Source organism: Nocardia gamkensis NBRC 108242, from assembly GCF_001612985.1.
GTDB classification, from domain to species: Bacteria; Actinomycetota; Actinomycetes; order Mycobacteriales; family Mycobacteriaceae; genus Nocardia; species Nocardia gamkensis.
In genome coordinates this window covers 57672-114162 of record NZ_BDBM01000028.1, presented here as the reverse complement: position 1 = coordinate 114162, position 56491 = coordinate 57672, and the positions used below count along the sequence as shown (strand labels likewise).

59 protein-coding genes (2 of these 59 only partly in view) are annotated in these 56491 nt (G+C 69.1%); 23 read left to right on the top strand and 36 right to left on the bottom strand.

Annotated elements, in window-relative coordinates; translation table 11 throughout:
• From ribH to NG1_RS22100, 3 genes are all read right to left on the bottom strand, one after another.
• Positions 1-28, bottom strand: partial view of a 6,7-dimethyl-8-ribityllumazine synthase gene (ribH, locus tag NG1_RS22115; protein WP_040867493.1) — the beginning only. Its footprint begins 452 nt before the window's first position; 28 of the gene's 480 nt are visible here — the first part of the coding sequence; the start codon lies at positions 26-28; its stop codon lies off the left edge, out of view.
• Positions 29-58: 30 nt separating this feature from the next.
• Positions 59-1303: a bifunctional 3,4-dihydroxy-2-butanone-4-phosphate synthase/GTP cyclohydrolase II gene (locus NG1_RS22110; protein WP_062973658.1), complete on the bottom strand. Its 1245-nt coding sequence runs from the start codon at positions 1301-1303 to the stop codon at positions 59-61.
• A 943-nt stretch (positions 1304-2246) separates the two neighbouring features.
• Positions 2247-2870 carry a riboflavin synthase gene (locus NG1_RS22100; RefSeq protein WP_040867495.1) on the bottom strand — a complete coding sequence of 208 codons (624 nt, stop codon included), beginning with the start codon at positions 2868-2870 and terminating at the stop codon, positions 2247-2249.
• 562 nt (positions 2871-3432) lie between these two features.
• On the opposite strand from NG1_RS22100, the gene NG1_RS22095 reads away from it, so the two are divergent.
• Complete coding sequence (locus tag NG1_RS22095; protein WP_062973654.1) at positions 3433-3903, top strand: hypothetical protein; 471 nt, start codon at positions 3433-3435, stop codon at positions 3901-3903.
• Between the two features lie 6 nt (positions 3904-3909).
• Here the strand turns inward: NG1_RS22095 and rpe are convergent, their stop codons facing one another.
• The gene (gene rpe, locus NG1_RS22090) at positions 3910-4566 is read right to left on the bottom strand and encodes a ribulose-phosphate 3-epimerase (RefSeq protein WP_062973652.1); all 657 of its coding nucleotides are present in this window, start codon (positions 4564-4566) and stop codon (positions 3910-3912) included.
• A gap of 96 nt (positions 4567-4662) precedes the next feature.
• On the opposite strand from rpe, the gene NG1_RS22085 reads away from it, so the two are divergent.
• Positions 4663-5085, top strand: a complete 423-nt coding sequence (locus tag NG1_RS22085) for an ATP-binding protein (RefSeq protein ID WP_040867498.1) — start codon at positions 4663-4665, stop codon at positions 5083-5085.
• Positions 5085-5957, top strand: a complete 873-nt coding sequence (locus NG1_RS22080) for an RNA polymerase sigma factor SigF (protein WP_157114173.1) — start codon at positions 5085-5087, stop codon at positions 5955-5957. The genes NG1_RS22085 and NG1_RS22080 overlap by 1 nt, the downstream gene beginning before the upstream one ends.
• A 121-nt stretch (positions 5958-6078) precedes the next feature.
• Here NG1_RS22080 and NG1_RS22075 read toward each other — a convergent pair whose 3' ends face one another.
• The 8 genes from NG1_RS22075 to NG1_RS22040 all read right to left on the bottom strand — a co-directional run bounded on the left by NG1_RS22075 (position 6079) and on the right by NG1_RS22040 (position 13247).
• Entirely contained in the window at positions 6079-7377 is a 1299-nt protein-coding gene (locus NG1_RS22075) for an RsmB/NOP family class I SAM-dependent RNA methyltransferase (protein WP_062973732.1), read from the bottom strand.
• A 356-nt stretch (positions 7378-7733) separates the two neighbouring features.
• Entirely contained in the window at positions 7734-8657 is a 924-nt protein-coding gene (gene fmt, locus NG1_RS22070) for a methionyl-tRNA formyltransferase (RefSeq protein WP_062973651.1), read from the bottom strand.
• Complete coding sequence (gene def, locus NG1_RS22065) at positions 8657-9223, bottom strand: peptide deformylase (RefSeq protein WP_062973650.1); 567 nt, start codon at positions 9221-9223, stop codon at positions 8657-8659. Before def ends, fmt begins: the two co-directional genes overlap by 1 nt.
• A 594-nt stretch (positions 9224-9817) precedes the next feature.
• Positions 9818-10027, bottom strand: a complete 210-nt coding sequence (locus NG1_RS22060; RefSeq protein WP_062973649.1) for an alpha/beta hydrolase family protein — start codon at positions 10025-10027, stop codon at positions 9818-9820.
• A gap of 29 nt (positions 10028-10056) precedes the next feature.
• Entirely contained in the window at positions 10057-10587 is a 531-nt protein-coding gene (locus NG1_RS22055; RefSeq protein ID WP_210750729.1) for a nuclear transport factor 2 family protein, read from the bottom strand.
• 74 nt (positions 10588-10661) lie between these two features.
• Entirely contained in the window at positions 10662-11498 is an 837-nt protein-coding gene (locus tag NG1_RS22050; RefSeq protein ID WP_062973647.1) for an NAD(P)H-binding protein, read from the bottom strand.
• Positions 11499-11637: 139 nt separating this feature from the next.
• Positions 11638-12540 (bottom strand): helix-turn-helix domain-containing protein, encoded by a 903-nt coding sequence (locus tag NG1_RS22045; protein WP_157114172.1) that lies wholly within the window; start codon positions 12538-12540, stop codon positions 11638-11640.
• Positions 12537-13247, bottom strand: coding sequence for a DUF2306 domain-containing protein (locus NG1_RS22040; RefSeq protein ID WP_084499097.1), 711 nt, complete (start codon positions 13245-13247; stop codon positions 12537-12539). Before NG1_RS22040 ends, NG1_RS22045 begins: the two co-directional genes overlap by 4 nt.
• Positions 13248-13329: 82 nt before the next feature.
• Between NG1_RS22040 and NG1_RS22035 the strand changes: the two genes are divergently transcribed.
• From NG1_RS22035 to NG1_RS22010, 7 genes are all read left to right on the top strand, one after another.
• On the top strand, positions 13330-14055 hold the full coding sequence (locus NG1_RS22035; protein WP_218018985.1) for a TetR/AcrR family transcriptional regulator: 726 nt from the start codon (positions 13330-13332) through the stop codon (positions 14053-14055).
• Between the two features lie 281 nt (positions 14056-14336).
• The gene (locus NG1_RS22030; protein ID WP_062973643.1) at positions 14337-14714 is read left to right on the top strand and encodes a VOC family protein; all 378 of its coding nucleotides are present in this window, start codon (positions 14337-14339) and stop codon (positions 14712-14714) included.
• Between the two features lie 185 nt (positions 14715-14899).
• The gene (locus tag NG1_RS22025; RefSeq protein WP_062973724.1) at positions 14900-15529 is read left to right on the top strand and encodes a TetR/AcrR family transcriptional regulator; all 630 of its coding nucleotides are present in this window, start codon (positions 14900-14902) and stop codon (positions 15527-15529) included.
• 362 nt (positions 15530-15891) lie between these two features.
• Positions 15892-17157 carry a PucR family transcriptional regulator gene (locus NG1_RS22020; RefSeq protein WP_062973641.1) on the top strand — a complete coding sequence of 422 codons (1266 nt, stop codon included), beginning with the start codon at positions 15892-15894 and terminating at the stop codon, positions 17155-17157.
• 94 nt (positions 17158-17251) lie between these two features.
• The gene (locus tag NG1_RS22015; protein WP_062973722.1) at positions 17252-18634 is read left to right on the top strand and encodes an ABC1 kinase family protein; all 1383 of its coding nucleotides are present in this window, start codon (positions 17252-17254) and stop codon (positions 18632-18634) included.
• A gap of 90 nt (positions 18635-18724) precedes the next feature.
• Complete coding sequence (locus NG1_RS36860) at positions 18725-18871, top strand: hypothetical protein (RefSeq protein WP_157114171.1); 147 nt, start codon at positions 18725-18727, stop codon at positions 18869-18871.
• A 39-nt stretch (positions 18872-18910) separates the two neighbouring features.
• Positions 18911-19888 (top strand): NAD-dependent epimerase/dehydratase family protein, encoded by a 978-nt coding sequence (locus NG1_RS22010; protein ID WP_062973639.1) that lies wholly within the window; start codon positions 18911-18913, stop codon positions 19886-19888.
• 37 nt (positions 19889-19925) lie between these two features.
• On the opposite strand, the gene NG1_RS22005 is transcribed toward NG1_RS22010, so the two are convergent.
• On the bottom strand, positions 19926-20489 hold the full coding sequence (locus NG1_RS22005) for a PadR family transcriptional regulator (RefSeq protein ID WP_062973637.1): 564 nt from the start codon (positions 20487-20489) through the stop codon (positions 19926-19928).
• 122 nt (positions 20490-20611) lie between these two features.
• On the opposite strand from NG1_RS22005, the gene NG1_RS22000 reads away from it, so the two are divergent.
• Positions 20612-21028, top strand: a complete 417-nt coding sequence (locus NG1_RS22000; protein WP_062973635.1) for a nuclear transport factor 2 family protein — start codon at positions 20612-20614, stop codon at positions 21026-21028.
• A complete protein-coding gene (locus NG1_RS21995) occupies positions 21025-21909 on the top strand; it encodes an SGNH/GDSL hydrolase family protein (RefSeq protein WP_084499096.1) in 885 nt (294 codons plus the stop codon). The genes NG1_RS22000 and NG1_RS21995 overlap by 4 nt, the downstream gene beginning before the upstream one ends.
• A gap of 29 nt (positions 21910-21938) precedes the next feature.
• On the opposite strand, the gene NG1_RS21990 is transcribed toward NG1_RS21995, so the two are convergent.
• Positions 21939-22328 carry an RICIN domain-containing protein gene (locus NG1_RS21990; RefSeq protein WP_168434201.1) on the bottom strand — a complete coding sequence of 130 codons (390 nt, stop codon included), beginning with the start codon at positions 22326-22328 and terminating at the stop codon, positions 21939-21941.
• Positions 22329-22659: 331 nt separating this feature from the next.
• Here NG1_RS21990 and NG1_RS21985 point away from each other — a divergent pair, with 331 nt between their 5' ends.
• The 4 genes from NG1_RS21985 to NG1_RS21970 all read left to right on the top strand — a co-directional run bounded on the left by NG1_RS21985 (position 22660) and on the right by NG1_RS21970 (position 27430).
• The gene (locus NG1_RS21985; protein ID WP_062973631.1) at positions 22660-23016 is read left to right on the top strand and encodes a hypothetical protein; all 357 of its coding nucleotides are present in this window, start codon (positions 22660-22662) and stop codon (positions 23014-23016) included.
• A 23-nt stretch (positions 23017-23039) separates the two neighbouring features.
• Entirely contained in the window at positions 23040-24080 is a 1041-nt protein-coding gene (locus NG1_RS21980; RefSeq protein WP_062973629.1) for an NAD(P)-dependent alcohol dehydrogenase, read from the top strand.
• 99 nt (positions 24081-24179) lie between these two features.
• Positions 24180-25637, top strand: coding sequence for a flavin-containing monooxygenase (locus NG1_RS21975; protein WP_062973627.1), 1458 nt, complete (start codon positions 24180-24182; stop codon positions 25635-25637).
• 50 nt (positions 25638-25687) lie between these two features.
• The gene (locus NG1_RS21970; RefSeq protein ID WP_062973625.1) at positions 25688-27430 is read left to right on the top strand and encodes a GMC family oxidoreductase; all 1743 of its coding nucleotides are present in this window, start codon (positions 25688-25690) and stop codon (positions 27428-27430) included.
• A 29-nt stretch (positions 27431-27459) separates the two neighbouring features.
• Here NG1_RS21970 and NG1_RS21965 read toward each other — a convergent pair whose 3' ends face one another.
• Positions 27460-28122 (bottom strand): maleylpyruvate isomerase family mycothiol-dependent enzyme, encoded by a 663-nt coding sequence (locus NG1_RS21965; protein WP_062973623.1) that lies wholly within the window; start codon positions 28120-28122, stop codon positions 27460-27462.
• A gap of 76 nt (positions 28123-28198) precedes the next feature.
• Between NG1_RS21965 and NG1_RS21960 the strand changes: the two genes are divergently transcribed.
• A complete protein-coding gene (locus NG1_RS21960; protein WP_062973622.1) occupies positions 28199-28654 on the top strand; it encodes a MarR family winged helix-turn-helix transcriptional regulator in 456 nt (151 codons plus the stop codon).
• 24 nt (positions 28655-28678) lie between these two features.
• Entirely contained in the window at positions 28679-29161 is a 483-nt protein-coding gene (locus NG1_RS21955; RefSeq protein WP_062973620.1) for a DUF7161 family protein, read from the top strand.
• 31 nt (positions 29162-29192) lie between these two features.
• On the opposite strand, the gene NG1_RS38470 is transcribed toward NG1_RS21955, so the two are convergent.
• Positions 29193-30443: a DUF1206 domain-containing protein gene (locus NG1_RS38470; protein WP_245659990.1), complete on the bottom strand. Its 1251-nt coding sequence runs from the start codon at positions 30441-30443 to the stop codon at positions 29193-29195.
• A 184-nt stretch (positions 30444-30627) separates the two neighbouring features.
• Between NG1_RS38470 and NG1_RS21945 the strand changes: the two genes are divergently transcribed.
• Positions 30628-32160 (top strand): acyl-CoA synthetase, encoded by a 1533-nt coding sequence (locus tag NG1_RS21945; protein ID WP_062973618.1) that lies wholly within the window; start codon positions 30628-30630, stop codon positions 32158-32160.
• A 7-nt stretch (positions 32161-32167) separates the two neighbouring features.
• Here the strand turns inward: NG1_RS21945 and NG1_RS21940 are convergent, their stop codons facing one another.
• Both NG1_RS21940 and NG1_RS21935 read right to left on the bottom strand, forming a co-directional pair.
• Positions 32168-33115 carry an alpha/beta fold hydrolase gene (locus tag NG1_RS21940; protein ID WP_062973616.1) on the bottom strand — a complete coding sequence of 316 codons (948 nt, stop codon included), beginning with the start codon at positions 33113-33115 and terminating at the stop codon, positions 32168-32170.
• A gap of 112 nt (positions 33116-33227) precedes the next feature.
• Complete coding sequence (locus NG1_RS21935) at positions 33228-34112, bottom strand: TetR-type transcription factor C-terminal domain-containing protein (RefSeq protein ID WP_062973614.1); 885 nt, start codon at positions 34110-34112, stop codon at positions 33228-33230.
• Between the two features lie 158 nt (positions 34113-34270).
• Between NG1_RS21935 and NG1_RS21930 the strand changes: the two genes are divergently transcribed.
• The gene (locus NG1_RS21930; protein WP_062973612.1) at positions 34271-35491 is read left to right on the top strand and encodes an acyl-CoA dehydrogenase family protein; all 1221 of its coding nucleotides are present in this window, start codon (positions 34271-34273) and stop codon (positions 35489-35491) included.
• A 169-nt stretch (positions 35492-35660) separates the two neighbouring features.
• A complete protein-coding gene (locus NG1_RS21925) occupies positions 35661-35888 on the top strand; it encodes a hypothetical protein (RefSeq protein ID WP_062973610.1) in 228 nt (75 codons plus the stop codon).
• A gap of 151 nt (positions 35889-36039) precedes the next feature.
• Here NG1_RS21925 and mbp1 read toward each other — a convergent pair whose 3' ends face one another.
• Positions 36040-36285, bottom strand: a complete 246-nt coding sequence (mbp1, locus tag NG1_RS21920; RefSeq protein WP_062973608.1) for a microaggregate-binding protein 1 — start codon at positions 36283-36285, stop codon at positions 36040-36042.
• Here mbp1 and NG1_RS36855 point away from each other — a divergent pair.
• Entirely contained in the window at positions 36274-36519 is a 246-nt protein-coding gene (locus NG1_RS36855; RefSeq protein ID WP_157114170.1) for a hypothetical protein, read from the top strand. The genes mbp1 and NG1_RS36855 overlap by 12 nt on opposite strands.
• A gap of 86 nt (positions 36520-36605) precedes the next feature.
• Here NG1_RS36855 and NG1_RS21915 read toward each other — a convergent pair whose 3' ends face one another.
• The 5 genes from NG1_RS21915 to NG1_RS21895 all read right to left on the bottom strand — a co-directional run bounded on the left by NG1_RS21915 (position 36606) and on the right by NG1_RS21895 (position 40886).
• On the bottom strand, positions 36606-37829 hold the full coding sequence (locus NG1_RS21915) for an NADH:flavin oxidoreductase (RefSeq protein ID WP_062973606.1): 1224 nt from the start codon (positions 37827-37829) through the stop codon (positions 36606-36608).
• Entirely contained in the window at positions 37826-38407 is a 582-nt protein-coding gene (locus tag NG1_RS21910) for a TetR family transcriptional regulator (RefSeq protein ID WP_062973604.1), read from the bottom strand. The genes NG1_RS21915 and NG1_RS21910 overlap by 4 nt, the downstream gene beginning before the upstream one ends.
• A gap of 76 nt (positions 38408-38483) precedes the next feature.
• Positions 38484-39491 (bottom strand): esterase/lipase family protein, encoded by a 1008-nt coding sequence (locus NG1_RS21905; RefSeq protein ID WP_084499094.1) that lies wholly within the window; start codon positions 39489-39491, stop codon positions 38484-38486.
• A gap of 60 nt (positions 39492-39551) precedes the next feature.
• A complete protein-coding gene (locus NG1_RS21900) occupies positions 39552-40205 on the bottom strand; it encodes a PadR family transcriptional regulator (RefSeq protein WP_062973602.1) in 654 nt (217 codons plus the stop codon).
• A 102-nt stretch (positions 40206-40307) separates the two neighbouring features.
• Positions 40308-40886 (bottom strand): TetR/AcrR family transcriptional regulator, encoded by a 579-nt coding sequence (locus NG1_RS21895; protein WP_245659989.1) that lies wholly within the window; start codon positions 40884-40886, stop codon positions 40308-40310.
• 73 nt (positions 40887-40959) lie between these two features.
• Here NG1_RS21895 and NG1_RS21890 point away from each other — a divergent pair, with 73 nt between their 5' ends.
• Complete coding sequence (locus NG1_RS21890; RefSeq protein ID WP_062973600.1) at positions 40960-41802, top strand: SDR family oxidoreductase; 843 nt, start codon at positions 40960-40962, stop codon at positions 41800-41802.
• 37 nt (positions 41803-41839) lie between these two features.
• Here NG1_RS21890 and NG1_RS38465 read toward each other — a convergent pair whose 3' ends face one another.
• The 12 genes from NG1_RS38465 to NG1_RS21830 form a co-directional block, all read right to left on the bottom strand.
• Positions 41840-44356 carry a primosomal protein N' gene (locus tag NG1_RS38465; protein WP_245659993.1) on the bottom strand — a complete coding sequence of 839 codons (2517 nt, stop codon included), beginning with the start codon at positions 44354-44356 and terminating at the stop codon, positions 41840-41842.
• Positions 44357-44444: 88 nt separating this feature from the next.
• Positions 44445-45656, bottom strand: coding sequence for a methionine adenosyltransferase (gene metK / locus NG1_RS21880; RefSeq protein ID WP_040867522.1), 1212 nt, complete (start codon positions 45654-45656; stop codon positions 44445-44447).
• Between the two features lie 233 nt (positions 45657-45889).
• On the bottom strand, positions 45890-47113 hold the full coding sequence (gene coaBC, locus NG1_RS21875; protein ID WP_062973598.1) for a bifunctional phosphopantothenoylcysteine decarboxylase/phosphopantothenate--cysteine ligase CoaBC: 1224 nt from the start codon (positions 47111-47113) through the stop codon (positions 45890-45892).
• A gap of 44 nt (positions 47114-47157) precedes the next feature.
• On the bottom strand, positions 47158-47439 hold the full coding sequence (gene rpoZ, locus NG1_RS21870; protein ID WP_039798918.1) for a DNA-directed RNA polymerase subunit omega: 282 nt from the start codon (positions 47437-47439) through the stop codon (positions 47158-47160).
• A 26-nt stretch (positions 47440-47465) separates the two neighbouring features.
• Positions 47466-48050, bottom strand: a complete 585-nt coding sequence (gene gmk, locus NG1_RS21865) for a guanylate kinase (RefSeq protein WP_062973597.1) — start codon at positions 48048-48050, stop codon at positions 47466-47468.
• Between the two features lie 8 nt (positions 48051-48058).
• Entirely contained in the window at positions 48059-48379 is a 321-nt protein-coding gene (gene mihF / locus NG1_RS21860; RefSeq protein ID WP_028476708.1) for an integration host factor, actinobacterial type, read from the bottom strand.
• A gap of 568 nt (positions 48380-48947) precedes the next feature.
• On the bottom strand, positions 48948-49772 hold the full coding sequence (pyrF, locus tag NG1_RS21855; protein WP_062973706.1) for an orotidine-5'-phosphate decarboxylase: 825 nt from the start codon (positions 49770-49772) through the stop codon (positions 48948-48950).
• 25 nt (positions 49773-49797) lie between these two features.
• Positions 49798-53106, bottom strand: coding sequence for a carbamoyl-phosphate synthase large subunit (gene carB / locus NG1_RS21850; RefSeq protein ID WP_062973595.1), 3309 nt, complete (start codon positions 53104-53106; stop codon positions 49798-49800).
• Positions 53106-54218 carry a glutamine-hydrolyzing carbamoyl-phosphate synthase small subunit gene (carA, locus tag NG1_RS21845; RefSeq protein WP_040867561.1) on the bottom strand — a complete coding sequence of 371 codons (1113 nt, stop codon included), beginning with the start codon at positions 54216-54218 and terminating at the stop codon, positions 53106-53108. Before carA ends, carB begins: the two co-directional genes overlap by 1 nt.
• The gene (locus tag NG1_RS21840; protein WP_062973593.1) at positions 54215-54736 is read right to left on the bottom strand and encodes a PH-like domain-containing protein; all 522 of its coding nucleotides are present in this window, start codon (positions 54734-54736) and stop codon (positions 54215-54217) included. Before NG1_RS21840 ends, carA begins: the two co-directional genes overlap by 4 nt.
• On the bottom strand, positions 54736-56064 hold the full coding sequence (locus NG1_RS21835) for a dihydroorotase (protein WP_062973592.1): 1329 nt from the start codon (positions 56062-56064) through the stop codon (positions 54736-54738). The genes NG1_RS21840 and NG1_RS21835 overlap by 1 nt, the downstream gene beginning before the upstream one ends.
• A 145-nt stretch (positions 56065-56209) precedes the next feature.
• Positions 56210-56491, bottom strand: the end of a protein-coding gene (locus tag NG1_RS21830; RefSeq protein ID WP_062973704.1) for an aspartate carbamoyltransferase catalytic subunit. 678 nt of this gene lie beyond the right edge of the window; the window shows 282 of its 960 coding nt (coding positions 679-960); its start codon lies off the right edge, out of view; it ends in the stop codon at positions 56210-56212.

Sequence of the window (56491 nt, the reverse complement as noted above, 5' to 3'; positions counted from 1 at the left end):
CGAAGGTCGGTACCCCGGTACCGCTCATCGATGTCCGCCTTTCCGGTCTGCTCGCAGTTCAGTGCGCCGTCTCGCCGAGATCGAGTTCGTCGAGGCCGATCAGGTCATGCCCCATCCGGTCCCGCTTGGTGCGCAGGTAGCGCAGGTTTTCCGCGTTCGCACGCAAGGGCATCGGCACGCGATCGGTGATCCGCAGGCCATAGCCGTCCAAGCCGACCCGCTTGGCCGGGTTGTTGGTGAGCAATCGCATCGAGCGAAGGCCCAGATCCACCAGGATCTGCGCGCCGGTGCCGTAATCGCGCGCGTCCGCGGGCAGCCCCAGCTCCAGATTCGCGTCGACCGTATCGTGGCCGGAATCCTGCAACTGGTAGGCCTGCAACTTGTGCATCAGGCCGATGCCGCGCCCTTCGTGACCGCGCATGTACAGCACCACGCCGCGCCCCTCGGCCGCGACCATCTCCAACGCGGCATCCAGCTGCGGACCGCAGTCGCAGCGCAACGACCCGAACACGTCGCCGGTCAGGCACTCCGAGTGCACCCGAACCAGGACGTCCTCACCGTCGCTGATGTCGCCGCGCACCAGCGCGACGTGCTCTACCTCGTCGTAGATGCTCTGATAGCCGACAGCCATGAACTCGCCGTGCGCGGTGGGGATGCGCGCCTCGGCGACGCGCACCACATGCTTCTCGTGCCTGCGCCGCCACGCGATCATGTCGGCGATCGAGATCAGCGCCAGCTCGTGCTCGTCGGCGAAGACGCGCAACTCCTCGGTGCGGGCCATGTGGCCCTCGTCCTTCTGACTGACGATCTCGCAGATCACACCCGCCGGACGCAAACCGGCCATGCGCGCCAGATCCACGGCCGCCTCGGTGTGGCCGGGCCTGCGCAGCACGCCACCGTCCTTGGCGCGCAACGGCACCACGTGGCCGGGGCGGGTGAAATCGTCGGCCTTGGCGTCGGCGTCGGCCAGCAGCCGCATGGTGGTGGCGCGGTCGGCGCCGGAGATACCGGTCGTGACGCCCTCGCGCGCGTCCACCGAGACGGTATAGGCGGTGCCGTGCTTGTCCTGGTTCATCGCGTACATCGGCGGCAGGCCCAGCCGATCGCAATCGTCACCCGTGAGCGGCACACAGATGTAACCGGAGGTGTAGCGGATCATGAAGGCGACCAGCTCCGGGGTGGCCTTCTCCGCCGCGAAGATGAGGTCGCCCTCGTTCTCGCGGTCCTCGTCGTCGACGACGACGACCGCCTTACCGGCGGCGATATCGGCGACTGCGCGCTCGATGCTGTCGAACCTGGTCACGTCTGTTGTGCTCCATCTCGAAATAGGTGCCTCACCACAGTACTGTGTTCGATTTGCAGCGCCTGCGGCGCTGCGTGTTCGCGGCCCCTTTGTGGCTCGCGTTCGCGCGGCCGCCGCTGGCGACTTCGTCGCGGACGCGGCGGTCGCGCAAACGCGAGCCGGGCCGCGAACGGCGCATGCTCGGTCTCGCTTCGCTCGAAAGCCGGAGTGTGGTTGAGCCGGTTACTCGATGCCGTTATCACCGGACCCGCATGTTCGCCGCATTCCGGCGCCTCGTGGGCGGAGGGCCGGCGCAGGCCAACGGTAGTGAGTAGGCAGTCCGACGGCTCCTCGGCCGCAAGCTGGGCCGACTTGCTTCCCGCGGGAACCGGAGTGAGATCCACCTGGTTACGCGGCGACGTTGTCGCCCGACCCGCGCACCCGCCGCATTGCGGCGCTCCGTGGGCCGGCGGCCGGCGCGGGCTCACAGTACTGAGTAGGCAGTACAACAGCTCCTCGGCCGCAAGCTGGGCCGACTTGCTTCCCGCGGGAACCGGAGTGAGATCCACCTGTTTAGGTGAAGTCGCTTTCACCGGCCCCGCAGGTTCGCCGCATTCCGGCGCTTCGTGGGGCGGCGGGGGGCGAAGGCTATTACTACGGGGTGGGGGTTCGGGCTTCTCGAGTGTGAGCCGATCCGCGTCTCCCTTGTGTCCGTGCGCGCCGAGAACTGGGGGCCATTCGCGGCAATCGGGGCGCGGACGCGGGAAAGATGCGGGCTGAGGCGCGGACCATGCCCGCTCGGTCTCGGTGCCCGCGGCGACCGGGATGGAGCAGACTCGACCGCGCCGGACAGTGATCACCGCTCCCGCGCGCACGGCGCATCCCGGCAGGCGACGCCGGAGGAGCGCGCTCGCCGTCGCGCGCCCTCGTCCGGCGTGGGCGGGGACGAGCGGGGCGGTCACGGTCAGCCGCGCTGCTGGAGGCGTTCGACGTACTTGGCGATCACGTCGACCTCCAAGTTGACGGTGGTGCCGACGGTGGCGAAGCCCAGGTTGGTCAGCGAGAGGGTGGTGGGGATGAGGGAGACCTCGAACCAGTCCCGGCTGCCGGTTTCGGCGGGGTCGTCGGAGACGCCGAGTCCGGAGACGGTGAGCGAGATGCCGTCGACGGTGATCGAACCCTTCTGCACGACGTAGCGGGCGATGTTCTCGGGCAGCGAGATCCGCACCACGTCCCAGTTCTCCGAGGGAGTGCGCGAGAGCACGGTGCCGGTGCCGTCGACATGGCCTTGGACCAGATGTCCACCGAGCCTGCTGTTCAACGCCGCGGCGCGCTCGAGATTCACCTTGGCACCGACGTCCAGTTTGCCGATGCTCGAGCGGTTGAGCGTCTCGGCCATGACGTCGACGGTGAACGAGTCGCCGCCGATCACCTCCACGACGGTCAGGCACACCCCGTTCACGGCGATCGAATCACCGTGCCCGGCATCGGAGGTCACCAGCTTGCCCTTGATCGTCAGCCGCGCGGCGTCGGTCAGCTGCTCGCTGGCGACGATCTCGCCGAGTTCCTCGACGATGCCTGTGAACATGTGCCCTGACTCCCTGTCGCGTCGTTGTCGTCCGGTTGCGGAACCGCGCGGGGCCCGGCCGATATTCCCGCGCCCACTCAGCCTAATGACGCGGGGGCGGCCGCAGACAGCGGCGCTCCGGAGCGGAACGGCGCACCGCCGAGAGCACCGTAAGCAGACCGGCGGGCGGGCCGAGGCGCGCGGAACCGGCCGGTCCCATCGAATTTGGAACGAAATATGTCCACATAGGCCGCGAAACACCGCGGAGCACGGGATCCGATGATTATTCGGCAGCAAAGGCATACCGCGCGTATTTATTTACCCCAGGGGAGTTTGCTGATTCTTACTCGATACCCGAAAGAAACACGCTTATAACGCAGATTCCGCGCTCCGACGAGAGCGGAAGCGATATCGTTACGCGGCCGACTTCTCGCGTTCAACTATTCCGCCCAAGCAGTTCGATGGGGTGCTCTACCAGGTCATACGGCGGACGACCGGGAAGCCTGTCGCATGATGTCCACTCCTCGAGAAAGCCGGAGAACACAGTGGAACAAATTGGGTCGGACACAGCCGGGGGCGCGGTGTGACCACATTTCTCGATTCGACGCCGGAAGTTCGCTGCTCACGGTATCGGCGCGAATTCCAGTTGCCCGCATCGATGGATCCCGGTTCGCATCGCATCCTCCTGCACATCGGTGTCGACTACGGTGCCGTCACCATGCCCGCCGAACTCGGCCAGCAGGTACTGCGACAACTCGTCCAGGACGGAATAGCGGGCCCGGTCGTCGACCATCCGCGGGCCAGGCACTGGACCTTCCTCACCGGACCCGCCGGGCCCGACGCGATCAGCCCGGCGGTCTCGGCCGAACTGTTCCGCCTGTACGCGGCGGTGGCCTGCGCGGGCAGCCAGGTTGTGCTGCCCTCACCGGAGGACGAGCGCACCGGCTACCGCGTGTGGATCCGGTCGCCCGAAGCCGGGCCGCGCCGCCCGTCGATCAGCGCGATGATCGAGACGATCCGCGCGGTCGCCGCACGGCGGACCCGTGCCGGATAGACCCGATCAGCGCGCCCACGCCGAGGCCGCCTGATCGCGCAACTTCTGCACGGTGGCCCCGGGGTCGGCCGTGCTGTACACCGCGGAACCGGCGACGAAGCAGTCCACTCCCGCCTCCGCGGCCGCCTCGATGGTGTCGGCGTTGATACCGCCATCGATCTCCACCAGCAGCCGCAGCTCACCGGAGTCGACCAGGTTCCGCACGATGCGCGCCTTCTGCAACACCTCCGGGATGAACGACTGCCCGCCGAAGCCCGGTTCCACGCTCATCACCAGCAGGGTGTCGAAATCGCGCAGGATCTCCAGGTACGGCTCGATCGGTGTGCCGGGCTTCACCGAGAGCCCCGCCTTGGCGCCCGCGGCGCGGATGTCGCGCGCCACCGCGATCGGATCGTCGGTCGCCTCCGCGTGGAAGGTCACATTGTGCGCGCCCGCCTCGGCGTACGGCGGCGCCCAGCGGCCCGGATCCTCGATCATCAGATGGCAGTCCAGCGGGATCTCGGTCGCCTTCAGCAGGCTCTCCACCACCGGAAGGCCGAGGGTGAGATTCGGCACGAAGTGCGCGTCCATCACATCCACGTGCAGCCAGTCGGCGCCTGCGACAGCCTTCGCTTCGTCCGCGAGATGCGCGAAGTCGGCGGACAGAATGGACGGGGCGATCATCGGAACGGCCGGACGCGGGTAAGTCGGGTTGGACACAACGCCGGAGTCTAACGGTCGCCGGGGTTGCCCAGCGCGGGAGTGGGTAGCCTGCATAGGGTGATCAATATTTCGGCGGAACAGGGGCTCTACAGCACCCCGGTGGAGATTCGGGTGGCGGCGTCGGTGACACAACTGCCCATCGTGCGTGGGCTCGCCGAAACCCTCGTCCTACTCAGCGAATTCACGCTGGACGAAGTGGCCGACATCCGGCTGGCCGTCGACGAGGTCTGCTCGACGCTGATCGCGGTCGCCGCCCCGGAAACGAGCCTGAACTGCCGGTTCACCGTCGGCGACACCGAGCTGCTCGTCCGGGTCGAGGGCATCGCGGAGAAGCCGGGACTGCCCGACCAGCGCAGCTTCGGCTGGCATGTGCTGCGCACCCTCACCGACGCGGTGGACGCGACCCAGGATTCGTACGACGCGGCGATCTCCGGATATCCGACAACGGTCGAGTTCCGTCGGGTCCGGGGGAAGGCGTAGTGGCGGACGAAGAAACCGTGTTCGATGCACAGCGCGACGAGGACGCAGACACGCTGACCGCCGAGGACGCCGAGGACGCCGTCGACGCCGAGGAAACCCTGGAAGCGGCGGGAACGGTCCCCGGCTACGACGACGTCGGATTACTCTTCGAGCAACTCGCGGCCAGCGAGAAGGGGACGGCGCGGCACGCCGCGCTCCGCGCGGAGCTGATCAGCCGCTGCATTCCGCTCGCCGATCACATCGCCCGCAAGTTCAGCGGGCGCGGTGAGCCGTTCGATGACCTGACCCAGGTGGCGCGGGTCGGCTTGGTGCACGCGGTGGATCGTTTCGACGTGGAGCGCGGCTCGAATTTCCTGTCTTTCGCGGTGCCGACCATCATGGGCGAGGTCCGCCGGTATTTCCGCGACAACACCTGGGCGATGCGAGTGCCGAGACGGGTCAAGGAGACTCACCTACGCATCGGCGCGGCGATCGACAGTCTCTCCCAGACCCTCGGCCGCTCCCCCACGGCGAAGGAGATCGCCGCGGAGCTGGACGTCGATCCGGACGAGGTGACCCAGGCGGTCATCGCGGGCAACGCCTACCAGCCGAGCTCGATCGACGCGGCCACCCTCGGCCGTGACACCGACGCCTCGCTGCTGGACACCCTCGGCGAGGAGGAGTCCCAGTTCGACCGGGTCGAGGAGTACGTCGCGATCCGGCCGCTGCTGGCCGGGCTGCCCGAGCGGGAACGGCGCATCCTGACGATGCGGTTCTTCGAATCGATGACCCAGACCCAGATCGCGCAGCAGATGGGCATCTCCCAGATGCACGTGTCGCGCATCCTGGCGAAAACCCTTGCCCGGCTGCGAGAACAGTCCAGCCGGGAATGAGATAGCCGCCTCCACCTCCGGCTGTTCGGCAGCCATGGCCACCGTGTACCGCCCGGTCATCGTCATGGTCCGAGTGCGCGGCCAGGTTCCGCGCGTCCAGCGCGGTCGCTGCGCATGCCGCTCAGCGCGGCTTGCGCAGCGCGGCCAGGAACATGGCGTCGGTGCCGTGCCGGTGTGGCCACAGCTGCGCCCCCGGCCCGTCCCCGACATCGGTGACGCCGGGCAGCAGCTCGCGGGTGTCGAGTTGCTCGGCGCCGAGGCGGCGCACCGCGTCGGCGACGATCGACACCGTCTCCGGCAGATGCGGCGAGCACGTCGAGTACACCACGACACCACCCGGGCGCAGCAAATCCCATGCGGCGGAGAGTAATTCGCGCTGCAGGACGACCAGTTCGCGGACGTCCGCGGGGGTGCGCCGCCAGCGCGCCTCCGGCCTGCGGCGCAGCGCGCCGAGCCCGGTGCACGGGGCGTCCACCAGGATGCGGTCATAGCCCGGGGTCAGTCCGCTGGCGCGGCCGTCGGCGACGTGGATGTCCACCGGCAGGTCGCGCACGGCCTTGCGCACCAGTTCGGCACGGTGCGCGGCCGGCTCGACCGCGTCCACCCGGAAGCCATCGATCGCGGCGATCGCGCCGAGCAGCGCGGCCTTGCCGCCCGGTCCGGCACACAGGTCCAGCCAGCGACCGGTGTCCGGTCCGTCGAGTTCGGCCCTGGTCAGCGCCAGCGCCACCAGCTGACTGCCTTCGTCCTGTACGGCCGCCATGCCCTCGCGTACCGGCTCGAGCTTGCCCGGGTCGCCGCCGTCGAGGTAGACCGCGTACGGCGACCAGCGGCCCTCCTCGCCGCCGGTCACCAGCGCGAGTTCCTCCGCGGTGATGTCGCCCGGGCGGGCCACCAGATGCACCAGTGGCCGAGCGTCGTCGGCGGCGAGCACCTCGCGCAACTCCCCCGCTCGCGCTCCCAGCGCGTCGGCGAACGCCTGCGCGATCCAGGCCGGGTGGGCGTACTCGAACGCCAGCCGGCCGACCGGATCGGCGGGCGCGAGCGCCTCCACCCACTGTTCAGGGGTCTTCTCCCCCGCCCGCCGGAGCACGGCGTTGACGAATCCGGCCTTGCCCGCGCCGAATTCGGAGCGCGCCAATGCCACCGAGGTGTCCACCGCGGCGTGCGCACCGATCCTGGTGCGCAGCAGTTGGTAGACGCCGAGCCGGAGCACGTCCAGCAGCGGTCCGTCGATCTCCTCGATCGGCCGGCCCGCCCCCTCGGCGATCACCGCGTCGAGCAGACCCAGCGACCGGCACGCGCCGTAGGCGAGTTCGGTCGCCAACGCCGCGTCCCGGCCCGACAACCCGAGGTCCCGCAGCAGCGGGGGTAGTACGAGGTTGGCGTAGGCGTCGCGCTCCCGGACCGCTCGCAGCACATCCCTCGCGGCCGTCCGCGGCGGATCGGTGGGCTCTTTACGATGCGGTCGCCTGCCTGCGGCGGCTTTGGACCCCGGGGACGGACGCCCGGCGGCGGAACGATCCGGCCGGCCCGTCGCCGCGCGTTGTCCCGCGGCGCCGCGCCGTTCGTCGCGGTCGCGACCGCGCGCCTCGGCTCGCCCGCTGCCTGCCCGCGGATCGGCCGCTCGTGACCGTCCCGCGCCGGAGCGGTCCTGCCGCGGGCCACCCTGCGCACGAGGCCGACCGGCCTCGCCGGAACGGTTCGGCGCGGACTCACGGTCGTCGCGCCGCCGGTCGCGGGCGTTGTCGTCACCGGGCCGATTGCCGCGCGGCGTCATTCGACCACCGCGCCGGGCTGCAGGCGGGCGCCGCGGGCCCAGTCGAGCGCGGCCATCATGCGCTTACCCTGCGGCTGCACCTGATCCAGCCGCACCGCGGTGGTGGCAGTGCCGACGAACACGCCGGACTTGCGCACCTCGATGACGCGTTCCGGCAACTCCTCCTCGACCAGCTCGACCGGTCCCAGCTTCAGCCGCGTGCCGCCCACGTCGGTCCAGGCGCCGGGAGCCGGGGTGACCGCGCGAATCCGCCTGCTGATGGCCAGGGCGGGTTGGTCCCAGCGCACATGCCCGGCCTCGACACCGACCTTGGGCGCGTACGAGACGCCGTCGGTGGACTGCGGGACGGGCTGCAAGGCCCCGTCCTCCACTCCGTCGAGCGTCGCTTCCAGCAGGCGGGAGCCGCTGTCGGCCAATCGCTGCAGCAGGGCGCCCGCGGTGTCGGTGACGGCGATCTTCTCGGTCACCATGCCGAAGACCGGACCGGTGTCCAACCCGGCCTCGATCTGGAAGGTGGAGGCTCCGGTGATCTCGTCGCCCGCGTCGATCGCCGCCTGTACCGGCGCCGCGCCCCGCCAGGCGGGCAGCAGCGAGAAATGCAGGTTGATCCAGCCGAAGCGCGGGATGTCGAGCACCGGCTCGGGCAGCAGCGCGCCGTAGGCGACGACGGGACAGCAGTCCGGCGCCAAGTCGGTGAGCTGCGCCACGAATTCCGGCTCGGACGGACGACGGGGAGTTAGCACCGGGATGCCGTGTCGGTCGGCCAGTTGACCGACCGGCGACCTGGTCACCTTCCGGCCGCGCCCCGCGACCGCGTCCGGCCGCGTCACCACGGCGATCACCTCGTGACGCGCCGATTCCAGTAGACGCCGCAGCGACGGAACCGCCGGTTCCGGGGTGCCCGCGAAGACGACGCGCATCAGCGGCCGGCCCCGAACGGGTTGGGCCGGCCCGAGCCGCTCATCGAGCGCGCGGGACGCACCGTCGATCCCGCTGTGAACCAATCGGATTCGCGGATCACCCGCATCGCCTCCTTGCGCTGGGCCGGGTCGAGACGGTCGATGAACAGCACCCCGTCGAGATGATCGGTCTCGTGCTGCACGCACCGCGCGAGCAGGCCTTCCGCCTCGAAAGCGACGGGCGCGCCGTCGACGTCCACACCGGACGCTCGCACACGCAAGGCCCGGCGCGTGTCGTAGCGCACGCCGGGGATCGACAGGCAGCCTTCCGGCCCGACCTGCTCTTCGTCGCCGACGACCTCCCACCGCGGGTTCACCAGATGCCCCGAAGCGTCGCCGGTGTCGTAGACGAACACGCGCAACCCGACCCCGATCTGCGGCGCTGCCATACCGACCCCGCCGTCGTCGTGCATGGTCTCGGTCAGGTCGGTGACCAGCTGCCGCAGATCGCGGTCGAACGCGGTGACCTCCGCGGCGCGGGCACGCAGAATGGGATCGCCGAACAGGCGAACGGGCTGGATGGTCACGGCTGGCTCCCGGAAGCGGACGAATACGGTCGCCCCATTCTAGTGAGACACCCGGAAATCCCCGATTCGCCGGCCGGAAGCTGGTAGAACTCCTATGCGGTCCGGGCGGGGTGTCGATCCCTCCGCCCGGCCGCCCGGAAAAGCGCTGGTCAGCGGCCTGGCGCCGACCCGGGCGAAGGGGTCACGCGGTCGCCCTCTCGAACCCCGCGGTCAGCACCGCGACACGACGGCGGGCCGGGCCACATCGGCAAACCGCCGCAGCCGTTCCGATCGCGGGCGGCGGCGACGACGTCCTGCCGTATGCCGCAGGCCCGCCGTCGACTGGTCCCACGACGGCGCGTGAGAGTGCACCGCGACCCGGCCCCCGCCGCTACCGCCCGAACGTTCCTCGGCTACGTCATGGGAACACTGCCACCGCCCACACTCGGCTCGCACCGCATCCGACCGGCACCCGTGCGCCCGGCAACTGCGAGACACTCGACCACTCGGGCCTGAGGCGATGCGGTGGGTTCCGCGTCGTCCTCGACGAACAGTAGGGCCACGCCGCCCGGTCGGCTCGGAAAACCGGTCGGGCGGCGGCGCCCCGGGGGAAGGTCACAGTGTCCGGCCGAAGTGCGCCGCCACCGTGTCGACGGCGACCGCATAGCCGCGTTCGGCCAGCCTCCGGGCGTAGCGGTCGGCCATCATCTCCTTCACGCTGGTCCAGGTTCCGGCGACCACCACGGCGGGCGCCGGCCCCGATGTGTCCGGCAGAAAGAGGTTGCCGACGAGTTCCACACCGGCGCTGTCGAATACGACCTTCATCAGTTCGTCTTCCTTTCCGTACGACCAGATCAGGAGGGTCGGGGCAGCAGTCCGCGGTTGCCGTCGCCCCACACGGCGGTCATCGCCACCCCGCGGATGCGCCACGCGCCCTCGACCCGGACGAGGTCGAACCGGTAACTGCCGCCAAGGGTCCACAGCGACGCACCGAACGCCTCGGCCTTGCGGTGGGTCGCCTGGAACGACGCCGTGCAGATCGCACTGTCTGTGTCGATGTCGACCAGATGGTTGGCCAGCAGGTGCTGGGTCGAAGCGAAACCGCCCAGGGTGTCGCGCCAAGCGGCGACGATCCGGTCGGGTGTCAGGGTGACCGCTTCTCCGCCGTCGAGGCTGGTGTAGTCGAGCGTCACCTCGTCGGCGAATACGCCTGCGAGGGCGTCCCATTCGCGGTGGTCGGTGTACCAGGCCATGCGGGTGCAGGTGTCGATGACATCGAGGCGATCCATGCGCTCAGCCTCGCCGCCCGGCCGGCCCTGCCGGTAGAGCACCGGCTGCACAGTGTGCTGCAGGAAGCTGCAACCGGAACGGCGCTGCTCGACCACCTTCGCCGTCCTGACGCGGAGGGCCGCGGTGCCGCCACCGGCGAATCGTTTCGATGGCCGCGTCCGACGCCCTTTCAGTCAGTAGCGAACGCGGCGGTGTGCGCGACAGCCCAGTCGGTGAATGTGCGCGGTTCGTGTCCGGTTACCTCCCGGACGGTCGGGTAGACCCGTGACTCGTCGAGTGAGCCGTCGAGATAGAAGTCGGCGAAGGCCGCGGCGTACTCCGGGGGCAGAGAGGCCGCGAGTTCGGCGCGGGTCTCGTCGTCGGTCAGTTCGCGGCAGACCAGGGGACGGTCGAGTACTTCGGCCAGGATGGCGATCTGGTCGGCGGGGCACAGGGACGCTGGGCCGGTCAGATCCAGGATCCGGTCGGCGAACGCATCGTCGGTGAGCGCCCGCGCGGCGACGGCGGCGATGTCGGCCGGGTCGATCGCCGCGACCGGCACCCGGGGGAACCGCACGCGGACGACGTCACCGGCGGCCAGCTGGGGCAGCCAGCGCAACGCGTTCGACATGAACGAGCGCGGCCGCAGGAACGTCCACGCCAGCCCCGACTCCCGCACCGCCTGCTCGGACCGGGCCATGGAGCGCGCGACCACATTGGCCGAATCCACCAGCTCGGCCGATCCGCTCGACAGCAACACCACGTGTTGCAGCCCAGCCGATTTCGCTCGGTCCAGCAGTGCGGGCAGGTTCGCGTGGCCGGGCAGCAGGAACATCGCCCGCGCGCCGTCGATGGCCTCGGCCATGGTGTCGGGCACGTCGAGGTCGCCGGATACCGCCGTCACTCCGGGCGGCAGCGCGACGCCATCGATGTCACGCACCAGCGCCCGCACCGGCTGCCCGGACCGGCGCACCGCCGCCACCACTTCCGAGCCGACATTTCCGGTCGCACCGGTCACCAGGATCACTGCTCCTCCTTCATTCACCCACAAGCCCGTCTCACGCGGGCCCCACCAGGGGATAGCCCCGCGAACCCAGCTTCGCCCAGCGCACCGTCGCAACTGAAGAGCAGTCGCTGCACCGCGGGGTGCAGGAAGCTGCACAGCCTCAGATCCAGCCTTTCTCCTTGACGAGCAGGGCAGCCTGGAACCGGGTTCGTGCGCCGAGCCTGTCCATCACCGCCGCGACATGCGCGCGGAACTTGCGGACCGAGATGTTGATCGATCGTGCGGCCGATTCATCGGTGTCGTGGCAGGTCAGCGCATGCAGGACACGCAATTCCGTTGGTGAGAAAGGTGGTTCGGCGACGTCGTGCGCAAGCGCCCACATCCGGTCGAAGACGCCGACGAGCAACCGCGCCAAGCTGGTATGGCGGATCTGTATCACGTCGTCGCCCGGCCCGGCCGCGACGAAGACCACCGAGCGATTGACGATCGCCAGCGGACCGATCTGCTGGGTGGTCGCCCGGTGCAGATCGCCGAGCGCGTGGCGGCGCCGGGCGTACGCCACCTGGGCGGGATCTTCCATCGCATCGATCGGGAAGATCACCCGGCTGCGCAGACCGGCCGCGAGCTGACGCTCGTATCCGGCCCGTGTGCGCCAGAAGGGGGTGTGGCGTGGATCGGCCTGGATCGACAGCAACTCGTCCGGTTCCCGGGCCAGCAGTCGGTGGATGCGCCGCCCGGATTCCGCACCGCCGGGCAGGAATTCGACGGTCCCCGCCGGCTTGCCGGTGCGGTGTTCCTCGCCCCATTCCCGAAGCGCGTCCCAGGCGGCGCCGAGTTCGGCGAATTGCCGCTGCGCCTCGCTCAGCCGCCTGCGGACCAGTACGTCCACCGCCGTGACGGGAGACACCGCTGACAGGTCGTCGTTCAGCAGGCCCAGCTGCCGCAGTTCACCGAGCACCAGGCGATCGGCCGGTGCGAGCGCCGCCGTGCGGTTGCGCTCTTGGAGCAGCCACCGGTACACCCGCTCCTGGTCGGGGGTCAGCCCCAACCGGTCCAGGGTCATCGCGGCCGACCCACCGGTCGGGGCCGCCGCTCCAGCCACCACTGTGCGATCAGCAGCGACAGCGTCCATCCCAGCCAGGTGCCGATGCCCGCGATGGTCTGGACGAGCAATGTCTCGTCACCGTGGAAGGTCGTGTCGAGGCGGGGGTCCAACACCAGGAACAGAATCGCCCCCAGGACGCGGTTGAGCACGATCGACAGGGTCAGCGCGAAGCTGCGGATCATCCACCGGCGGTGGTCGCCGAATCGACGGCGGCGGGCCATCCGCCAGCCGGCGATCGTAGTGAGCAGCCACAGAACCGACAGCATCACGTTGCTGACCCGGGCGACCGGTCCGAACGGGCTCGTCGCCCCGATCACCAGACCAATCAGCCCGGCGGGCAGTACCCCGGCGACGACATAGACGCGGCCCAGGCCGCGGTGCAGACCCGGATACGTTCGGCGAAACCACGGCCACACCTGAAAGCCACAGACCAGGATTGCCACCGAACCGCAGACGACATGGGCGACCAGCAGGGGGTAGTGCAGCGCGAAGCCAGGGTCGGGGACTCGGGACCGCGACCGGTCGAAGGTGAGATAGGGCGGCAAGGAGAACGCGACGAAGGCGAAGACGAGAACCAGCAGCGGTCCGGTCCACGGCCGCTGCCACCAGGTTCTGCGGGGCGGGGCGGGAACGGGGGGAGGCGATTGGCGGGTCGAAACACCCATGGTGGACCATCCGGGAAGCCGAGACGACAAGTACTGCGTACAAGCTACGCGTAGCGTATTGCATACGCAATAAGGAGGGACTGTGACCGACGAACTGCCACCGGTGGCACGGCTGCTGTGGTCGGGCCACCGGCCGACCGGCCGCGGGCCGAAACCGGCTCTCACCCTCGACCGCATCGTCGCCGCGGCCGTGGAGGTGGCGGACGCGGATGGGATCGGGGCGCTGTCGATGCAGCGCGTCGCCAAGCAGTTGGGCGCGGCGACCATGTCGCTGTACCGGCACGTGCCCAGCAAGGACGACCTGGTCTCGCTGATGTTCGACGCGGTGATGGGTGACCCGCCCCGCTTGCCCGCCGACGACTGGCGTGCGGCGCTGCGCCAATGGGCCGGCGCGACCAGGGAGCTGTACCTGCGCCATCCGTGGGTGCTGGTGGTCGGCACCGGCAATCGGTTCATGGGACCGAATGAAGCCGCCTGGGGTGAGGCCGCCATGCGCGCCCTACTGGACGGCGGGTTGCCCCTTGCGGTCGTCACCGAGGCTCTGCTGTCGGTCAGCGCGTTCACCAGTGGGGCGACCCGGCTCGAGATCGATCCCGGCCTCGGGCGCGACACCGACGGCCACACCGGGCCGGTGCTCGATCCGGCCGTGTTCGTCGAATTCGGCGGGCCGGATCGGTTTCCCGCCCTCGCGGCGGTCGCCGCCGCGGGCTCGCCGGACGACCGTGGCGCGGGTGCCGGAGCCGGATCAGTGTTCGCATTCGGGCTAGCGGCGCTGCTCGACGGCATCGCCGCGCTCGTGCGCGAGTGATCCCGCACGCTCTCCTTCCACCTCGGCCACCTCCACATGGCGGCCGCACCGCGGAACCGGAGGCTTGGCCGGCTTCGCCCGATGGGCTACGCTGTGCGGCGATGACTACCGGGACGGCCTTGCGCCACACACGGATTGGTTACCCGGCGCTCTTCTGAGCGCCGTTCGGGCCTGCCGCGGCCCGAGCCGACCATTCGATCGAAGTCCTCGCGCCGGTGCGCGGGCCCCACCTCCGTCGTGATGATCACACGCTTCACAGATCGATCACGACAGGAGAAATCATGCCCGCACGCTTCAACCACACCATCATCGCGGCCAAGGATCGCCACGAGTCCGCGGCCTTCTTCCGCGATCTCTTCGAGTTCGCCGAAGCCCCTTCATGGGGAGTGTTCACCAACCTGCTCTGCGAGGACGGGGTGCTGCTGCAGTTCGCCGAACCACCGGTCGAGGACATCCAGATGCAGCACTACGCTTTCCTTGTCGACGACGAGCTGTTCGAACGGGCCTACGGGAAGCTGCGTGAGCGGGGTGTCGAGCACGCGGCCGACCCGTTCTTCCAGCGGCCGGGCACCACCAACACCGAACACGGCGGACGCGGGGTCTACTTCCGCGACCCCGCCGGGCACGGGATCGAGATGATCACCCGGCCATATCTGTGACCTGCCGCGGATATCGTTGCGACCCTGCGCTTTGCGCTTCGCCCGGCCGGGGTCGCGACGCGGCTCCATCGGATTCCGCGCGGCATCACGGAGATCGGGAATCCACCTCGTCGTTACGCCGACGGCGGCGCTGACGCTCAGTAACATGAGCGTTGCTCATTTTTCATGATCAGCAGGAGGGCGTGATGCCGTCGAAGGCTGTCGGTCAGCGCCGTCGTCCGACGCAGGAGCGTGCGAAGGCGACCAGGGAGCACATCCTCGATACGGCCGCGCGACTGTTCGGTGAGCGCGGTATCGCCAACACCTCGACCAACCGGATCGCGGTGGAGGCCGGTGTCAGCATCGGGACGGTCTACCGCTATTTCGCCGATCGCGCCGTCCTGGTCGAGGAGTTGCTCGAGCGGCTGCTCGAGACCATCGAGCGGCGCTTCACACAGCAGGTGTTCAATCTGTCGGAGAAATCGATCCCGCAGATCGTCAGCGATGTCCTGCAGGTGATCACCGCGGAACTGGTCGCGAACGCGCAATTGGTTCGCGCGCTGGTCGGCGGAGTGCAGTTCTACAGCAGTGGTATCCCGGAATTCGAACCACGACTGCGTCTGCTGGTCAAGGTGATGCTGATCCAGATCCTCGGCCCGGGAGACGATCACGAGTACGACGTGATGACCTTCGTCATGATCAACACCGGATTCGCGGCGGTGCTGCGCGCGTCGGCTCTGGATGTGGACAGCCGGGCCCGCGCGGATGCGATCGATATGACCGGGCGGATGATCGGCGCGTGGATGGAGGCCGAAGCCGAGGCCGCCGCCGTCTGATCGACGCGGATCCTCTGGCACGGTGACGATTCCGTCTGCCGTCGTGGCCGCGCAGCGCGTGGCCGCCTACTGATCGGACGACTGTCCACGTGCGGGGAGAGGAAAGTGAGCGGGTCACCAGGTTCTGGCTCCTGAGCACTCCCCCAGGCTACGGCCGCGGTCCCTATTCCTACTGTTCAGGAGCCGTTTTCGCGGTCGTCGGCCGACCGGCCGAAAGCGGAGTAGTAGCTGATCTAGGACTCGGATTACCGTTGAGGACAGGGTGAACAACCGGTGACGCCGAGGCGCCGCACGGTTGCTTCCCCGGGCGGTTCGAGCTTGGACGTGGCCGCGGATGCGCGGTGGCGAGGAGGTCACACGTGATGATCGAAGACATCGCTCACCCTGCGGTCGATCCGGAAGGGCAGCCGGTCATCCGGCCGCTGCACGATGTGCACAGACTCGCGCGCGAAGTGGTCGCACACGTCGCGGATACGGCGGCGCCCTGCCGCACACTGCCGGGTGGCGCGGTCGGCGCCGACGTCGCCGAGGTGGTCCGTGCGTGCATGCGGTGGGCCATCCAGCGATTGGACGGGCAGGCGGTGCCGGACCGCATCGACGGTTTGCAGGTCGCGGCAGCGGGATGGGCGCGCGAGGGGATCCCGGTCGACGCCGTCCTGCACGCGGTTCACGTGGGGTTCAAGTTCGGGCTCGGCTTGCTGTTCGGCGACCGCGGATCCACGCATCGCATCGACATCGCCACCGGCACCGCGACCATAGTGGAGCTGTTGAATCTACTGACGTCGACGGTCAGCAAAGCCTACGTCCGCGAATACAAGGCCATCGCCGCCGAACACCACACCGCGGTGCACACCCTGACCTCGGCGCTGCTGGGCGGGCACGCGACATCCGCGATGGCCCGCGAATGCGGAATACCCCTCGCCGACCGATATTTCGTGCTCGCCCTCGCCGTGCCCGCGCATCCCGACGAAGCCCACCCCGGGCTCGACAGCCAGGTCGTCGCGCGGCGCAAACTCCGCCGCCTCCAGGCCGCCCTCGCGGGCCTGTTCGACGACCGGGCACTGTCGCTGCTGTCGGTCGACGGGGGAACCATCCTCATTCCCTGCGCCCGGCCCGCAGATCCCGGCGACGACATAGACCTCGACAAGGTCGTCGCGACACTTTCCGGCGCCGCGCAGGTGCCGATCACCGCCGGCGTCGTGTCCGCCGGTCCCGACGAGGTCTCCGCCGCGGCTGTCCAAGCGCACGAACTGCTGGACACGGTGCAACAACTGGGACGTGGACCAGGGCTGTACAGGTTCCCCGAGCTGGCGCTGCACTATCAACTGACCCGCCCCGGAGTCGGTCGAGACCAGCTCCGCACACACCTCGCCCCACTGATGGACCATCCGGAGCTGTTGGAAACCCTGCGGACTCATCTCGACACGGGCATGCACCGCTTGCGCACCGCGCGGCGACTGCATGTTCATCCGAACACCGTCGATTACCGGCTCCGGCGCATCGCGCAGCTCACCGGGTTCGACCCCGCCGACGGCAGAGGCCTGTGGTATCTGCGGTCGGCGCTCATCGCCTCGGCCGTCAGCGACCTTCCGAGCGAGGTACCGGCCGGCACCCGCCGCCCGGCCTGAAGAAGCACCCCCACCGGTCGACAAGCGGCGGTCGGGCTGCGAAGAATACGGACGTGCGGCATCGGCGGCACGAATGCTCATGGAGGTGCATGCGGTGGCCGGACGGGTACCGAAAGGTCGCCTGGCGAGAAGTGGCCGCCTCGGCGGCCTGGCCGCCGGCCAGGCGGTACGCGGGGTCGGGACCCGGCTGTCGATGATCGGCAGAACCGAGGAAGCCCGGCGGGTTCTCGCCGAGCGCTCGACGCTGCAGACGGCGCAGCAACTCGTCACGGTGCTCGGCGCGATGAAGGGCGCCGCGATGAAGCTGGGGCAGATGCTGTCGGTTCTCGAGGTCGACCTCGTGCCCGAATCGCACCGTGAACTGTTTCGCACCAAGCTCGCCGAACTCCGGGATCGCGCGCCGGCCGTGCCGTTCGCCGCGATGAAGCAGGTGATCGAGGACGACCTCGGGCCGTTGGCGCGCGTGTTCGCCGACTTCGACGAGACACCGATCGCCGCGGCGTCGATCGGGCAGGTGTATCGGGCCCGGCTACACGACGGACGCACCGTGGCGGTCAAGGTGCAATACCCGGGGGTGGACGCGGCGATCCACGCGGACATGCGCAATCTGGAAGTGCTCAGCAAGCTGTGGAAAACCGTCCTGCCGAGCGCGGCCGACACCGCCGTGCTGGACGAGATCGCCCGCAACATCGGCAACGAACTCGACTACCCCCGCGAAGCCCGGACCCAGCACCGGGTAGCGATGCGCTACCGCGACCACCCCTTCATCACCGTCCCCGACAGCATCGAAGAGTACTGCACGCGAAGCGTTCTCGTCTCCGAGTACGTCGAGGGCGGTGATTTCCAGCGGATTCGATCACTGCCCGCCGCCGAACGCGACCGCCTCGGCGAGTTGATCTACCGCTTCTACATCAGTGCGCTGTTCAGCGACAACGAGTTCTGCGGCGACCCGCATCCGGGCAACATCCTGCTCGCCGCCGACGGCCGGCTGGCGTTCGTCGATTTCGGGCTCTACGACCACATGGACCCCGTGCACGTGGACTTCGAGCGCGCGTGTCTGCGGGCCGCCGGTGAACACCGCGCACGAGACCTGTACGACGCCTGGGTCGGACGCGGCATCATCGACCCGGACGCGGGAGTCACCACACAGGAATGCCTGGACTATGTGTGGGCCGCCGCGGGATGGCATCTGCTCGACGAACCGATCACCATCACGCCCGAGGTCGCCACCGGCGCGGTCATCCTCGCCATCGACCCGCGAGCCGCCGAGTTCAAAGGTATGCGCCACCAACTACTCCCGGCCGAGCACGTCTTCTCCCGCCGCGCGGACCTGTTCACCTTCGCCGCGCTCGGCCAGCTCCACGTCACCAACAACTGGCATCGACTCGCGCGGGAGTGGCTCTACCACGAGCCCGCCACCACCGACATCGGCCGGGCGATCGAGCAGTGGCAACGCGACCGGGAACACCGAGCGTGACTCGCGACGGCACCGGACTTGCGCCTCGTACGGCACCCAACGGATATGCGCGCTCCGCGTGAAGTCCACGCCGATGGGTAGCCCACGGGCGTGACCGAACCCAGAAACAAGAACGCACCCGAACTGGGCGACCAGACCGATACTTCCCACCCTGACGACCTGGACCTCGAGACCCGCGAAACACCCGAGAACGAGGACGTGAACGAAGAGGCGGGCACCGTCGAACCACCCGACTGAGCACGGTTTCACCCACGGCGGCCGGGGAATTCCGGCCGCATGGGTATCACTGTCGCCGTCACCGGGCCGACCGGCGAGATCGGCATCTCCGCCGTCTCCGCACTCGAACACGACCCCGCGGTCGACCGGATCCTCGGAATGGCCCGCAGGCCGTTCGACCCCGCGGCACACGGCTGGACCAAGACCGAGTACCGGCGCGGCGACATCCTCGACCGAGCCGCCGTGGATGCCTTGGTCGCGGATGCCGACGTGGTGATCCATCTGGCGTTCGTGATCATGGGTTCGCGGGAGGAGAGCGCGCGGGTGAATCTCGCGGGCACCCGCAATGTCTTCGAGGCGACGGTGGCCGCCGAGCGGGTCCGCCGCCTGGTCTACACGTCCTCGGTCGCCGCCTACGGCTACCACCCGCACAATCCCTCCCCCATCACCGAAGACGTGCCGCCCGAGGGCTCGCCCGAGCACTACTACTCCGAGCAGAAGGCCGCGTGCGAGGCGGCGCTCGCCGAGATCACCGCCGGTTCCGGTCTCGAGGTGTTCGTGCTGAGGCCGTGCATCGTGGCCGGCCCGAAAGCGCCGGCTCTGCACGACCTGCCATGGGAGAAACTTCCCGGCCCGCTGCGCACTCTGGCCCGCTCGAACCCGCTGTTCAAACCGGTGATTCCAGACCCGGGCCACCCGCTGCAACTCGTCCACCACGACGACGTGGCCGCCGCCATCGCGCTGGCCGCCACCGCGCAGGCGCCACCCGGCGCCTACAACATCGCGGGCGATGGCACCCTCACCCTGTCCGAGGTGGTCGCCGCGCTGGGCGGCAGGCCGGTGCGCGTTCCCGCGGTCGCCGCCACCGCCGCGTCCGCCGCCCTCGCCCGCCTCCCGTTCATGCCCGCCACGCTCGAATGGCTGCACATCGTCCGCACTCCCGTGGTCATGGACACCAGCCGCGCGAAGCGGCAGCTCGGCTGGGAGCCCGCGCATACCTCCGCGGAGACCCTCGCGGCACTCGCCGCTGCCCGCTGAGCCGCCTGGTCCGGCGTCCGGACGTCGTCGCGGATCGCTACCCGTGCGCGGCCATCCGCCGATCGATCACCGACAGGGCGAACTCCGCCCAGCGGACGTTCTCTTGTTCGAAGGAGATGCCACGCAGCAGGGTGAGATACGGGCCGACTCGTTCGGCCTCGGCGAGATACGCCTGTTCGCTGCCGCCGTTCAGCAGCCGGGTGCGCAGCCGTTCATATCGCGCCAGTTTCGCCTTCGACCAGTCCAGGCGCTCGGCCACCGCGGCGCGCACCGCCGCGGCGTCCTCGACGTCCATGCCCTGGACCTTCACCATCATCTCGTCGCGGATGGCGGTGGGTTTGGCGGGCTCGGCGACGAACTCGTGCAGCGCCGCCCGTCCGGCGGGGGTGATGGAGTGCAGGCGCTTGTTGGGGCGGCGCTCCTGGTGAACGACCCGGGTCTCGATGAGACCGTCGGCAGCCATGCGTTCCAGTTCCTTGTACAGCTGCTGGGGCGTGGCCATCCAGAAGTTCGCCACCGAAGCGTCGAACCCCTTGGCCAGGTCGTAGCCGGACGCCTCGCCTTCCAACAGGGCGGCCAACACCGCGTTACGTAGCGCCATCCAGCCAGGCTAGCACCGGATGCGAATATTAAATTATTTGTCCTCCGAGCCCTGGACATATTCAGTGAGCCGCAACTACTGTTCAGTCCACCTATTCAACTTCTTGAGTATGCGAGGTGCACATGCATCCCTTCCGGGCAGCCGTGGAGGCCCGCGACGAGGCCGCCATCGAGGCACTACTGGCCGACGACGTCGTGTTCACCAGTCCGGTGGCGTTCCAGCCCTATCCGGGCAAGGCCATCACCGCCGCGATCCTGCGCGCGGTGATCCGGGTCTTCGAAGACTTCCGCTACGTGCGCGAGATCGCCGATGCCGATGGCCGCGATCACGCGTTCGTCTTCGAGGCCACCGTCGACGGCAAGCAGCTGACCGGCTGTGACTTCCTGCATTTCGACGATGACGGCAAGATCGACGACTTCACCGTCATGGTGCGCCCGCTCTCGGCCGCACAGGCCCTGGCCACGCGGATGGGCGAGCAGTTCGAACGCATCAAGGCCGAAGCCACCGCGCAGCTCGAGGGTGAGGCGAGCGGAGCATGAGCGACTACGACGCCGTGGTGGTCGGCACGGGCAGTGCCGAGCCGGCCGCCGCGGCGTTGCAGCGCGCCGACGCTCGCACACCTGCGACCCGCGGCGGTTACTCGCGGTATGTCGCTCTCGGCGACAGCCAGACCGAAGGCGTCGGCGACGGCGACGACCGGATCGGAGTGCGCGGTTTGGCCGACCGCCTCGCCGAACGGCTCGCCGAGGACAACCCCGATCTGCGCTACGCCAATCTCGCGGTCCGCGGCAAACTCGCCCGGCAGGTCCACGCCGAACAACTCGATGCCGCACTCGCGCTGCGACCGGACCTCGCCACCGTCATCGCCGGGGTCAACGACCTCCTGCGACCGGGATTCGACGCCGACGAGGTCGCAGGCCACCTGGACGCCATGTTCGCCGCGCTCACCGCGCAGGGCGCGGTCGTGGCCACGGTGACCTTCCCCGACATCGCGCGCATCACCCCCCTCGCCCGGCCGTTCAGCACCCGCGTCACCGCGCTCAACCTGCGCATCCGCGACTCGGCCGCGAGCCACGGCGTCGTCGTCGCCGAAACGGCGCGGCACGCCGTGGTCACCGATCCCCGTCTCTGGAGCCCCGATCGGTTGCACGCCAGTCCGCTCGGGCATCAGCGCATAGCCGACGCTCTGGCGCACGCGCTACGGCTGCCCAGCGCCGACGACAGCTGGACCAGCCCCGTGCGGCCACCACTGGTGGCACGAGGCCCGGCCTCCGCGGCCGCGTACGAATTGCGCTGGGCGGCAACCTTTCTCGGCCCATGGCTACGACGCCGGGCCACCGGACGGTCCTCCGGTGACGGCCGCACCGCCAAACGCCCGGGGCTAGGCCCGGTTCGCGACAACCGGAACCCGACGGAATAACCGCGATCGGCGCGGCGAAACCGCGCCGGTCATACTTTCCTGAATATCCACTTCTCCCGTTCGCTTTCTCGATTGACCAGCAACTGCGGTTGATCGTTCTGGATGACGCCGATGACGAATTCGTCGTCACTGGTGGCAATCGGGGATATCTCGGGGAACTCGGGCATATCCCAGCCACAATGCTCGTCGGCGCACAGCAACCGCCCATTCGCACGATTCGCCGCGAGGTGCCCGCCGGTTTTCTTGTTGACGATGTCGAAGTCGCCCTCTTCGGGATTGGCCGGGCACGTCCACAGTTGGGCCTCGTCGTCGGCGGCACGCTGTCGCATGGTCACACTGTCCGCGCTGCCGTCGACCGCGAGTGCTTGGCCGGTTTCATAGTTGATGATTTGATATGTGGTGGCAGTCTTCTCAGCCATGGTCTCGTCCTCACTGTGTGAGCGCACCGCTACCGAGCTCGGCACCGCCGGTGACGCTGCGCTGATCTCGTAGTCGTCGTCCGAGGCGAATCGCCGGGAGCAAGTACAGCAGAATCGGCGCCACGCCGGAGCGAATTGCATCAGCCGTGACCTGATCGCCGTCGTCCCCCGCCACTCGATCCGGAATCGCGCGCTATTTCATCCGAAAAAGGTGAGGGAAGCCCCCGTTGCGTATTCATATGCTGCGAAGCGGCGCGAGAAACACTGCCATCCATCGACGTTCGCGCCGATTTCTCGGACTCCGTGTGCACGATCCGAAGGGAGACGACCGATGACCGGAACCGGCATGGACGCCAAGCGAAAGACCGTACCTCTGTCATCGCTGAGCGAAGGGACGCCTGCCGAGCGAAGCTCGTCCGGCTGGTACAAGCTGTACAACGACACGGATATGCATGTCTCGATCTACCGGCAAGAATGGGACAAGCCCAAATCGCTGTTCATTCTCGCTCCCGGCCAGACCAGCTCGGAATACGAGGCCGGGCACGAGATCTACATCCTCTGGATAACGAACGTCGGCACCGAGTCGACGCCCATCACCTGGGACAGTTCCGGCGGGTTCAGCTGCGAGTACGTGCAGAGCGGCTACACGCAATCGAACCAAGTGAACAACGTGAGTTCCTTCCTGTAGGTGACGGCCACGGAGGTATCGCGATGAGGGCCCTGCAGTACCGGACCATCGGGTCCGCGCCCGAGCTGGTCACGGTGCCCGACCCGGAGCCCGGTCCCGGGCAGGTGCTGCTGAAGGTCTCGGCGGCGGGTGTGTGTCACTCCGATATCGCCGTGATGTCCTGGCCGGAGAGCGAGTTCCCCTACCGGTTGCCGCTGACGCTGGGCCACGAGGGCGCCGGAACGGTCGCCGCCCTCGGCGACGGGGTCACCGGCTTGGCGGTGGATGATTCGGTCGCCGTCTACGGTCCGTGGGGCTGCGGGATGTGCCCGCCGTGCGCGACCGGCAAGGAGAACTACTGTCTGCGCGCGGCCGCACTGGGCATCTTCCCGCCGGGGTTGGGCGCTCCGGGCGCCATCGCCGAGTACCTGCTCGTGGACGCCGCCCGCCATCTGGAGCCGCTCGACGGACTCGACCCCGTGCGGACGGTGCCGCTGACCGATGCCGGGTTGACGCCGTATCACGCCATCAAGCGGTCGCTGCCGAAACTCGTGCCGGGCTCCACGGCGGTGGTCATCGGCGCGGGCGGGCTGGGCCACGTCGCGATTCAACTGCTGCGGGTGATGAGCCCCGCCCGGGTGATCGCGATGGACGTGAGTGCGGACAAACTCGAGCTCGCGCGATCCGTCGGCGCCCATGAGGCGGTGGCCTCCGACGAGCGGGCCGCCGACCGGGTCCGGGAACTCACCGATGGCCGTGGCGCCACCGCGGTGTTCGACTTCGTCGGCGCCACGACGACGACGGCCACCGCCGCCGCGTGCGTCGCGATGGAAGGTGACGTGACGATCGTCGGCATCGCGGGCGGCACCGTCGCGGTCGGCTTCGGGGTGTTGCCGTTCGAGGTCAGCGTGACGGCGCCGTACTGGGGCAGTCGCGGTGAACTACGCGAAGTGCTCGACCTCGCCCGAGCGGGCGCGGTCGAGGTGCATGTCGAGACCTTCGCCATGGACGAGGCGCCGCTGGCCTACCAGCGGTTGCACGAGGGAAAGATCACCGGGCGCGCGGTGATCCTGCCCAACGGATGAGCCGAAGGGCGGGATCAGCCGCCGATGTGGCCGAAACTGTGGATTTTCTGACCTCAGGTGTTTGGCATAGGTCTTTGTCGAGGTCATAGCGTTGTCGCCATGAGCACACCTTCGATCGTCATCATCGGCACCGGATTCGGCGGGCTCGGCATGGCGATGGAACTGCAGCGTGCGGGCCTGCACGATTTCACGATCCTGGAGCGGGCCGAGGACGTCGGCGGCGTCTGGCGAGAGAACACCTACCCCGGCGCGGGCTGCGACATACCCTCGCCGCTGTATTCCTATTCCTACGCGCCGCGCATCGACTGGCCGAAGCGATTCTCCCAGCAGCCCGACATCCTCGCCTATCTGCGCGGCATCGCCCGCGATCACGACCTGCTGCCCAAGATCCGCTTCCGCAGCGAGGTCACCGAGGCCGAGTTCGACGACGCCACGGGCCGGTGGACCGTGCGCACCGCCGACGGCGCCCAGCTGACCTGCGACGTGCTGATCTCCGCGGTCGGGCAGCTCTCGCGGCCCGCCCTGCCGAACATTCCCGGTGTGGAGAGCTTTCGCGGCACGGCCTTCCATTCCGCCGAATGGGATCACGAGGCCGACCTGACCGGCAAGCGGGTGGCGGTGATCGGCACGGGCGCCAGCGCGGTGCAGTTCGTGCCCGCGATCGCGCCCTCGGTAGCGCATCTGACGCTGTTCCAGCGCTCGGCGGCGTGGATCATGCCGAAGCCGGACGTCGAGTACAAAGCGTGGCATCACCGCGCCTTCCGGCTGCTGCCGGTCACCCGCCTCACCGAGCGCTTCGCGTTCTGGCTGTTCTGCGAGTTCCTCTCCCTGGGCATCGTCGACGTTCCGGTCATCCGCAAGCTGGTGACGCGGATCGGCCTGCGGCATCTGCGACGTCAGGTGGCGGACCCGGGTCTTCGGGCCCGGCTGACCCCGGATTATCCGGCCGGCTGCAAGCGGGCGCTGTTCTCCAACGACTACCTGCCCGCGCTCATCCGGCCCAACGTGACGGTGGAGACCACCGCGATCACCGAGATCACCCCGGAGGGCGTGCGCACCGCCGACGGTGCGCTGCACGAGGTGGACGCCGTCATCTACGGCACCGGGTTCAAGGGCACCGAATTCCTCTGGCCCATGCGGATCTCGGGCCAGGGCGGGCGCAAGCTGGCCGACGAGTGGTCGCAGGGCGCTCGGGCGTATCAGGGCATCACGATGCCCGGCTATCCGAACTTGTTCCTGATCTACGGCCCGAACACCAACCTCGGTGTCGGCTCGATCGTCTACATGATCGAATCGCAGGCCCGCTACATCCGCCAGGCCGTCCAACGTGTCGCCGAACGCCCGGGCCACGTGCTCGAGGTGCGTCCCGAAGTCGAGGCCCGCTTCGATCGCCTGCTGCAGCAGCGTCTCGACCGCACGCCGTGGAACTTCTGCTCGAGCTGGTACCGCAACGCGGCCGGGCGGATCACCAACAACTGGCCGGGCACCGTCACCAGCTACCGCTGGCGCACTCGCAAGCTCGACGCCGCGGACTTCGAAACGAGGAAAGTCGCTTGACCCGGCCCACCTCTTCCGCGGCAACAACTTCGACAACTGGTGGAGATCAGATGACGTTCGACTACGACGTGGTGGTCGTCGGTTCCGGCTTCGGCGGCAGCGTGACCGCACTGCGACTGACCGAGAAGGGCTACCGGGTAGGCGTGCTCGAGGCGGGAAGGCGCTTCGCCGACGACGAGTTCGCCGAAACCTCGTGGGACGCGAAGAAGTACCTGTGGGCCCCGGGACTGGGTTGCTTCGGCATCCAGCGGCTGACGCTGCTGAAGGACACCTTCATCATGGCGGGCGCGGGGGTCGGCGGTGGCTCGCTGGTCTACGCGAACACGCTCTACGAGCCGCCGGACAAGTTCTATCAGGACCGCCAGTGGGCGCACATCACCGACTGGAAGGACGAACTCGCTCCGCACTACGACCAGGCCAAGCGGATGCTGGGCGTCACGGCCAACCCGGCGACAACGCCGTCGGACCGCGTGCTGGCCGAGATCGCCGAGGAGATGGGCGTCGGCTCGACCTACCGCAGCACGCCCGTCGGCGTCCTGTTCGGCGGCAACGGCGTGCGGCCCGGTCAGGATGTGCCCGACCCGTACTTCGGCGGCGTCGGCCCCGCCCGCAGCACCTGCACGCACTGCGGCGAATGCATGACCGGCTGCCGTCACAACGCCAAGAACACCTTGGTCAAGAACTACCTCTATCTCGCCGAGCAGGCCGGGGCGGCGGTACACGCGCTCACCACGGTGACCGATGTGCGTCCGCTGCCCGGCGGCGGCTACGAGATCGCCACTGTCCGCACCGGACGCTGGGTCCGTAAGGCGCGCCGCAAGTTCACCGCCGAGCAAGTCGTCTTCGCCGCAGCCGCCCTGGGCACTCAGAAACTGCTGCACCGGCTGCGCGACCGCGGTTCGCTGCCGGACATCTCTGCGCGCCTGGGCGAGCTCTCGCGCACCAATTCCGAGGAACTGCTCTCGGTGCGCAGCCGCCGCAAGGACTCCGACTTCACCAAAGGGGTGGCGATCACCTCCTCGATCCACCCGGACGACGACACCCATATCGAGCCGGTGCGCTACGGCAAGGGCAGCAACGCCATCGGCCTGATCGGCACCGCCATGATCGACCCGGACGGGCACACCCCGAAGCTGCGCCTGTGGGCGCGGACGATGCGCAAGCTCGGCCGCGACGCTCTGCACCTGCAGAACCCGCGCGGCTGGTCGGAACAGATGATCGGGCTGCTGGTGATGCAATCGGTCGACAACTCCATCACCACCTACACCAAACGCGGTCTATTCGGTCGCAAGATGACCACCAAACAGGGTGTGGGCGAACCGAATCCGACCTGGCTTCCGGCCGGGCACGAGGTGGCCCACCGGGTCGCCGACAAGATCGACGGCATCGCGGGCGCCGGCTGGAGCGCCCTGTTCGACATCCCGATGACCGGGCATTTCATCGGCGGCTGCGTCATCGGCGACTCCCCCGAAACCGGCGTGGTGGATCCGTACCATCGGATGCACGGATATCCGGGGCTGCACGTCATCGACGGCTCTACCATCTCGGCCAACCTCGGTGTGAACCCTTCGCTCACCATCACCGCGCAGGCCGAACGGGCCGCCGCCCTGTGGCCGAACAAGGGTGAGCCGGATGCCCGTCCGCAGCTCGGCGCGCCCTACCGGCGCATCGCCCCGGTGCCGCCGCGCAATCCGGTGGTCCCGGCCGATGCGCCTGCCGCGCTACGGCTGCCGATCGTCGAGATCAAAGGGTCGGTCCCCCGGTCCGAACCGGCCGGCGACCAACGCGGCTGAGCACCGGAATCGTGGCCGGGTGATCCGGGTCAGGCGCTGATGAGGCGTTCGGTCAACGGCGCCAGACCCGCGCCGGCCAGGTCGCGCAGCCGCGCGGTACGTCCTGTGACCGCCAACAGCAATGCCCTGACGGGACCGTGGACCTCGGGCCCGGCGCCGTACGACCAGTCGATATCGGTGGCGCGCAGGCTGATCCCGCGCAACCGCCGGCGATCGAAGACCGGCCGGCCGAGAGTGACCGCGTGGGCGATAGCCATAGCGGCGGCCGCCGGGGGAAGGTCGAGAGTACGTCCGAGCGGGATGGCGATGTCCTGGCCGTGGACCACGGTGTCCATCAGGACGTTGCGGTAGTTGGTCAGCACCGGCATGCGGCGTGCGCCCGCCTGGTCTCGTATGCCCGAAACCAGCTGATCCACGGGCACTTCCGCGTAACGCCTGGCGAGCGGATCGACCAGACGGTTGTAGTCGCCTCCGACGCGCAGACCGGTCGCGATCATGACGCCGACCGGCGGCGGGGACGGTGTCATCGCGAGGTGGGCGGCTACGTGCCGGACTCGCCGACCGGCGCAGAGCGAGGGATGGTCCCACTCCTTCGGAGACAGCTCGGCCAGCAGGCCCGCGATCGCGCGGCGCTGCTGCTCGACGACCTGCCAGCTGCTCTCACGGTCGAGGACTGTCGATCGGGCGGGCATGAGGGCACCTCCGATATAATTGGTCAGGCTATCTGACTAATATTGTCAGCCTCTCGTACCAACGTCAAGGAGTGGGATGGCGGAGGAGATCAACGTCGGCCTGTTGATGCAGATCGCATTTCGGGCGATGGAGCAACGGGTGCTGACAGCTCTGACCGACTCGGGATTCGGCGACATCACCGTCGCGCAGGCGAGAATAGTCGCCCAGATCGACGCCGCGGGCACCCGCCTTACCGAATTGGCCGAACGAGCGCAGATCACGAAACAGACCGCCGGCTTCCTCGTCGACCAGGTCGAACGTGCCGGTTATGTGAAGCGGGTCCCCGATCCGAGCGACCGCAGGGCCCGCCTCGTGTGCCTGACCGAACGCGGCGAGCAAGCGGCCGGTTTCGCCAATTCGGTGGCCGAACGCGTCGAGCAGGAATGGGCGGCGCATCTGGGCGCCCAGGGAATGCGGCAGCTGCGGCAAGCGCTGAATCGCCTGCGCGAGATCACCGACCCCTACCCCGCCGCCGCACGCACCGACCGGTAGCGATCAGAATCGGGAGCGATCATCATGAGCGAAGATCAGGGTGCTACGCCACTGCGCTACAACCAGACTGGCCTGCGCGGAAGGCTCGCCCGGTTGCTCGTCGAGGAGGCCACCGACGAGATCGATTGGCCTGCGGACCTTCCGTTCGGCACCGACACCGTGGTGATCATCGATGACCGGCCGAACCCCCATCACACCTTGCGCGTGCACCCGCCGGATGACCCCACGCGCGTCGCCTTGGTCGTGTACGACCAATTGGCGCTCTGCGACGACCGGCCACGCATGGATCCGCGACGAATCGAGCTCAATCGCAGACACAGCCGGGAGATGGGTTCGCTGTTCGCCCGGTTCCTCGACGCCCACCCCGATGTCGAATCCGAAGTGCACGCAGCACAAACGACTCCGGAGCAAGAGGACGCGTGGACTGCCTTCAGCGCTGAACTCTTCGCTCGGCAACAGGCCGAGCGGTCCGCCCTTGCCGCGAAGATCGAAGCCGAGCGGCGGTAAGCGACGACGACGCCGCCTACCTTCGCCCGATTCACACCGGAACCCCTCCGTAGGTCCGCCGGTACTTCGCTTGCAGGAACGACAGAACCCCGAACGCCATCAAGCCGACGGATACCAGGATGAGCAGCCAAGGACCGAGCGTACTGCCGGCGAAATCGTGCAGTACCGCATCGACGCCCTTGACGTTCGCCGGCTCGTAGTTCGCGGCCGCCACCACCGCGGCGAGCCCGATCCCCATGACGATCAAGCCCCGCGCCAGATAACCGAACCGGCCCAGCCAGATCACGCTTTCACGGGACGCCTGGGTCATCCAGCCCATCCGCAGGTCGTCGACGAAAGCCAGACGAAGCCCGCGCAGGGTGGTCAGGACGCCCAAGGCGAGGATGACCGAACCGATCAGCAGGACGACCACTTGCCCACCGTCCCAGGCCAGGATCCGGGCGGTCACGTCGCGTGCGACGGCCTCACCGGGCTGTGGCGTCCGGCCGTCCACGACGAACCGCAGGATGACGAAGAACGCTATGGCGTAGACCAGCCCGATGGCCAACGCGCGCAGGCGGAGTCCGCTCGGGCTCCCCGCGGGCGCGCCGGCAGCCTGCGCCAGCCGCCACGCGGCCAGGGCGGCGAATCCGAGGGCAAGGATCCACAGCAGCAGATAGCCCAACGGTTTATCGGCGAGCGCGGCGAGCGCCCCGCCCGCGGTCGGCTCATGTTGCGCGGTGCCGACCGCCAGCATGAAGGCGAGAATACCGATGACGATGTAAGCGATTCCGCGTGCGATGAAGCCGAATCGCGCGGCCCCCGCCAATCCCCCGGATCCCGCGTGCCTGCGCGGACCCCTGCTGTCGCGCCGCCATCGGCTGCCATACCGGCTGCGCCAGCCGCTTCCGTAACCGCTGCGCCACCGGCCGTACCCCCCGCTGCGGGTGCGGCGCCGTCGATATCTGTCAGCACTTCGGAACAAGCTCATGATTCTCACCTCTCCATGGACCGTATTGCCCACTTCGAGTGGAATAACCGGACGAACATCGTCGAAAAGCGTGAACCCGCTGCGCCGCTCAGGGCGCGGCGGCCACAGCAGGCCGATCACGAGCTGGTGCAGGGTCGGCTTCCGCAACGACTGGGGCACGCCGATGTCGCGGAACCAGCGGTCGGCGGTCATCGCGTCCGGCTCCGGCGACGGCTTCCACGCCGCGGCGCCGATCCACAGCCGAGTTCGCAGCGCAGCGGGGCGGTCCGGCCACGGGATCGGCGGCCAGGCCAGCCCGGCCAGTCGGCTCATCGCCTCTCCGGCCCGAAATCGATTGTGCCGAATAAACCAGAACCGCCGTTTACTTTCAGCTATCGTACGGTGGCAGAGCAACCGCTCTGCGGGACACCAGGGATGTCGGCGCGGCCGACGGTCCGGGGAGCCCGCGCAGGCCGGGCGGTCGGGCACCGACCGCTCCGTTCCACCGAGGAGCCGCATGTACCCCGGCGCACACGTCGACCGATTTCCTGAAAAACCGGCTGTTGTCCGCGCCGAGAGCGGTGAAGTGCTGACCTATCGGGAACTCGAGGAGAACTCGGTCCGGCTGGCCCGCCACCTGTACGACGCGGGGTTGCGCAAAGGTGATCATGTCGCGCTACTGTCCGGGAACGACCCGAAAGTCTACGAGGTCTACTGGGCGGCATTGCGAACGGGGCTTTACATCACCGCCGTCAACCGGCATCTGTCGCCGAGCGAGATCAGCTACATCGTCAACGACTGCGGAGCCAGGGCGCTGATCGTGTCGGCTGGTCTCGCCGGCGCCGCCGAGCAGATCGTGGCGCAGACCCCCTCGGTCGATATCCGCCTCGCCTTCGGCGGCCCGGTGCAGGGGTACAAGTCCTATGAGGACGCCCGGGCGGCGGCCTCGCCCGAACCCCTGCCGGACCAGCCGCGCGGCGCGGACATGCTCTATTCCTCGGGCACCACCGGACGGCCCAAGGGCATCAAGCAGCCCCTGCCGGACCGGCAGGTCGGCGATGCGCCCGGCGACACCTATACCGCGATCTTCGGCCCGCTCTATGGATTCGACACCGAGACGGTCTACCTCTCCCCCGCCCCGCTCTATCACGCCGCGCCGCTGCGCTTCGGTGGCGTGGTCCACGCGCTCGGCGGAACTTTGGTGATCATGGAGAAATTCGACGCCGAGCAGGCGCTGGCCGCAATCCAGCGCTACCGCGTGACGCACAGCCAGTGGGTGCCCACCATGTTCGTCCGGATGCTGAAGCTCGACGAGGCGGTCCGCGCCCGCTACGACGTGTCCAGCCTGCGGGTCGCCGTGCACGCGGCGGCACCGTGTCCGGTCGACGTGAAGCGGGCGATGATCGATTGGTGGGGCCCGATCCTGCACGAGTACTACGCCTCGACCGAGGCCAACGGCGCCACCTTCATCGACAGCGAGCAGTGGTTGCGCAAGCCGGGCTCGGTCGGCAGGGCCGGTCTGGGGGCGATCCGGGTGTGCGGCGACGACGGCGCGGAACTGCCCACCGGCGAGATCGGCACCGTCTATTTCGAACGCGACGAGATCCCCTTCGCCTATCACAACGACCCCGCCAAGACGGCGGAGGCGGTCCACCCCGAACACCCGACCTGGACCACCACCGGCGATATCGGCTACGTGGACGAGGAGGGCTATCTGTTCCTCACCGACCGCAAGGCCTTCATGATCATCTCCGGTGGCGTGAACATCTACCCGCAGGAGGTCGAGGACGCGCTCGCCCTGCACCCCCGGGTGCTCGACGTGGCGGTGATCGGCGTGCCCGACGAGGAGATGGGCGAATCGGTCAAGGCAGTCGTCCAACCGGCGCCGGGCGTCGAACCGGGCCAGGAACTCGCCGCGGAGCTGCGCGACTACCTGCGCGAGCGCATCGCCCACTACAAGGTGCCGAAGAGTTTCGACTTCGCCGACGACCTGCCCCGGACCCCCACGGGGAAGCTGGTCAAGGGCAAACTCCGCCAGCGGTACGTGTGAGTGTCGCTCAGGCGGCGTAGGTGAGGTCGGCGGCGCCGACCTCACCGGCCCGCGCCATCAGGCGTGCGACGGCCTCGGCCACCTGGCCGGGCTGCTCCAGGATCACGGAGTGACCCGCGCCATCGATCATCACGAAGTCCGAGTACTCGACGGCGGCGGCCATCGCGACGGAATGCGACGGCGGCGTCATCAGGTCGGCGGAGCCGCACAGCACCAACGTGGGGATCCGGGAGAGAACCGGGAGCGCGTCGGTTCGGTCATAGACCATGAAGTCGCTCAAGAAGCTCGCCATCGTGACGATCGGTGTCTCGTTGCGCATCGCGTTGGCCAGGGCGAGCACCCGGGAGCTCACCTCGCCATCACCGAATTCCGCGGTGCGGATGATCGGGGCGAAGAGCTTGCAGGCCGCGAGCTTCGCGTGGTGCATCAGGCGCGGGGCACGGCGGACGGCCGCCTGGAAGACGGAGACGACCGGGTTGCGCAGCAGCCGGCCGAAGCCCGCGTCGGCCAGCCCGTCGGCAGCGGTCGCGAGGAGCGCGACGCCGACGATGCGGGTGCCGATCTCGTGCGGGTTGCGGCGGGCGTAGGTCAGCGCGGTCATGCCGCCCATCGAGTGACCGACGAGGGCGACCGGTCCGGTGGGGGCCACGGCGTCGAGAACCACCCGCAGGTCGCGGCCGAGTTGCTCGAGGTTGTAGGTCTGCCGGGGCGCCGAGGCGGACTCGCCGTGACCGCGGTGGTCGTAGCAGACGACCCGCGCGCCGGGGTTCCTGCGCAGCAGGGCGTCGCGAACGTAGGTCCAGGACTCGGTGCGCAGGCAATGTCCGTGCAGCAACACGACGGTGAGGTCCGCGTCGCGCGGACCGTATTCGCGAACCGCGAGGGTCACGCCGTCTTCGGTCCGGACCGTGGCACGCCGCTCCGCCGCGGTGGGGATTGTGCTGGGGATCGACATGGGATGCTCCGGTTCGCCGGCGGTGACACGTCTTACTGTCCGCCGTTCCAGCCGCCGGCATCAGGCCCCCGAGTGGTGGTGTCCGGTCCCCGAGGGTGTGGTCTATCGCCACCTAGGTGAGGCGGGAGCGATGCGGCTGGTTCGCAGGATGGATCCCGAGCACGCCCAGGGCGAAATCGCCGTACCGTGCGGCCACTTCCTCCGGCGTCGCCGGGCCGGACTCGCGAAACCACTGCGGGATGGCGGTGCACATGGTGGCGATGGCTCGACCCGCCGCCCGGATATCGGGAGTGGCGATGCGGCCCTCGCCATGGGCCTCGGTGATCGCGTCATCCAGGATGGCCTGGATGTCACGGCGGGAACGGGCGATGCGCACGCGTTCGCCCGGAGACAGACTGCGCATCTCGCTGGCGCCGATGAACCCGAGGTCGCGGCGGTGGGTGTGGAACAAGGCCAAGGCTTCGACGATCAGGCGCACCCGGTGCACGCTGTCGCGGCCCTCCGCGCGGGCGGCGCGCACGCGCCAGTGCAGTTCGTCCATGGTCAGGTCGAGGATGCGCACAAGTAGCTCGTGCTTGTCGCGGTAGTGGTGGTAGAGGCCGGGAACGCTGGTGCCCGCCCGCCGGGCCAGGGCGCGCACGGTCGTGCCGTGATAGCCGATCTCGACGAACGAGACGAGGGCGGCGGCCAGCACCGGGTCGACGTCCAGCGGAGCGAAGTCACGCCAGCCGCCGTGTGCCCCCGGCTCGGTGTCGGTCCGGTCGTAGCTCGGCCGGGACACGGAGGCCATGTCACCGAGCAAATGCGTGACACGCACACCGAGCACGTCGGCCAACCGGGTCAGGCGTGCAATCGAGATTCCGGTCTTTCCCGTCTCCACGGCGCTGAGCGTCGCGGGACTCACCTCGAGCCTGCGGGCCACTTCGCGCAGCGACAAGCCGGCGGCGCGGCGCGCACTACGGATCGCCTCGTGCGGCGACGTTCCCTCATCTTCCATAGTGTTCAGAATAACTGAATCCGAAACTTCGACCATTCCCCCGCCGATAACCTGCGGCCGAGGCACTTTGACACGGATCGAACCCAGTGAGACAGTGTTCAGATGGAGCGATCGTTCGGTCCGATGACGAGGCTCCGGACGCCGAGGAGGAATGCGCGATGCCGATCGATCTGACCTATTCCGACGAAGTACGGGCGCTGACCGAACGCACCCGCGCGTTCGTGCGGGAGACGGTGCTGCCGATCGAGGACGAACACCACGGCGACATCACCGCCGCGGGTGGTGACGAGCTGCGCGTCACGCTGAACGAGCAGGCGCGCCGAGCAGGCGTCTTCGCGCCGCACGCGCCCGTCGAGTACGGCGGTCACGGGCTGTCGATGTCGGATCGCGCCCCGGTGTTCGAAGAGGCGGGCTACTCGCTGTTCGGTCCGACCGCGCTCAACATCGCGGCGCCGGACGAGGGCAATGTGCACATGCTCGCCCACATCGCCGACCCGGAGCAGAAGTCGCGCTACCTCGAGCCGCTCGCCCGCGGGGCGGTGCGCTCCGCCTTCGCGATGACGGAGCCCGCACCCGGCGCGGGCTCCGATCCAGCGGCGCTGGCCACCCGGGCCGTCCGCGCCGACGGCGGCTGGCGCATCGACGGTCACAAGTACTTCATCACCGGCGCGGACGGCGCGGGCTTCTTCATCGTGATGGCCCGCACCTCCGGCGAACCCGGCCAGCGCGGCGGGGCGACCATGTTCCTGGCCCCTGCCGACACCCCCGGCCTGCGTGTGGGCAGGCACATCACCACGCTCGACCGGGCCATGATCGGCGGCCATTGCGAGGTCTTCTTCGAGGACATGTTCGTTCCCGACGAAGCGGTACTGGGCGCTGTCGACCGCGGCTTCGAATACGCCCAGGTGCGGCTGGGTCCTGCCCGCATGACGCACGTGATGCGGTGGCTCGGCGCGGCTCGGCGCGGTCACGACATCGCCGTCGCGCGCGTCGCTCAGCGCGAAGGATTCGGTGCCCGCATCGGCGATCTCGGCCTGGCGCAGCAGATGATCGCCGACAACGAGATCGACATCGCCGCCACCCGTGCGCTGCTGGTGCGCGCCTGCTGGGAACTCGACGGCGGGGAGCACGCGGGCAACGCCACCTCGATAGCGAAGACGTTCGCCGCCGAGGCGATCTTCCGCATCGTCGACCGGAGCATCCAGTTGTGCGGCGGTCTCGGCGTCTCCGACGACCTGCCGCTGGCGCGCCTGTCCCGCGAGGTGCGGCCTTTCCGCATCTACGACGGGCCCTCCGAGGTGCACCGATGGGCTATCGCCAAGCGGGCGGTCGGTGCCGCCCGGCGGGCCGCGGCCGACGGGTCCGGCCCTTCGCACTGATCCGGTAAGCCGCCGGGCGAGGCTGTAAGTCCGCCCGTCGGCCGCCTACAGGCACAGCTCTCCGCGTAACATGCGGACTTCATGGTTCCGCCAAACGGAGTTCCTCGCCGCCACGAGCGGCGAACACACCGATCCGACCGCGTCTCGGGATGTTCGAACGGAGAGCCGTATGTCAGCGCACGACCGTCGATACCTCATCTCGCTGAATGCGGGAGAACCCGGCGACGACGCGGCGATCATGGCGATCCGGTCGGCGTTCTTCGACTGGCTGAAGAAGGCCGGCGCCGAAATCGTCGAAGACGGCGGCGCCAACCGGGTAGTCATCGCGGCGGCGCCGGAAACAGCCGAGCGAGCCTGCGGCCTCGCGTACGTGCGCACCGTCGAGCCATACGCCTGACAGCGCTGCTCGGTCACGAGCGCGAGCCGGGGTGTTTCGCCCTCGGCGAGGCGTGCCGACTCGATGACCAACCCACACGCGAACACCCCGCCGCCGCCAGCTCGGCTGACGGCGGCGGGGTGTGTCTGCGGTCGGACGAACCGACGGGTGATTACCGTCCGTGCTGATGCGCGGACTGGCGGGCCTCGTCGACGTCCGCTTCGGCCCTGGCCTTCTCGGCGGCGGCTTCCTTGCCTGCCGCCTCGCGCTGCGACTCCGCCTTGTCCTGCTGCGCGCGGCCCTCGTCCTTCAGATTCTCGTGACCGGTGACGGTACCGGCCGCTTCCTTCACCTTGCCCTTGACATCTTCGACGACGCCTTCGACGCCTTCACGAGGACCGCTTCCATGTTCAGCCACAACAACCTCCTGGAATATCGGAACAAGCTGACATCTCGCGCATACCCGGGAGACCGGCCTCGAACCGTCTTCGGCGAGAAAGACCGGCGTCGCGCGTGTCGTGCCTGGTCGCGGGCGGCAATCATCGAAGCGGGCTGGTCTCGCTCGGGCCTTGCCGTGACGGCGATGCTGGTCGCCGCGCTGGCAGCGCCCGGTCCGGACGGATCAGCCGCCGCCCTGACCGCCGGGCTCTGAACACCGGAACCGAGAGGCGCCGCGTCGTCACGTGGCCGCCGGGAGCGCGCCGCTCGCCCGGCGCCGTGTGGATCGACCGCGGACCGCTACACCTGCGCTTCGGTGCCGCCGATGCCCGACATGGTCAGCTCGACGGGTTCGCGCGGCTGGTCGGGACGGAACACGCAGCGTGTGCACGTGTAGATCGTGGGCATACACTCGTTGCAATGCACGCAGGCCGACCGGGTCGTCGCGTCGGATCGGATGCGCTGCAACAGGTTCGGTTCCCGGAGCAGAGCACGGCCCATGGCGACGAACTCGAAGCCTTCCGCCATCGCGAGCCGCATGGTGTCCAGATTCGTGATGCCGCCGAGCAGAACCAGGGGCATGGTCAATTCTCGCCGGAAGTGCCGCGCCCGCTCGAGCAGATACGCCTCCTGATACGGGTACTCCTTCAAGAACGCCTTGCCGACCATCCGGAATCCCCAGCGCGCGGGCACCGGGAGAACATCGCCGAACGACCGCCGCGGGGCGGCACCGTGGAACAGCAGCATCGGATTCAGCAGCGAACTGCCCGCCGTCAACTCCAGCGCGTCCAGGGTGCCGTCGGCTTCCAGCCAAGCGGCGACCTGCACCGACTCCGGCACGGTGAGCCCGCCCCGCACTCCGTCTTCCATGTTCAGCTTCGCCGTCACCGCGAGCCGGCCGCCCACGGCCTGCCGTACCGCGGCGGCGATCTCGCGCGCCAACCGCGCCCGGTTGGCCAAGCTTCCGCCGTAACGATCGGTGCGGCGGTTCAGCTTGGGGCTCAGGAACGAACTGACCAGGTAGTTGTGCCCGAAGTGGATCTCCACCGCATCGAAGCCGGACGCTTCGGCCAGCTTCGCCGCGTCGGCATGAGCGGCCACGAGTTCACGGATCCCGTTCTCGTCGGGAGTGCGCATCATGCGCATCGAGAGGGGGCTGAACATCCGGCTCGGCGCCAACGCCGGAACCCGATTCGAGGCCGCGTTGGCCACCGGACCCGCATGCCCGATCTGCGCACTCACCGCGGCACCTTCACCATGGACGGCTTCGGTGAGCCTCCGCAATCCCGGCACCGCGTCCGGACGCATCCAGATCTGGTGCCGGTCGGTCCGGCCACCGGGAGCGACAGCGCAGTACGCCACCGTCGTCATCCCGACGCCACCGGCGGCGACCTCGCGATGGAACTCGATCAATTCATCGGTCACCAGAGCGTCCGGCGTGCGGCCTTCGAAGGTCGCGGCCTTGATCACCCGATTGCGCAGGGCGATCGGTCCGAGCCGGGCTGGTGCGAATACGTCGTTCATCGTTGTTTCTCTCCTGTCGGCGCGGTCAATCCGGCCACTACGAATTCCCGGAGGGTGGCCACCGCCTCCCGCGACATCTCTCGGTGCTCCGCACTGCCGAATCGCATGATGAGAAGGTCGAACGCCAACATCCACCGGCGGCGGCTCTCACGCTCGCTCACACCGGGCAACAGGCTCACCCACGCATCGATCCGGAACCATGGCTGCCGCCATTCGGTCACCTGCCTGCCGAGGACGAACTGCGCCAGCAGTCTCAGGTGCAACCGCCCCACGGGATCGGCGGCCAGCGCGACGAACGGCTCGATCACCGCATCGACCACCTCGGCGATCGACCCGTGCCCGCTGGTGACAGCGGCCAAGCGGTCCTCCCACACCGGCCCGAGCCGCTCCTCGAGCAACGCGGCGACGAGGGCGTCCTTCGACCCGAAGTGGTAGTGCACCGCCGCCGGGTTGGCCCCGGCGTGCGCGCAGATCCCGCGCACCGACACCTCGTCGTAGCGGCCCTCCAGCAGCAGTCGTTCCGCGGCTGCCAGCAGGCGATCGCGGGTGGTCGCGGCCTCGGAGACCTGTTTCGGCATGCGCTAAGTGAAGCACGTCTCCATCGCCGATTCAATCACTGATTGAAACAATGTTTGACCGGCCCGAGCCGGTTCCTCAGGAATTGCCCGCGATGATCACCTCGGGGATGCCGGTGCCGAGCGGGACCGGCCGGCAGATCGGGGCCGGACTGCCCGGAGCCAGCACGGTGAGCAGCAACTCCTGCACGAACGGGTCGTACACCATGTGGAAGTGCCCGGTGAGATCTGCGGGACACAGGTCCTGCAAGGCGATGTTCCGCGCGCCGGGCCCCCGCAGCGCGATGTTCTCGAACGGCTGGATCATCTCGTCGACGCGGCTGCCGATGGTCACGTATCGCACCCCGGGCACCGTGTCGCCGCCCGCGTTGAGATCGAGCATGGTCGGCGACCCCTCGGCCTGCTGCACGGCGGCGAGCGAGGTCACCTGGGCGAACGCCTGCAACGCGCCGGGGATCGCCTGGGCCACCGGCACCAGCCCGTACATCACACCGCCGTAGGTGGGCGACGCGAGGCCGACCCACTGACCGACCTTGGGCGCACCACCCAGCTTGTTGACGTAGTACCGAGTGACATTGGCGCCCTGGGAGAATCCGATCAGATCGACCTGGCCCGCGCCGGTGGCCGCGAGCACCTGATCGACGAACGAGCCGATCTGATAGGCGCTGAGCACCAGATCCTCGGTACCGTAACTGTCCGCGCCGGGCTTGCCGCCGTAGTTCAGCGCGAACACGCAGAATCCGGCCGCGGTCAGGCGCGGCGCGATCCCCGACCAATCGGAATACGCTGTGGAGTCGGTTCCGTGCGCGAGCACCAACGGATGGGGATGCCGGGCGCTGGGAACGCATCCGAAGTCGTTGGTGCCGCTCGGGACCGCATTCGGATGGCTTTTCTGATACCACGCGGCGGCGAGGTGGTCGGACTGCGGCGGAGCGGGGTACGTCGGCACGGCGGGCGGGCGGAGGCCGGACGGCTCGGCCGACGCCACGCCCGGGCCCAGTGCGGCCGCGCCGGCGACCACCAGGGCCAGCACGGCGCGACGCAAGTGTGAACTACCCCAAGCTTCCGCTCGACTCGACTGTCGCATCTCACAATGATCGCTCCGATCGGCTCGAAATGCGCGCGGTATCGGGGTGTTTCGCCTCCCCTACTTCTCGGGGGTCTCGTCCTCGGCGAGGATCCGGTAGAGCGACTTGCGGGTCTCGGTGAGCAACTCCGCCGCACGCGCCGCCTGCTGCGGGGTACCCGCCGCCGCGACCTGCGCGACCGCCCCCATCAGCTGCCCCACGAGTCCGCGCAGGTCCATCGCCTGGGCTCCGACGTCCTGCTGCACGTCCGCCCACGGATCGCCCAGCTCGTCCCGGTGCGCGGCGACGTACTCGTTGCCGGTCTCGGTGAGCTTGGCGGTCTTGCGCCCGGCGACCTTCTCGATGAGGACAAGACCCTCGTCCTCCAGCTGCGCGAGCGCGGGGTAGATCGAACCGGGGCTCGGCCTCCAGATGTCGTTGCTGCGCTCGCGGATCTGCTGGATGAGTTCGTAGCCGTGCATGGGCTGCTCGGCGAGCAGCAGCAGCACGGCGGCGCGCACGTCACCGCGCCTGCCCCGACCGCCACGGCCGCGTCCGCGACCGAATTGCGGGCCGAAGCCAGGGCCGAAGCCGGGACCGAATCCCGGCCCGAACTCGGGGCCGAAACCGTGGCGTCCACCGCGGCGGAAGCGCAGCCGGTGTTCGAAGCCCTCGGGCCCGGGCAGCGGCCCGCGGCCACGCCGGCCGAATTCTCGATCTTCTCGGTATTCCATGTCAGCCTCCCAGGGCTCTCGTGTTTGTTTCATGCTATCGACGATATATCGACAATGCATCGAACGCAAGACTCGATATCGGAACCAGGGCCGGCAGGGAGGTCAGCTCACCAGTGAGTCGATCCAGCGCGACAGCCGCGCGCCCTCGGTGACCATGAGTTCTGGATCGCGAAAGGTGTTGGTGAGCAACGAGATTCCTTGATACGCCGCGACATAGGCGATCGCGAGCTCCCCCGCGTCGGCGCGGCCCATCGCGGCGAACTGCCGTTCGGCCCAATCCACCAGCACGCGCATCACATCGGCGGCCGCGGTGCCCAACCCGTCGCCACGCTTGTCCAACTCCGAGGACAAGGTGCCGAACGGGCAGCCGTACCGCACAGTCTGCTCACGATCGGCCACCCAGCCCGCGATCAGGGCCTTCAGCCGCTCCGACGGCGTCTCGTGGCGGTCGCTCGCGGCGATCACGGCATCGAGAATGTGCGCGTGCGAGCCGATCGCCGCTTCGATGAGCTGGTCTTTCGTCTTGAAGTAGTAGTAGACGTTGCCGACCGGAACGTCGGCGGCGCGGGCGATGTCGGCGATCGTCGTCTTCTCCACACCCTGCTGGTAGAACACCCGCACCGCCGCCTCGACCAGTCGTTGCCGCTTGCTCGGCCTGGTTTCCGCCACTGAGTCAGTCACACAACTAACTGTAGACAACGGGCCCGCGACCGGCTACGTTGTATTTAGTCAGTCAACTAACTAAGGAGAAACGATGATAGTGGTCACCGGAGCCACCGGAAATATCGGCGCGCCCCTCGTGCGCTCGCTGTCGGACGCGGGCGAGGAGGTGACAGCGGTCGCCCGCCATGCGGACCTCTCGTTGCCCGACGGCGTCCGGTCGGTTCGGGCCGATCTCGGCGAGCCGGAAAGCCTCTCCCCTGCCCTGTCGGGAGCCGACACCCTGTTTCTCCTGATCACCGGTGAGCAGTTGGTGGCAGGCCCCGAGCCCGAACAGGTGCTGAAAGTCGCCGCGGCCGGAGGCGTGCGGCGCGTCGTCTTCGTGTCCTCACAGGGGGTGGCCACCCGCCCCGACGCGGCGGGCTATGCCCGGCTCGTCGCCTATGAGCAGGCGATCAGGGACTCCGGCCTGGCCTGGACCTTCCTGCGACCGGCCGGGTTCTTCTCCAATACCTACGCGTGGGCGGCTTCGGTGCGCACGCAGCGTATGGTCGCCGCGCCGTTCGGCGATATCGGCCTGCCCTCGATCGATCCGGCCGATATCGCCGCCGTCGCGGCGGCGGCGTTGCGCGACGAACGGCACGCCGGACAGGTCTACACCCTGACCGGACCCGAACTCGCCACACCGCGAGCCCAGGCCGAGGCACTCGGCGCGGCGCTGGGCGAGCCGCTCGGATTCATGGAGTTGACTCGGGCGCAAGCCCATTCGGCGATGCTCGACTTCATGCCCGAACCGGTGGTCGAGCACACGCTGACGATCCTCGGCGAACCGACACCCGCCGAACAGCTGATCAGCCCCGATGTGCCGCGTGTGCTGGGGCGGCCCGCCACGAAGTACGCCGAGTGGGCGATTCGCAATCGGGCGGCCTTCGCCTGACGCGTCCGGCGGGGCGGATGGCCTGTGGCTTCGTCTGTCAGCCGATGTCGACCGGGTCGATCTGCACGCGAAGGGGGGCGTCGGAGCGGTGCGTGCTGCGGATCGCCTGGGCCGCGCGCAACGCAGCCGCGAGCACCGCTCCGGAGCGGCGCTCGACCCGCAGCAGCAGACGTTCGACTTCGGCGGGCGAATCCTCGGCGGAGAAGGGCTTGCGAGCGCCGTCCGGCAGCGGCACCGGGCCGAGGCGGTCGACCGTCGCGGGCAGATCCGCCGCCGAGAGCAGTTCGGCGATGCTCTCGGCGGTGCCGTCGATCGCGGCGAGCCGGACTGCGGGCGGGAAGCCGACCTCGGCCCGGGCCGCGACCTCCGCCCGCGCCGCGCCCACCGGGTCCCACCGGACCAGCGCCTGCACGGTGGGGATCGAAGGTTCGGCCATGACGATGACCTGCCCGTGCGCGCGGACCAGCGTCGCGGCGGCCATCCAGCGACGCAGTGCGTCCTCGGCGGCCCGCAGGTCGGCGCGGCCGAGCAAGGCCCAGCCGTCGAGCAACAATGCGACGCCGTACCCGCCGGGGACCAACGGCTCGGCGCCGACCGTGGCGACGACCACTTGCGGGCCCGGCTCCACGGTATCGAGCATGGCGCCGCCCCCGGAGCCACGGATCGGCACGCCGGGAAAGGCCCGGCCGAGTTCCTCCGCCGTACGCGCCGCCCCGATCACCACGGCCCGCAGCGCGCGCGAGCCGCAGGTGGTGCAACGGAACGCCGCCTCGGTGATCCCGCACCAACGGCAAGCGGGGCTGTGCGCGGCGGCGGCGCTTTCCGCTGCCGATCCGCGGGTCTCCGGCAGCGCGAGCGGCCCGTTGCAGTGCCTGCATCGGGCGGGAGTGCGGCACTTCCCGCAGGCCAACGCGGGGATGTACCCGCGGCGTGGCACCTGCACCAGCACCGGCGCCCCCTCCTTCAGCGCGGAACGGGCGGCCGCGAAGGCGACGCCGGGAATCCGGACGGCACGGGCGACCGGATCGCGCTCCAGGGCGAGGTCGCTGTCACCGGGGGCGCTGATCCGCGGTGCGGCCTTGCGCAGCACCGCGCGATCGGCGACCAGATCGTGTGCCCAGCCGGAATCGACCACCGCTTGGATCTCCGCGGTCCGCGCGAAACCCGCCGCGACGAATGCCGCACCGGTCTCGTGCGCTCGCAACATCGCCACCTCACGCGTGTGCGGATACGGTGCGCGTGGTTCGGCGTAGGTGTCGTCGCCGTCGTCCCACAGCGCGATCAGCCCGAGGTTCGCCGCCGGTGCGAACACCGCGCTGCGCGTGCCGACCACAACCCGCGCCGAACCGCGCAGCACCGCCAGCCAACGCCGGTACCGTGCCGCTGGCCCGAGACCGGCGGCCAGCCCGACGGCCGAGTCGCCTACCAGCGCAGCACATTCCGCCAACACCCGGTCGAGGTCGCGTTGGTCAGGGACCATGAGGATCGCGCTGCGCCCCTGCCGGGCCACCAAGGCGGCGAGCTCCGCCAGCCGGCGCGGCCAGTCCTCACCGGGCAGTGCCTGCCAAGCCGCCCTGGCCCCTTTTCCTTGTGCGAGCGCACCGACGAATGCCGGGCCGTGCACATAACGCTCCCAGGCGGCGAGGTCGACGGCCGAAAGTTCCGGCGATACCGCCTCCTGGTTCGTGGCGCCGCCGCGAGGCTCCGCGCTCTGCCCGACACCGATTCGCCCCTCACCCGAAGGCGGTTCAAGCGGCTTCGAGGACCCGCCGGTGCCCGCCTCCGATGACGGCGCCTGTCGCACGGCCACTGCGCTCTGCCCGACATTGATTCGCCCCTCACCCGAAGACGGTTCAAGCGGCTTCGAGGACCCGCCGGTGCCCGCCTCTGGCCGGTGCTCCTGTTGCGCGGTGCCCATGCCCACAGTGTCGGGATCAGCATCCGATCCGGTCGCGGTGCCGGGTTCGGTATCCACCCCCGGGGCTGCGTGGCCCGCAACCGCCGATTCGGCTTGCGGTACTGCGGGATCCGAGGAGCGCGAATCGGGGAGCGCCTCTGCGGGCGCGGAGTCCACTCTGGCTGACCGCACGGAATCCGTTGCAGTGCAGGGTTCTCCGGCTTCGACGTCGCTCGCGGACGCATCGGGGTCCGCCGCGGCAGCAGGAGCCGTGGACCCGACGGAAACAATCTGTGCCCCAGCGGACTTCTTCGCACCACCGGTCTCGGTGCGGGCGTGGCGCGGTGGAATGGCCAGACGCAGGACGTCGGCGCGTGTGCCCGCGTAACGGGCCGCCACCTTGCCGGCCAGCTCCAGGATTTCCGGCGTCAGCACGCGTTCGCCGGAGACGACGCGTTCGAGTTCGACCAGTTTGCCGCCGTGATCGCTGTGCGCGGAGCGTGCGAGAAGGTAACCGTCGACCAACCGGCCGGCGAAACGGACGCGCACCCGGACCCCCGGCTGGGCGATCTCGTCCTGCTCGGGGGGCACCAGGTAGTCGAAGTCGCGGTCGAGATGCGCGGGCGACAGCAGTGGGAGCACCCGGGCGATCGGCAGCTCCGCGCCCGCGGGACCCGCGGCCGGACGGTCCGCCTCGGTGGCGGGGGTGCCCGCCGCGGGTGCGTTCACTCGGACCTGATCGAGGTCAGAGTCCGACGGCCGCGCGCAGCTTGTCCGCGCGGTCGGTGTGCTCCCACGGCAGGTCGACGTCGGTGCGGCCGAAGTGGCCGTACGCGGCGGTCGGCGCGTAGATCGGGCGCAGCAGGTCGAGGTCGCGGATGATCGCGCCGGGGCGCAGGTCGAAGACCTCGGTGATCGCGGTGGAGATGCGCGCAGGGTCGACCTTCTCGGTACCGAAGGTCTCGACGAACAACCCGACCGGAGCCGCCTTGCCGATCGCGTAGGCCACCTGGACCTCGACCCGATCGGCCAGATCGGCCGCGACCACGTTCTTCGCGACCCAGCGCATGGCGTAGGCGGCCGAGCGGTCGACCTTGGACGGGTCCTTGCCGGAGAACGCGCCACCACCGTGGCGGGCCATGCCGCCGTAGGTGTCGACGATGATCTTGCGGCCGGTCAGGCCCGCGTCGCCCATCGGACCACCGAGCACGAACTTGCCGGTGGGGTTGACCAGCAGGCGGACGTTCGAGGTGTCCAGCGAGGGCACCTCGAGGTCGGCGAGCACCGCTTCGAGGACCTTCTCGCGGATGTCGGGCGCGAGCAGGTTGTCCAGGTCGATGTCGGCGGCGTGCTGGGTGGAGACGACCACCGTGTCCAAGCGGACCGGGCGATCGCCGTCGTACTCGATGGTGACCTGGGTCTTGCCGTCCGGACGCAGGTAGGGCAGCACGCCGGACTTGCGCACCTCGGTCAAGCGGCGCGACAACCGGTGCGCGAGCGCGATCGGCAGCGGCATCAGCTCGGGGGTGTCCTTGGTGGCGTAACCGAACATCAAGCCCTGATCGCCCGCGCCCTGCCGCTCGATCTCGTCGTCGGAGCCGCCGACCCGGGCCTCGTGCGAGGTGTCCACACCTTGGGCGATATCCGGCGACTGCGCGCCGATCGCGATATTCACACCGCAGGAATTTCCGTCGAATCCCTTCGCGGAAGAGTCATATCCGATTTCCAGGACCTTTTCCCGGACAATACGGGGAATATCGGCGTACGCCGACGTGGTGACCTCACCCGCGACATGGACCTGGCCGGTCGTCACGAGGGTTTCCACCGCGACCCGGCTGCGCGGATCCTCCGCGAGCAACGCGTCGAGAATGGAATCGCTGATGGCATCACAGATTTTGTCCGGATGACCTTCGGTCACGGACTCACTGGTGAAAAGCCGGCTCCCGGACGTGCGCACAGTTGTTCCCTCTCCCTCAACGGGTTACTCGTATCGGCTTGCGACAGTAACGCCATGTCGCGCCTGCGCAACCCTTACATTCCAGACTATTCCAAATCACCGACAGGGCGGACCTCAACTACAAAGCCGCCCCGGACCGCTGAATTCCCGGTGTCCCGGCGATGCCGAAAGGATGACGACGCCGCGAACGAACGACGGATCGGATGGCAATCCCGGCAGGCCCGCCACCCGGCTCAGCGCAGCAACCCACTCAGCGCGTCGAGCACACGGCTGGCCAGCAATGCCTTCGAACCGTGGTCGAGCGCCTGCTCGGTACCGTCCGCGCCGAGCAGCCAGCCGTCGTTGGTGTCCACCTCGAACGCTTTGCCCTCACCGACCGCGTTGACCACGAGCAGGTCGCAGCCCTTGCGGGCGAGCTTGGCCCGCGCGTGGGTGAGGACGTCGCCGTGCTCGTCACCGGTCTCGGCGGCGAAGCCGACGATCGCGGTACCGGGCAACTGCCCGTCGCGGCGCGCCTGCACCAGTCCGGCGAGGATGTCGTCGGTCTTGGTCAGCGGAATGACGTCGGGCTCACCCGCGCCCTTCTTGATCTTGGCGGCGGCGACGTTGGTCGGCCGGAAATCGGCGACCGCCGCGGCCATGATCACCGCGTCGGCGCCGGCGGCGTGCTTGTCGACGGCGGTCTTCAGCTGTTCGGCGGTGGTGATGTGCACCAGGTCGACAGCGGCCGGTGCCGCCATCTCGATCGTGTTGCCCGCGATCAGGGTGACGTGGGCGCCGCGCTGGGCCGCGACCCTCGCGAGCGCGTAACCCTGCTTACCGGAGCTGCGATTGCCGAGGAAACGCACCGGATCCAGCGGTTCCCTGGTGCCGCCCGCCGTGATGACGACCCGGCGGCCCTCCAGATCCCGCGGAATCGCGTCGGCGCGCTCCATGAGCAGCGACGCGAGGCCGAAGATCTCCTCGGGCTCGGGCAGCCGTCCGGGGCCGGTGTCGGCGCCGGTGAGCCGCCCCGCCGCGGGCTCCATGACGATCGCACCGTGGGCGCGCAGCGTCGCGACGTTGGCGACGGTCGCCGGATGCTCCCACATCTCGGTGTGCATCGCGGGCGCGAACAAGATCGGACATCGGGCCGTCAGCAACGTGGCGGTGAGCAGGTCGTCGGCGCGGCCGGAGGCGGCGCGGGCCATGAGGTCGGCGGTCGCCGGGGCGATGACCACCAGGTCCGCCTCCTGGCCCAGCCGAACATGCGGGACCTCGGGCACGTCGGAGAACACACCGGTGTGCACCGGGTTCCCGGACAGTGCTTCGAAGGTCGCCTTGCCGACGAACTCCAGCGCCGAGTGGGTGGGGATCACCCGGACGTCGTGTCCGGTCTCGGTGAACCGCCGGACCAGAGAGCACGCCTTGTAGGCGGCGATCCCTCCGGCTACGCCGACGACGATCCTTGTGGTCACTACGCCTCCGGCCTAGTCGTGGTCACGGGCGAACGCGGTTCGCCTCACTCGCCTTCGGAGTGCTCGAGCAGGTCGGAGTGGATCTCACGCAGCGCGACCGACAGCGGCTTCTCCTGTAGACCCGGCTCGACCAGCGGGCCGACGTACTCGAGGATGCCGTCGCCGAGCTGGTTGTAGTAGTCGTTGATCTGCCGGGCCCGCTTGGCCGCGTAGATGACCAGGGCGTACTTGGACGACGTGCGCTCCAGCAACTCGTCGATCGGCGGGTTGGTCAGGCCGACCGGGGTGTCGTAGGCGGGCGCGGTCTTGGTGTCCGTACTGCTCACTAGGGGGACTCCTGGTGTTTGGGAGGTCACGAACTCGAATTTGTGCTAACGAACAACGATACCAACTGCTCACAGGCGCTGGTCACCTCGTCGTTCACGATAACGATGTCGAACTCGTCACAGGCGGCCAGCTCGATCCTGGCCGTCTCCAGGCGGCGCTCGATCACCTCGGGCGACTCGGTGCCCCGCGAGGTCAGCCGCGCCACCAGTTCGTCCCAGCTCGGCGGGGCCAGGAAGACCAGGATCGCTTCCGGGATGGCCCGGCGCACCGACCGCGCGCCCTCGAGATCCACTTCGACCAGGACCGGAAGGCCCTCCGCCAGAGCGGCGCGCACCGGCCCGGCGGGGGTGCCCGACCGCTGCAACCCGCCGTGGATGTCAGCCCACTCGAGCAGCTCGTCCGCCTCGATCATCGCGTCGAACTCCGCACGGGAGACGAAGCGGTAATCGAGGCCGTCGACCTCCCCGGGCCGCGGGGCCCGGGTCGTTGCCGACACGCTGAAGACCAGGTCGGGCAGTCGTTCGCGGACACAGCGGACCACGGTGGACTTGCCCACGGCCGAGGGGCCGACCAGTACTACCAGTCGACCCTTCCGCGTGTGTTCGATCACCCTCGTCGTCAGGCGTCGAAGTCGAACCGGGCGAGCAGCGCCTTACGCTGCCGGTCGCCGAGTCCGCGCAGCCGCCGGGTGGGGGCGATCTCCAGCTCGCTCATGATTTCCGCCGCCTTGACCTTGCCCACCTTCGGCAGGGCCTCCAGCAGCGCCGACACCTTCATCTTGCCGAGGATCTCATCGGTCTCGGCATCGGTGAGGACCTGCTTCAGGTTGGTGCCGCCACGCTTCAAGCGCTCCTTGAGCTCCGCCCGAGCGCGGCGAGCGGCAGCCGCCTTCTCCAAAGCAGCGGCGCGCTGCTCGTCAGTCAGCTGGGGAAGGGCCACGGTTCCTCCGTCTCATCGTTCATTGCATCAACTCCTGCCGGTAACCCAGCAGTCTCAGCGACCGTACCCACGACGTCCGCCGATTGCGAACCCACCCCCCAGGTCAGCGCATGATTCCGGATACCGACGACACCAGGGGGGTGCGTCGCCCGACCCGCCCGCGCCACCGCGCGGAGCGCGCTGCGGGATTCGCGAAACACGCCGCCAGCAGGGCGTTTTCGGCAAACCGAGGGGTTTGCGGGAGGGTTGCGGTAGCGCAGCGCATCGTTCCAGCAACCCCTCACGCGCCCTACCAGGAACTTTCTCGAAATTTCCCGCGTGTCGCGAGTTCTTCCCGCGTGTCGGGCGTCACATCAGAGACATTCGGCCCGCTCGGCACGGCATCCGGTGCCGGTTCGCGGCCCTGTACGCCGGTCCAGCAGGCAGGCGCCCAGCCGAGCACCGATGAGCGCCGAAATCGGCGCAGGAGAGCGCACAGGCACCGGCAAGGCCGCGTGTGTGAGTACAGCTGCACGCGCACGCGCCCCGGAAAGACCGAAGGCCGGCGCGGGTGCGCCGGCCTTCGTGGTCATTTCTGCAGAAACGCGAACGCGTCCTGGAGCTCGTGCACCCTGGCACGCAGTGCCGGGACGTCGGGTCCCGCTCGCAGCAGCTCGCGCGAGACGTTCGGGAGGACGGCCCCGAGCATCGGCTCGGGGACCAGCTCGCGGATCGTGTCCGGGCCGCCGCCCTGAGCGCCCACACCGGGCATCAGAATCGGACCGTTGAGCGCGGACAGGTCCGGCGCCTCCCGCAGCGTGGCGCCGACCACTACGCCCACCGAACCGAACTCGCTGCCCGCGTTGCGGGCCGCGGCCTCGTCCACCATCGTCTGCGCGACCGCGCGGCCGTCCGCCCCGACCGCCCGCTGCACCTGCGCTCCCTCGGGATTCGACGTCGCCGCGAGCACGAAGACGCCGCGGCCGTTGGCCTCGGCGAGGGTCAGCGCGGGCGCCAGCGAACCGAATCCGAGGAACGGCGAGACCGTCACCGCGTCGGACGCGAGCGGACCGTCGGCCAGCCAGGTCCGCGCATAGGCGTCCATGGTGGACCCGATGTCGCCGCGCTTGGCGTCGGCGAGCACCAACGTGCCCGAGGCGCGCAACACCTCGATGGCACGCTCCAGCACCGCGATACCGCCGGAGCCGTAGGCCTCGAAGAACGCGACCTGCGGCTTGACCAGCGCGACCAGACCGTCGAAGGCCTCGACACAGATCTCGGCGAAGCGCTCGAGGCCCTCGACGTCCTCGGGGAGGTCCCAGGACCGCAGCAGTTGCGGATGCGGGTCGATCCCGACGCAGACGGGCCCGAAGTCCCGCATCGCGTGCCGCAAGCGCTCGCCGAAGGTCTTCATCTCGCCCACTCCGTCCGGTCGCGGCTCACCCACGCAGCACCGAGTGCAGTTCCTGCAGGGACCGCACACCGATGCCGCCGTTGATGCTGGCCTCGATGCCCTGCACCGCGGCTGCCGCACCCTGCACGGTGGTGATGCACGGGATGTTCACCCCGACCGCCGCGCTGCGGATCTCGTAGCCGTCCACGCGGGGCCCGGAGTTGCCGTAGGGCGTGTTGAACACCATGTCGACCTCACCGTCGCGGATCTGCTCCACGATCGTAGGCTGGTCGTCCGGACCCACCTCGGAGTGCTTGCGCACCTGCTCGCACGGAATTCCGTTGCGGCGCAGCATCTCCGCGGTGCCCTCGGTGGCGAGGATGCGGAAACCGAGATCGTGCAGGCGCTTCACCGGGAACACCATCGCGCGCTTGTCCCGGTTGGCGATCGAGACGAACACGGTGCCCTCGGTGGGCAGCGATCCATAAGCGGCGGTCTGGCTCTTGGCGAAGGCGGTGCCGAAATCGGCGTCGATGCCCATCACCTCGCCGGTGGACTTCATCTCCGGCGACAGCAGCGAATCCACGCCGCTGCCGTCGGCGCGCCGGAAGCGATGGAACGGCAGCACGGCCTCCTTGACCGCGACCGGAGCGTCCAGCGCGACGTGCCCGCCGTCGCCCTCGCTCGGCAGCATGCCCTCCTTGCGGAGTTCGGCGATGGTGGCGCCGAGCATGATCCGTGCGGCGGCCTTGGCCAGCGGCACCGCGGTCGCCTTGGACACGAACGGGACGGTCCGGCTCGCCCGCGGGTTGGCCTCCAGGACGTAGAGCACGTCGTCCTTGAGCGCGTACTGCACGTTGAGCAGGCCGCGGACGCCGATGCCCTTGGCCAGCGCGATCGTGGAGCGGCGCACCGCCTCGATGTCGCTGCGGCCCAGCGTGATCGGGGGAAGCGCGCAGGCGGAGTCGCCGGAGTGGATGCCCGCCTCCTCGATGTGTTCCATCACACCGCCGAGGTAGACCTCCTCGCCGTCGCACAGCGCGTCGACGTCGATCTCGATCGCGTCCTCCAGGAAGCGGTCGACCAGCACCGGGTGCTCCGGGCTGAGCGCGGTCGCGCGAGAGATGTAGCCCTCCAGGGACTTCTCGTCGTACACGATCTCCATGCCGCGGCCGCCGAGCACGTAGGACGGGCGCACCAGCACCGGGTATCCGATCTCCGCGGCGATCTTGCTGGCCTGCGTGAACGTGGTGGCGGTGCCGTACTTCGGCGCGGGCAGCCCGGCCGCGACCAGCACGTCGCCGAACTCGCCGCGGTCCTCGGCCAGGTCGATGGCCGCCGCGCTGGTGCCGACCACCGGCACGCCCGCCTCGGTGAGGCGCTGCGCCAGTCCGAGCGGCGTCTGCCCGCCCAACTGCACGATGACGCCCGCGACGGTGCCCGACTCGCACTCGGCGTGGTAGATCTCGAGCACGTCCTCGAAGGTCAGCGGCTCGAAGTAGAGACGATCGGCGGTGTCGTAGTCGGTGGAGACGGTCTCGGGGTTGCAGTTGACCATCACCGTCTCGTAGCCGGCCTGCGACAGGGTCTGCGCCGCGTGCACGCACGAGTAGTCGAACTCGATGCCCTGGCCGATCCGGTTCGGTCCGGAACCGAGGATGATCACCTTCTCGCGCTCGGGCTGCGGCGCCACCTCGGATTCGGCGGCGGGATCGAGTTCGTAGGCCGAGTAGTGATACGGCGTCTTGGCCTCGAACTCGGCGGCGCAGGTGTCGACGGTCTTGAAGACCGGACGGACACCGAGCCGGTGCCGCAGAGCGCGCACGCCGGTCTCCCCCGCCAGCTCGGGCCGCAGCGCGGCCAGCTGACGATCGGACAGGCCGTAGTGCTTGGCCCGGCGCAGCAGCGGCTCGTCCAGCACGGGCGCGTCGAGGATCTCCGTGCGCAGCTCGACCAAGCCCGCCACTTCCGCGACGAACCACGGGTCGATGCCCGAGGCTGCGGCGACGTCCTCGATGCTCGCGCCCAGGCGCAGCGCCCGCTCGACCTGGTAGATGCGCCCCTCGGTGGGCGTGCGCAGATCCTCCAAAATCGCCTCGACGTCGGTCCACGCGCCGTCGTCCTGGGTCCAGAAGCCCGCGGCCTTGGTCTCCAGCGAACGCAGCACCTTGCCCAGCGACTCGGCGAAGTTGCGGCCCAGCGACATCGCCTCGCCGACGGACTTCATCGTGGTGGTCAGCGTTCCGTCGGCGCCGGGGAACTTCTCGAACGCGAACCGCGGCGCCTTGACGACCACGTAGTCGAGGGTCGGCTCGAAACAGGCCGGCGTCTCTTTGGTGATGTCGTTGACGATCTCGTCGAGCGTGTACCCGATGGCCAGTTTGGCGGCGATCTTCGCGATCGGGAAGCCCGTCGCCTTCGACGCCAGCGCGGACGAGCGCGAGACGCGCGGGTTCATCTCGATGACGATCAGGCGGCCGTCGCTCGGGTTCACCGCGAACTGGATGTTGCAGCCGCCGGTGTCCACGCCGACCTCGCGCAGGATCGCGATGCCGAGATCACGCAGCTTCTGGTACTCGCGGTCGGTGAGCGTCATCGCGGGGGCGACGGTCATCGAGTCGCCGGTGTGCACGCCCATCGGGTCGACGTTCTCGATCGAGCAGACCACCACGACGTTGTCGCGGCCGTCGCGCATCAGCTCGAGCTCGTATTCCTTCCAGCCGAGAATGGACTCCTCGATGAGGACGTTCGCGGTGGGCGAGGCGGCCAGGCCGCCGCCCGCGATGCGATCGAGGTCCGCCTCGTTGTAGGCCATGCCCGACCCGAGGCCGCCCATGGTGAACGACGGGCGCACCACCACCGGGTAGCCGAGTTCGGCGACCGTCTCGCGGGCCTCGTCCATGGTGAAGCAGACCCGTGAGCGGGCGCTCTCGCCGCCCACCTTCGCCACGATGTCCTTGAACTTCTGCCGGTCCTCACCGCGCTGGATGGCGTCGAAGTCGGCGCCGATCAGCTCCACGCCGTACTTCTCCAACACCCCGCGCTCGTGCAGTGCGACCGCGGTGTTCAGCGCGGTCTGGCCGCCAAGGGTGGCCAGGATGGCGTCGGGGCGCTCCTTCTCGATGACCTTTTCCACGAACTCCGGTGTGATCGGCTCCACGTAGGTGGCGTCGGCGAACTCCGGGTCGGTCATGATCGTCGCCGGGTTCGAGTTGACCAGCGACACCCGCAGGCCCTCGGCCCGCAGCACCCGGCACGCTTGCGTGCCGGAGTAGTCGAATTCGCACGCCTGGCCGATGACGATCGGGCCAGAACCGATCACCAGGATGTGCTCGAGATCCTCGCGGCGAGGCATCAGGCTCCTTCCATGAGACCGGCGAAACGGTCGAACAGATATGCGGCGTCGTGGGGTCCGGCGGCGGCCTCCGGGTGGTACTGCACGGAGAAGGCGCGGCCGTCGACCAGCCGGACGCCTTCGACCGTGCCGTCGTTGGCGCAGACGTGACTCACCTCGGCCGTGCCGAAGGGCGTGTCGAACCGCTCGCCCCGCTCACCCTCCAGCGCGAACCCGTGGTTCTGCGCCGTGATCGAGATCCGGCCGGTCTCGTGCTCCACCACCGGGATGTTGATGCCGCGGTGACCGAACTTCATCTTGTAGGTGCCCCGGCCGAGCGCGCGGCCGAGGATCTGGTTGCCGAAGCAGATGCCGAACAGCGGCAGGCCCGCGCCCAGCACGCCGCGGGTCAGCTCGACCGCGGTGTCGGCGGTGGCCGGGTCGCCCGGACCGTTGGACAGGAAGACCCCGTCCGGCTTCAGTTCGAGGATCTGATCCAGCGTGGTGGACGAGGACACCACGTGCACCCGCATGCCGCGCTGCGCGAACATGCGCGGGGTATTGGTCTTGATCCCGAGGTCGACCGCGACGACCGTGCGACGGTGCTCGCCGTCGGGCTCGATCGTGTAGAGCGCGTCGGTGGTCACCTCGCCCGCGAGGTCGGCGCCCAGCATGGATGGCTGCCCGGTCACCCGGGCCACCAGCTCGTCGGGGGCGGCGAGCGCGTCACCGGAGAAGATGCCCGCCTTCATCGAACCGCGGGTGCGCAGGTGCCGCACCAGCGCCCGGGTGTCGATGCCCGCGATGCCGACGATCCGCTGCCGCTCCAGTTCGTCCGGCAGCGTCGTGGTGGCGCGCCAGTTGGACGCGCGCCGCGCGGGGTCGCGCACCGCGTACCCGGCGACCCAGATCTTGGTGGACTCGTCGTCCTCGTCGTTCCAGCCGGTGTTGCCGATCTGCGGTGCGGTGGCCACCACGATCTGCCGGTGGTAGGACGGGTCGGTGAGGGTCTCCTGGTACCCGGTCATCGCGGTGCAGAACACCGCCTCACCGAGCGTCTGGCCCACGGCGCCGTAGGCCCGGCCGCGAAACACCCGGCCGTCCTCCAGCACGAATGCCGCTTCTCCTGTCATCCCTCGTCATCTCCCGTCATCGTCCCGCTCTGATCCGCCGTAGGAAGCCGGCGCCAAGCCGGGTAGACCGACTTGTCGTCGCCGCGGAAACCCGTATCGATCTCGGTTCCGGTCGGCAGCTTCCAGCGAATGACCAGCACACCATCTTCCGTCATCACTTTGCCCGCGTGGCCGCGTTCGGTGCGCACCGCCGTGATGGATTCCTGCGGAATCCAGATCACCGTCGCGCCGTCGCGCTCGAGCAGAATCCCCCGTTCGAACCGCGTGAGTTCCGCGGTGGCCCGGAAACCCAGGTCGCCCACCGTGATCCGGTCCTGCCAGCTGGGCGCGATCGTGCTGCCCAGGTACAGGCCGGTAGTCGGCTCCAGCACCTGCGCGCCGAGCTCGGCGGGCACGGCGGGCAGCGCGCCGATGCGCTCCGCCTGACGTGCCGCGCGGTTGCGCCACCCCCGGTACATCAGCCAGAGGCAGACCGCGAACAGGATCAGCAGCCCGGCGACCCAGAGCGTTCTCTCCACTACGAACCTCCTCGAAGAGCTGCGCCCAGCGCCTTGCCGTCGCGGGCGGTGACCCGGCCGCGCAGCAGCGTCGCCGTCACCCGCGCCGGGAAGGTCATCGCCTCGAACGGCGTGTTGTTCGAGATGCTGGCCAGTTCCTTCCCGCGCACCGTCCAGCTCGCCTTCGGGTCGACCAGCGTCAAGTTCGCCGGCTCACCGACCTCGAGCGGCCTGCCGTGCTCGTCCAGACCCACGATCGCGGCCGGGCGCTCGCTCATCACGCGGGCGACGCCGCGCCAGTCCAGCAGCCCCGGCTCGACCATGGTCTGCACGATGATCGACAGCGCCGTCTCCAGTCCCAGCATGCCGGGCCGGGCAGCGGCGAACTCGCAGCACTTGTCCTGCTCGGCGTGCGGAGCGTGGTCGGTGGCGACGCAGTCGATGATGCCCTCGGCCAGCGCCTGCCGCAGCGCGGCGGCGTCGGACGCCTCGCGCAGCGGCGGGTTGACCTTGTTGACCGCGTCGTAGGTCTCCAGCCGGGAGTCGTCCAGCAGCAGGTGGTGCGGGGTGACCTCGGCGGTGATGGAGATGCCCTGGGACTTCGCCCACCGCACCAGTTCCACGGTGCCCGCGGTGGAGGCGTGGCAGATGTGCACTCGGGCGCCGGCGTCCCGTGCCAGCAGGGCGTCGCGCGCGACGATGGACTCCTCCGCGGCGCGCGGCCAGCCCGCCAACCCGAGCCGGGCCGCGGTCGGTCCCTCGTGCGCGATGGCGCCCTGGGTGAGCCTCGGCTCCTCCGCGTGCTGGGCGATCAGCACCCCGAGCGAATTCGCGTACTCCAGGGCGCGACGCATGATCAGCGGGTCGTAGACACAATGGCCGTCGTCGGAGAACATGCGCACCGCGCCGACGCCCGCGGCCATCGTCCCCATCTCGGCGAGCTGCTTGCCCTCCAAGCCGACGGTGACCGCGCCGACCGGATACACATCGACCAGGCCCACCTCCCGGCCGCGCCGCCATACGTGGTCGGTCACGACCACCGAGTCGGCGACCGGAGCGGTATTGGCCATCGCGAACACCGCGGTGTAGCCGCCGAGCGCGGCGGCGGCGGATCCGGATTCGATGGTCTCCGTGTCCTCGCGGCCCGGTTCACGCAGATGGGTGTGCAGATCGACGAAGCCGGGCAGCAGAACCTGCCCCCGCGCGTCGATGATCTCGGCGTCGACCGCGTCCAGATCGGTGCCGATCCGGCGGATCTCCCCATCGGCGACGAGCACGTCGACCGGTTCGCCTTCGCCGTACAGCAGCGCACCCTTGATCAAGACAGCGGTGTCGTTGTTTCCGCTCATGCTGCGTCCTCTCCGGCATGAGCGGGGCCCTGCGTGGTCACGCTGCGCTGCCTCCTCCGGGCCTGACCGCTCATGCTGTGTTTGTCGTCGGCATGAGCGGGGCCCTGCGTGGTCACGCTGCGCTGCCTCCTCCGAGCCTGACCGCTCATGCCAGTACCTCCTGTGTCCCGACGAGCAGGCGGAACAAGACCGCCATCCGCAGGTGCACGCCGTTGGTGACCTGTTGCAGCACCGCGGCTTTCGGCGAGTCCGCGACCGAGGACGCGATCTCCATGCCGCGCAGCATCGGTCCGGGGTGCAGCACGACGGCGTGGTCCTCCAGCAGGGCCAGCCTGCGTTCGGACAACCCGTAGGTGATCGAGTACTCGCGCGCCGACGGGAAGAACCCGCCGTTCATCCGCTCGGCCTGCACGCGCAGCATCAGCAC

Coding starts and splice junctions, on each gene's coding strand:
- NG1_RS21985 (WP_062973631.1), top strand. CDS start 22,660: ATGACCGGAACCGGCATGGACGCCAAGCGAAAGACCGTACCTCTGTCA.
- NG1_RS21945 (WP_062973618.1), top strand. CDS start 30,628: ATGTACCCCGGCGCACACGTCGACCGATTTCCTGAAAAACCGGCTGTT.
- NG1_RS21940 (WP_062973616.1), bottom strand. CDS start 33,115: ATGTCGATCCCCAGCACAATCCCCACCGCGGCGGAGCGGCGTGCCACG.
- NG1_RS21935 (WP_062973614.1), bottom strand. CDS start 34,112: ATGGAAGATGAGGGAACGTCGCCGCACGAGGCGATCCGTAGTGCGCGC.
- NG1_RS22020 (WP_062973641.1), top strand. CDS start 15,892: ATGATCGAAGACATCGCTCACCCTGCGGTCGATCCGGAAGGGCAGCCG.
- NG1_RS22060 (WP_062973649.1), bottom strand. CDS start 10,027: ATGAAGGTCGTATTCGACAGCGCCGGTGTGGAACTCGTCGGCAACCTC.
- rpe (WP_062973652.1), bottom strand. CDS start 4,566: ATGATCGCCCCGTCCATTCTGTCCGCCGACTTCGCGCATCTCGCGGAC.
- carA (WP_040867561.1), bottom strand. CDS start 54,218: ATGACAGGAGAAGCGGCATTCGTGCTGGAGGACGGCCGGGTGTTTCGC.
- NG1_RS22005 (WP_062973637.1), bottom strand. CDS start 20,489: ATGGCGCTACGTAACGCGGTGTTGGCCGCCCTGTTGGAAGGCGAGGCG.
- fmt (WP_062973651.1), bottom strand. CDS start 8,657: ATGCGCGTCGTCTTCGCGGGCACCCCGGAACCGGCGGTTCCGTCGCTG.
- NG1_RS21960 (WP_062973622.1), top strand. CDS start 28,199: ATGGCGGAGGAGATCAACGTCGGCCTGTTGATGCAGATCGCATTTCGG.
- NG1_RS21975 (WP_062973627.1), top strand. CDS start 24,180: ATGAGCACACCTTCGATCGTCATCATCGGCACCGGATTCGGCGGGCTC.
- pyrF (WP_062973706.1), bottom strand. CDS start 49,772: ATGAAGACCTTCGGCGAGCGCTTGCGGCACGCGATGCGGGACTTCGGG.
- NG1_RS22010 (WP_062973639.1), top strand. CDS start 18,911: ATGGGTATCACTGTCGCCGTCACCGGGCCGACCGGCGAGATCGGCATC.
- NG1_RS21990 (WP_168434201.1), bottom strand. CDS start 22,328: ATGGCTGAGAAGACTGCCACCACATATCAAATCATCAACTATGAAACC.
- NG1_RS21980 (WP_062973629.1), top strand. CDS start 23,040: ATGAGGGCCCTGCAGTACCGGACCATCGGGTCCGCGCCCGAGCTGGTC.
- NG1_RS21890 (WP_062973600.1), top strand. CDS start 40,960: ATGATAGTGGTCACCGGAGCCACCGGAAATATCGGCGCGCCCCTCGTG.
- NG1_RS21835 (WP_062973592.1), bottom strand. CDS start 56,064: ATGAGCGGAAACAACGACACCGCTGTCTTGATCAAGGGTGCGCTGCTG.
- NG1_RS22030 (WP_062973643.1), top strand. CDS start 14,337: ATGCCCGCACGCTTCAACCACACCATCATCGCGGCCAAGGATCGCCAC.
- NG1_RS22040 (WP_084499097.1), bottom strand. CDS start 13,247: ATGGGTGTTTCGACCCGCCAATCGCCTCCCCCCGTTCCCGCCCCGCCC.
- NG1_RS21910 (WP_062973604.1), bottom strand. CDS start 38,407: ATGCCGAAACAGGTCTCCGAGGCCGCGACCACCCGCGATCGCCTGCTG.
- NG1_RS21930 (WP_062973612.1), top strand. CDS start 34,271: ATGCCGATCGATCTGACCTATTCCGACGAAGTACGGGCGCTGACCGAA.
- NG1_RS38470 (WP_245659990.1), bottom strand. CDS start 30,443: ATGAGCCGACTGGCCGGGCTGGCCTGGCCGCCGATCCCGTGGCCGGAC.
- NG1_RS21955 (WP_062973620.1), top strand. CDS start 28,679: ATGAGCGAAGATCAGGGTGCTACGCCACTGCGCTACAACCAGACTGGC.
- NG1_RS21915 (WP_062973606.1), bottom strand. CDS start 37,829: ATGAACGACGTATTCGCACCAGCCCGGCTCGGACCGATCGCCCTGCGC.
- NG1_RS21925 (WP_062973610.1), top strand. CDS start 35,661: ATGTCAGCGCACGACCGTCGATACCTCATCTCGCTGAATGCGGGAGAA.
- NG1_RS22100 (WP_040867495.1), bottom strand. CDS start 2,870: ATGTTCACAGGCATCGTCGAGGAACTCGGCGAGATCGTCGCCAGCGAG.
- NG1_RS21905 (WP_084499094.1), bottom strand. CDS start 39,491: ATGCGACAGTCGAGTCGAGCGGAAGCTTGGGGTAGTTCACACTTGCGT.
- NG1_RS22025 (WP_062973724.1), top strand. CDS start 14,900: ATGCCGTCGAAGGCTGTCGGTCAGCGCCGTCGTCCGACGCAGGAGCGT.
- NG1_RS21900 (WP_062973602.1), bottom strand. CDS start 40,205: ATGGAATACCGAGAAGATCGAGAATTCGGCCGGCGTGGCCGCGGGCCG.
- NG1_RS22000 (WP_062973635.1), top strand. CDS start 20,612: ATGCATCCCTTCCGGGCAGCCGTGGAGGCCCGCGACGAGGCCGCCATC.
- NG1_RS22045 (WP_157114172.1), bottom strand. CDS start 12,540: ATGACCCTGGACCGGTTGGGGCTGACCCCCGACCAGGAGCGGGTGTAC.
- carB (WP_062973595.1), bottom strand. CDS start 53,106: ATGCCTCGCCGCGAGGATCTCGAGCACATCCTGGTGATCGGTTCTGGC.
- NG1_RS21970 (WP_062973625.1), top strand. CDS start 25,688: ATGACGTTCGACTACGACGTGGTGGTCGTCGGTTCCGGCTTCGGCGGC.
- NG1_RS36855 (WP_157114170.1), top strand. CDS start 36,274: ATGTTCAGCCACAACAACCTCCTGGAATATCGGAACAAGCTGACATCT.
- NG1_RS21995 (WP_084499096.1), top strand. CDS start 21,025: ATGAGCGACTACGACGCCGTGGTGGTCGGCACGGGCAGTGCCGAGCCG.
- NG1_RS21965 (WP_062973623.1), bottom strand. CDS start 28,122: ATGCCCGCCCGATCGACAGTCCTCGACCGTGAGAGCAGCTGGCAGGTC.